Below are 57,671 nucleotides of genomic sequence, written 5' to 3' on the forward strand. Positions count from 1 at the left end.
AAGGACCGTATAATAGAATTGATTCCTACATTGGATGCCAACAGCTTTTTACAATGCAGGTTATTGCTTTTAAAATCTCGTTAGTATATGAAGAAGGTATTGATTTTTTCTTTTTTCTGTTCGTTGTTCTTTACGGCGTCTTTCGCCCAAAAGGTGAAACCCGTGAATTACGGCGGCTCGGTAAATTTAATGGAGGTGAAAGGACGCGGCGGAGATGCCGTGGTGGTGCTCCGTACGTTGGGGTACGGTAAGAACGATGCCCTGGCACAGGAAGATGCAGAGGTGCGGGTGATACGCGCTTTGCTGTATTCGGGCTTCTCCAAGGACTTTCCGGCTGTCATATCGATGACCGAATCGGAGGCGGAGGCGAAAAGCCAGGGCAAGTTGCTCGCTTTCTTTGAGAATAAGGAATACAAGGATTGCATCAGTTCGGTAAAGCCCATGGGAAAACTGGACAAGGTGAAGGGAGAGAAGGTGAAGAAGAAGCCGTTCGATATTACCGTAAACTATTATGTGCTGAAGAATAAGATAGCGGGTATGAACTTCGACTCGTTTGGTTTTTGAATCTTAGTATAATCGATTATGAAAAGATTGATATGTTTGTTGAGTATGTTTCTGCCTCTTTGCCTTTTTGCCCAGGGCGGCCAGGCGAGGCAGCCGAATGTAATGGTAGTTCCGTTTGTAGAGCCCGGCGAGGGAGAGAACGACCGGATAAAGGATGCGGTGCTGAACGATGAAGCCGTGCCGCTGGCGCTTTCCAAGATAAAGGAGCAGTTTAACCTGCGTAACTTCAAGACCGTCGATTTCCTGACGGAATTCCAGAGGGTGCAGAATCGCGCTTATGCGGCGTCGGCATTGAATGCCAAGTCCACCGGCTTGCAGGCTTATGTGGACGGGGCGCGGGCGGACATATATGTAACGGTGAAGATTACCAAAGAAGATTTTCCGGGAGGCGCTTCCAACGTTACCCTCCTTATGGAGGCGAAAGAGCGTGAAACCGGTTTCTCCCTGGCAAACGCCAGTATTGTAAGCGACCGTTTCCGTGCGTCCAAGAAGGAGCTGACGGAATATGCCCTCGAGGGAATTTCGGAGAATTTCTTTAACCAACTGAAGCTGGCCTTCCGCGATATGGTAGCCAACGGGCGGGAGGTGAATATAACCGTTAACGTCGATGAGAACTGCGACTTCGATATGGAGAACGATGCGGTAGGTACGAGGGACATGACGTTGAGCGACGAACTCGACGAATGGGTACTCGAAAACGCTTTCATGGGCAACGGCGAGGTACGTTCGGGCGGCAACGGGCTGAATGTGTATATGCGCGTGCCGGTATACGACCCCGATACCGGGAGGCCGCGTTCCATTAAGTCGGAAACCGGCAAGTTGAGAAGGTTCGCTTCGGGACTGCTGAAAGACAAGGGATACACGGTCAGCGAGAAAGCGGCTTCCGGGCAGTATATACAGCTTCTGATTCAAAATTCAAGGGAATAAACATCGGGTTGGATGTCCGGCGGGTATTTGGCAGATAGAATACATGGCCGGACATTCGCTTTTTAATAATTACGAATATGAAGAAATTCCTATTTCTATTGATAGCAGGCCTCTGCATCGTCCAGCTCCGGGGGCAGACGATTAACTTCTCCGTCCAGCCGCTGGACGGGGAGAACGGGCTGTCTGCCGCGGCGCAAGAGATGCTTCGGAACAAACTGAAACAGATTATCACCCGCAACAGTGCAGGCGCGTCGGACGACTATAATGTTTTCGTTATCGAACCGATAATAACGATTGTCGATGAGCAGTCTACCTCGGGGCTGATGCGCAATACGACCCTTGTCAAAGGAGAGTTGACGCTGGTTGCCAAGAACAAGGCAGACGGCAGCATGTACCATAGCGCCGTAGTCACCGTGTCCGGACAGGCGGCGGAGGGGGGCGACCCTTACAAGGCGATGATTTCCGGCATCCGTGCAACCGACCCGGTTTTTACCCGCTTCATCCGTGTAGCCCGGCAGAAGATTCAGGATTACTACGCCGCTAATTGCGCTACGATTTTACAGAAGGCGCAGGGGCTTTACAACCTGAAAAAATACCGGGAGGCGGTAAGCTATCTTTCTGCCGTATCGGAGAGCGTGCCTTGCTACGAGCAGGCTTCCGTGCTCCTGGCGGAACTGTCGCAGTATGTACCGGACGCACAGCCGGATACGGTAATCATACAGAAAGTGGTGGAGAAACCTGTCGAGGTGGAGAAAATAGTGGAAGTCGAAAAGATAGTCGAAAAGCCCGTGGTGGTCGAGAAGGTAGTAGAGAAGGTGGTAGAAAAGCCGGTAGTCGTGGAGAAGCCGGTGATTGTCGAAAAAGTGGTGGAGAAACCGGTTGCCCGGGAAACGCCTTCGGCGAATTGTGAAATCACTCTTTCCACGAACCGGTTACAGTTCAAGGTCTTGAAGTGTACGGGCAACGCCACCCAGCAACGCATTACGATTCTGGCGGAAATGACTAATGTCGATACCAACCGTAATACGGACGAATTCCTGAGGGTTACCTCGGCTTTTACGGACAGCGGTACGGAATGCAAGAATTTTGAGATTCAGAACGGCTCATGGATGAAGATGCCTCCCCGCGTAACGATACGGCGGGAGTTCTATGTGACGAAAGTTTTCGATAAGTTCCCCGGCTTCTCTTACGTAGAGCTGCTGGTGGCGGACACGAAAGTACATATTCGTAACCTGCCTGTTCAATGGCAATAAAAAGACAGTATTATGAAACGATTGATAGGGATGATTTTTACTGCCCTGCTGGTAACGGGTATTGCCGCCCAGACCAAGGTGGTGGAGAAAAGCGCGAAGAAAGTGCCGGAATGGCTGAATACGGCTACGGAAGGTTATCTGGTAGTATCGGTTAGGGCCAACTCGCTGGCGGAAGGGCAGACGAAAGCCCTGACCGAGATAACGGAACGTATCATCCAGTCGGTGGCAAGCAATGTAACGGTATCCAAGAAGAATGTCCTTTCGGAAGTCAACGTGAACGGAAGCATAGAGTCCTCGGATGCCTTTACCCAGGTTTCCAAGATAAAATCGGCCAATCTGCCTTTCCTCAAAGGGATTTCCCTCTCCAATGCCGAGGAAATCTATTGGGAGAAAGTGCGGGATAAGGCCACCGGGAAAGAGCATTACGACTATTCGGTGAAGTATCCCTTCTCGCGTTCGGAACAGCGGAAACTGATTGCCGAATTCGAAGCGCTGGATGCCGAAAAGGTAGCCCGGTACGAAGCCCTGGAACAGAAAATCAGCAGCATCGAGTCCGTAGACGAGATAGGGCAGGCCATAACGGAGCTGAACACCTTGTCCGGGTACTTCTTCGACGACGTGCGTCTGAGCCAGGTGGAAGGGCTGACCGCTCGTTACAAGCAGTTATACGACGCGCTTTCGCTGACGGGCACTTTCCTTGAAAACGGGAAATACCAGTGCCAGGTGCTGCTGGACGGCAATCCCGTAAGAGTTGCAACCAAGCCGAAAGTCACCTCCAACTGCGCCGGTCAAATCGGCGTCCGTCCTGCCGACGGGATGTTCGTCATCTCGTATGATGCGGAAGACTGCCTGCCGGAGGAGGAGAATTTCCTGAATATCTCATTGGTGGCGGGCGGAAAACGGTTGCAGCACAAAGCGTTCCTGAACGAAGCGGGAGTAGGGAACACGACCTTCTCGGTGGTTCCGGAAGGAAAACTGATACTGACGGCCGATTCCGTGGCCGGCAGGAAGATATTCAACATCAATATCCGCCTGACGCTGAACAACCGCGGCGGTACTCCCTTCGGGCTGAAAGCCCTGGAGCTCCATGTGCCGGAAATATCCGCCCCTATTATATTCGACGATATAGACGGAGTGTACAAAACGAAAGGCATCGTCCAGATTAAGGCGCTGGCAGAGGGCGAGTTCACTGCCGGAGAGAAAAAGAACTCTGCCTTTTCCTTCGTACAAGGGTCGGTAACATTCGTCAATCCGCAGACCGGCGCCGTGGAGCGTGCCCGGCTTTCTTTACCCTATATTACCAACTGGGAATAAATTATAAACTATTAAACAGAAATGATTATGAGAAGAAGTTTTGCTTTTTGGGCGCTTGTCTGCGCCGTATTGTTCGGGTGTACGGCAACCGTCGGGGCACAGTCCAAGGCTTTGAAGAAAGACGTCAAGAAGAGAGTGAAAGAACTGAGTAAGGAAGGCTGGAAACCGTTGGCAAGTTCTTCTACATTGGAATATGCGTTTACCAAGTACCGCACTTACCTGGAAGAAGACCCGGAGAACCGTATCGAGCTGGTAGGCATCGCTATCGGGAAGAATGTGAAGATAGGCAGGGAGAATGCCATAATGAACGGCATCACCAGTTATGCTTCCAGGGCAAAAGCACAGGTGGTCGGCAAGATGAAATCGCTGATATCTTCCGAGGCATCCTCTACTCCGGAGGAAGAAATCGACAAGTTCGGCGCTGCCTACGAATCGGGGGTCAATACGAAGATAGCCGGGCTTGTAAGGCAGCATCTCGTACTGGTGAAAGAGAACAGGGACGGCAGCAAGGAATTCAACGTCTATATGTCTATCGACGAGGCAAAAGCCCGGAAAGCCAGGGAAGAAGCCGCATTGGAGGCTAAAAAGCAGGCTGCTCTCGGCGCGTTGTCCCAGCAGGTGGAAGAATTTATCGGCGAGCCGGTGGAGGCGGACTGATTGGCACGGATATGAGTGGAGGTTGTGCCTCGGGCGGAATATGCCCGGGTGCAACCTTTTCCGGTTATTAAAAAGCATGCGACCATGAAGAAAACAGCATTTCTTATTGCAGGACTTTTCCTGTCTCTCACGGGCACAGCCCAGGAAAGCAAAGGCGGTATATCCGGCTTTATGAAGGAGGAGATAGCGGATTTCGATAAATTTATGGATGATGCCGACAGGGACTTCATCGACTTCATGCGCGAGCCCTGGAAGAAGTTCGAAGCCGAGAAACCTGTTGTGAAGCGGGTGAAGCCCGAACCGGTGAAACCGGTTGTCTACGACACTGAAGCAGCTCCGAAGGATGAAAAGCCGGTATGCCTGACAATCGGGGAAATCCTCGACATGACTACTTCCGAAGGGAAGCAGCGGCCGGTGATACAACTCGGCGAAGTCGATAAAATCATCTTCGACAAGCCGGAACTGATAGTACGGAAAAAGAAAGACCCGAAAGTCATTATTATCGAAGAGACGGTTGCCGGCAAACCGGCGGTACAGCCGGAAAAGAAGCCGGTGGTAGAGCCCGCCGTGCCGGAGCCGGCAGTGGAAACAGTACCGGTTGCCGTACCTGCCCCGGTTCCGGCAGCGGAACGGGAAGTTCCCGCTGGGACATCTCCCTTATATACGGGCGGAGAAGGCCGCAGCAAAATAACCTATGCCGGGCGGGCATTCTATGTGAGCAATGCCCTGGAGCGCAAATGCCGGTTGTCCAGGCTCGACGAAAACGCTGTGGCGGATGCTTACGAAACCCTGTGTAGCGCCGATTACAGCCCGTTGCTGGCCGATTGCGCACAAATCAGGAAAGATTTGCGGCTGAACGATTGGGGCGTCTTTACGCTGGTGAGGCAGATTGCCGGCGCTTATTGCGGCACGGCCGACGAAAGCATCGTCATGCAACAGTTCTTGCTGAATGAAATGGGGTATAAGGCACGTGTGGCAAGAAAATCCACCGGAGATAAAATGATGCTGTTTGTGGCTACGGACTGCCGCATCTATGCGCGGCCTTATATAACCTTGGACGGGCAGGAATATTATAACCTCAGCGGAGACAATGAGCAGTGCCAGTTCTATATGTGCCGCAAAGATTCCCCCAAGGCAAAGAACAGAATAGGAATGAAGCTGGAAGAAGCCCCGAAGTTTCCAGGCGCTGCGGTAAGCTCCACGCATCAGGCGCAAGGCAGCACCGCCAGGGTTACGGTGGAAGTGCCGGAAGCCCTGATGAATTTCTATAAGGAGTATCCCCAATGCGATTACAGCGTGTATTTCAATGCCCCGGTCAATAGCGGGGTGGAAAGCCGGCTTATCTCCTCCTTGTCGCCTTTGCTCCGGGGCAAGAGCGAGGCCGATGCAGCGAATATCCTCATAAATTTCGTGCAGACCGCCTTCCAGTATCAGACGGACGACCGGCAGTTCGGATACGAGAAACCCTTCTTCGTCGAGGAGCTGTTCTACTATCCCTATTCCGATTGCGAAGACCGTGCCATACTGTTCTCCTACCTGGTGAGGAAGCTGCTGGGGCTCGACGTCGTATTGCTGGACTATCCGGAACATATAGCCACGGCAGTCCGTTTCAACGGAGATGTCGGCGGAGATTACCTCATGGTGAACGGCCGGAAATATACGGTGTGCGACCCTACCTATATCGGAGCCTCTATTGGCATGACGATGCCGAAGTTCAAGACCGTAGCGGCGAAAGTGCTGAAATACTGAGAGCGGCAGGTAGTTGAAAAGACCGCCGGCAGTCGAGCTTACGCCCGTTGGGGACATCGTAAGCCCGACTGCCGGCAGTCTTTTTTTAATTTTCTCCTTTTAGAACCACCTGATTTTCCTGAACCAGATAAAGGTCATTGCCGACAATGCGGCAGACAGTATGATGATGAATATGAACGCGTGCGGAAAGCTTTCCAGGTGTATATCCACATTCATGCCGTAGAAGCTGGCTATCAGTGTAGGTATCATCAGCGTAATGGAAAGGCTCGTCATGCGTTTCATGATAGCATTCACGTTATTGGATATGATAGAGGCGAAAGCGTCCATTGTCCCCGTGAGGATGTCGCTGTAAATATTCACCGTGTTGTACGCCTGCTTCAATTCGATAATTACATCCTCCAGAAGCTCCAGGTCTAAGTAATCCGTATCCTGGAAGATGTTTTTCAGCCTTCCTATCATCACCTCGTTGCCACGAATGGATGTGTTGAAGTAAACCAGCGTCTTTTGCAGCTTCATCAACTGTAACAGGTCTTCGTTGCGGATACTCTTTTCCAGCTCCTTTTCGGCGGTAGCTACATCGTTGTTGATTTGTTTCAGGTATTTCAGGAACCATACGGCCGAGGAGTATATGATTCGTAAAATCAGCGTCAGCTTGTTATTTACGACGATACCCTTGCGGCGCGTGTGCTGTATGAAGTCCGGTATCAGCTCGGTATGATGATAACATACGGACACAATGATGTCGTTGTTCGTGATGATGCCGATAGGCACTGTGATGAAGGGGATACCGTGCTGGCTGCTCTGCATCGGGATGCGCAGAATTGTCAGCAGCCAGTTACCCTCCGTCTCCGTACGCGGACGCTCGTCCGTATCGGCTATGTCTTCGAGAAATGATTCGGGAACTTTCAGCTCTTGGGTGAGGAATTGGAAATCGCTGTCGTCCGGGCATTCCACGTTTACCCAGCAGTTAGGTTTCCACTCGGCTTTTTCTACGAAGCCGTTTTCGCTGTAGAGATACTTTCTCATTGTTTTGCCTCCTTTCTTTAGTCCGAACAGAGGCATTGCGACCAACGTCTCCGCTCGCTTTAATTGTAAACACTATTGCACGTTCGTGGGTTTGAATCGTCCATAATTTCAGTTGATTTTATTTAAAAGCCGTGCAAAAGTATGAAAATCGGCTCTGACTTCATGCGTTTACGCGGCTTTTTTAGGATTTCTTGTTATTTGCGGGAAGCGACTTCTTCGGGCAAACGTTATTTTTACTTCTTGAAGTGGCATAGTTTGGCTGCTATTTTGTACCTTTGCAACCGGAAAAAGGAAGCTGTGCCAAAACTGAAAAAACGCTTATAATTTCTTGTTTAGGCACGGATTGCACGGATTTGTCATCTATACTATATATAGCATAGCCTTTAATCTGCGAAGCCCGTGTAATCCGTGCCTAAACAAGAAATCGGCAAGCATGTTTTATACACCCTCTTTCTTCCGTGAAAAAGAGATTTGTACAATTAAAACAATGATAATTATGAGCAAGAAAGCCCTTTTAATGATTCTTGACGGCTGGGGTATCGGCAGTCAAGGTAAAGACGATGTGATTTTCAATACGCCTACTCCCTACTGGGACAGCCTGCTGGCTACCTATCCGCACTCCGAGTTACAGGCAAGCGGCGAGAATGTAGGTTTGCCCGACGGACAAATGGGCAACTCGGAAGTAGGCCACCTCAATATCGGTGCAGGACGTATCGTATATCAGGACTTGGTAAAGATTAACCGTGCCTGTGCCGACGGCAGTATCCTGAAAAACAAGGAAATCGTTTCCGCTTTCTCCTATGCCAAAGAGCACGGCAAGAACATCCACTTCATGGGGCTAACCAGCAATGGCGGTGTACACAGCTCCTTCGACCATTTGTTCAAGCTTTGCGACATCTCGAAGGAATACGGCATCGAGAACACCTTTATCCACTGCTTCATGGACGGCCGCGATACCGACCCGAAAAGCGGCAAGGGCTTCATCGAACAACTGACGGCGCACTGCGAAAAGTCCGCCGGTAAGATTGCCTCTATCGTAGGCCGTTTCTACGCTATGGACCGCGACAAGCGCTGGGAACGTGTGAAGGTGGCTTACGACCTGCTGGTAAACGGCGAAGGAAAAGCAGCATCCGATATGGTTCAGGCTATGCAGGAATCTTATGATGAAGGCGTAACCGATGAGTTCATCAAGCCGATTGTAAACGCCGGTTTCGACGGTACTATCAAGGAAGGCGATGTGGTAATCTTCTTCAACTACCGCAACGACCGCGCTAAAGAGCTTACTATCGTCCTCACCCAGCAGGATATGCCGGAACAGGGAATGCACACTATTCCGGGCTTGCAGTACTATTGCATGACCCCGTACGACGCTTCTTTCAAGGGTGTCCATATCCTTTTCGACAAAGAGAACGTACAGAATACGCTGGGCGAATACCTGGCAGCCAACGGCAAGACCCAGCTCCATATCGCCGAGACGGAGAAATACGCCCACGTAACATTCTTCTTCAACGGCGGCCGTGAAACCCCGTACGATGCCGAGGAGCGCATTCTCGTTCCGTCTCCGAAGGTTGCCACGTACGACCTGAAGCCGGAAATGAGCGCTTATGAGGTGAAGGACAAGCTGGTCGAGGCTATCAATACCAAGAAGTTCGATTTCATCGTCGTAAACTATGCCAACGGCGATATGGTAGGCCACACCGGTGTTTATGAAGCCATTGAGAAAGCGGTGAAAGCTATCGACGAATGTGTAAGGGATACGGTAGAAGCTGCCAAGGCAAACGATTACGAGGTAATCATCATCGCCGACCACGGCAACGCCGACCACGCCCTGAACGAGGACGGTACGCCGAATACGGCTCACTCCCTGAATCCGGTTCCGTTCGTTTATGTAACGGCCAACAAGGATGCCAAAGTAGAAAACGGCGTATTGGCGGATGTGGCTCCTTCTATCCTTCACATTTTAGGAATGAAACAGCCTGCTGAAATGACAGGAAATGATTTGATAAAATAAGTCTTATTATTACATATTAAAAGGCATGGATTCTATCAATCCATGCCTTTTTTGTATTTTTGCAGGCTCAAAAGAAGAATATTTATGATTCAGATAGGTGATACAGTAGTCAGCCTCGATGTGCTGCGTGAGAAGTTCCTTTGTAATTTGGATGCCTGTAAAGGCGCGTGTTGCATAGAGGGCGATGCCGGTGCACCGGTCGAACTGGATGAAATAGCTAAGCTGGAAGAGGTGCTTCCTGTTATTTGGGAAGAGCTTGCTCCCGAGGCACGTGCTATAATAGAGAAGCAGGGAGTAGTCTATACCGATGAGGAAGGAGACCTGGTTACCTCTATCGTCGATAACAAGGATTGTGTATTTACTTGTTACGACGACAAAGGTTGTTGTTATTGTGCCATAGAAAAGGCGTATAGAGCGGGAAAAACGGATTTCTATAAACCCGTATCCTGTCATCTTTATCCGATAAGGGTGGGCAATTATGGAGTTTATAAAGCAGTGAACTACAATCGTTGGGATGTTTGCAAAGCAGCCGTACTATTGGGGCAGAAAGAAAACCTCCCTGTCTATAAGTTTCTGAAAGAACCGCTGCTCCGCAAGTTCGGTAAAGACTGGTATGCCGAGTTAGAGTTGGTAGTAGAAGAGATGAAGAAGCAGCATATGTTATGATATACCGTCCGGTTTCTAATATATGCTTGACTTCTAATATACGTTCGGTTTCTAATATATACCTGGCTTCTAATATACGCTCGGTTTCTAATATATGTCTGGCTTCTAATATACGTCCGACTTTCAATACATCCTCCTGCTTCTAAATACATCTTCCGTTTTCTAATCTGAACGCGGCGCAGCTTCAATATACATATCTTGCAGGTTAACGGTGATACGTGCAAATTTCTCCAATACATCTACACCGATTACTCCGTCTTCTTCCGGGGAGGTAAAAGAAGAACTGATTACTGGTTGCCCCGTATGCAGGTCGATGCCTGTACCTACTTGGATAGAGTCGAGTAATGTTTGCCCTTTGCCTATTTGAAAATCCAATCCTTTCATTAAGTAACTCTGCTGTTGAATTACACCGCCTACGCCTCCTATGCGCAGGCTGTCTTGTATCCCTGCCGATTGTACTGACTCTTTGTGATTATTATACCACCGCGGGTTCAATATGCTTATTGAAGAGCCGGTATCCAAATGAAAAAAGAGCGATTCTCCTTGTTTATTGCGAGCTTCGACCCTTAATCCTTCACCGTCTTTTCGTATCAAGTTAGGATAGATAAGCGGGTTCGGAGTAAGATTGGCAGGAATGGTCAATGTATGATTTATAAAGTCCAACTGCATCTCTTTCATTTGCAGCATGACTGGTAGCCCGATGACTGGTGCCAATCCTTTAGCCATGATTTTATCGGCTTCTGCATGCCCGGTGGTTATGTCTACAATTAAAAAGGGCACATTTTGCCACATAGTTCCACCTATCTGTAAAGTGTCGGCAATGGCTACTTGTCCTTGTTGGATGCCTGTTCCTGACATATCGATAAAAAAATCGAGTTTGCGGAGCTTACATTCATTTGCATCCTTGCTCGAAATAATGTTCATGCCTGCTCCGGTATCGAAGATAAGCCGTTTGGGTGTTTGGTTCAGATGTCCGTCCATTGTTATGAAACCACCCCCTTCGCCGTGGAGTTTGCTGTCCATAAAGAATGGGATAATATATTCTCCGGCAGGATGTAATGGGCGGCAAATGTTGCCTACGTTGGCATACATCATATAGGCGTCAGCTATCTTTTGAAAAGGGCTGCTGTCGGCTTGTTGCGCTTCCAGTTGGCGGGCAAGGCTTTGTACCAGTTCGGCTGCTTCCTTGTACATCCCTTGACGTGCCAGGTTTACTCCTAAAAGGTAAGCCATATTCAATGCATTGTCTGCACCTATCTCTTGTTGATGATGTTCCAATAAGAAGAATATGGATTGGCAGGCTGCTTCGGGCTGATTAAAATAATGTTTAACCATTGCTGTGGCTAACGTCTGTAACATGGGTGATAGAGAATCAGGCGGTGTCGCTTGCAATTCGCGTTGTAAATCGAACCACTGTTTTTCATTGATTAATGTTCCGATACGTTCACCTGTATTTTGGGCTGGGGCAAATTGGGAGATTAATAGAAGAAATCCTACAATTAGTTTTTTCATGAGTTCGATATTTAAGATTATTCGTGCAATTTAGCTATTTCCGTCGAAAGCGGGAAGGCTTTAGCCTTATTTAGTCTCGGCAGGCAGTGAAAACGAAGGAAAACGAGGTAAACCGAAAGAAACCGAAGGGAACCGAAAGAAAAACCCCGGTCGGCAGTATCCTGCCCGTCCGGGGTTTCTTCGTTGTAAGATGTGAGGTTGGTTAATAAAAACGTATATTCAAAGGCTAATCGTTAAACATTAGCCGCTGATTTTTATGCATCGATATTTGCATACGTGGCATTCTTCTCGATGAAGTCGCGGCGCGGACCTACATCCTCGCCCATTAGCATGGAGAACGTATAATCGGCTTCGGCGGCATTCTCCAGATGCACCTGTTTCAGCATACGGTTCTCCGGATTCATGGTCGTTTCCCACAACTGTTCCGGGTTCATCTCACCCAGACCTTTGTAGCGCTGGGTATGCACCGCATTCTCCGAACCGCCGCCGTACGTGTCGATAAACTTCTGGCGCTGCTGGTCTGTCCAGCAATACTCTTTCACCTTACCCTTGGTACAGAGGTAGAGCGGGGGAGTGGCGATATACAGGTAACCCTGCTGTATCACCTGCGGGAAGTAACGGAAGAAAAGCGTCATAATCAGCGTGTCGATGTGCGAGCCGTCGACATCGGCATCGGTCATGATGATTACCTTCTTATAACGCAGCTTGTCTATATTGGCCTCCTTGCTGTCCTCGCCGTCTACGCCGAAGCGGATGCCCAGGGCTTGGATGATGTTGTTTACCTCGTCGCTTTCGAATGCCTTGTGCCACATGGCCTTCTCTACATTCAAAATCTTACCGCGCAGCGGCAGGATAGCCTGGAAAGTACGGTTACGCCCCTGCTTGGCAGAGCCGCCGGCAGAGTCGCCCTCTACAAGGAACAGCTCACATTCGTCCGGGTCTTTGCTGGAACAGTCCGCCAGCTTGCCCGGCATGCCGCCGCCCGACATCGGTGATTTGCGCTGTACCGACTCGCGTGCCTTGCGTGCCGCTACACGTGCCTGTGCCGCCAGTATCACCTTATCCACAATCATCTTGGCCTCTTTGGGATGCTCCTCCAGGTAGTAGGAAAGAGCCTCGCCTACGGCCTGGTCTACGGCTCCCATAACCTCGTTGTTGCCGAGCTTCGTTTTGGTCTGCCCCTCGAACTGCGGTTCCGCCACCTTGATAGAGATAACTGCGGTCAGACCTTCGCGGAAGTCGTCGCCCGAAATCTCCACTTTCGCCTTTTCCAGCATTTTATTGTCCTCGGCGTACTTCTTCAATGTACGTGTCAGTGCACGGCGGAAACCCGCCAGGTGCGTACCGCCCTCGATAGTGTTGATATTATTTACGTAAGAGTGGATATTCTCGTTGTAGGACGTGTTGTACATGATAGCCACCTCTACCGGTGTGCCCTGTTTCTCGGTGTTGATGTAGATAACGTCGTTCACCAGATGCTCGCGGGAAGAGTCTATGTAACGCACGAACTCCTTCAAACCCTCTACGGAGTAGAAAATCTCCTGCTTGTAGTTTCCGTCCTCCTCTTTTACGCGGAAGTCGGTAAGCGTAATCTTTATGCCGGCGTTCAGGTAAGCCAGCTCGCGCATGCGGGTTGCCAGGATATCGTAGTTGTAAACCGTTTCGGTAAAAATCGTATCGTCCGGCCAGAATTGCTGGCGCGTACCGGTGATGTCCGTAGTACCGACCTCCTTTACCGAGTACAGCGGGTGTCCGCATTCGTATTCCTGCTGATAGATTTTCCCGTTACGGAAAACCTGGGTAGTCATATGGGTAGACAGCGCGTTTACGCAGGACACGCCCACGCCGTGCAAGCCGCCGGAAACCTTGTAGGAGCCCTTGTCGAACTTACCGCCGGCATGCAGCACGGTCATAACAACTTCGAGAGCAGATTTCTGTTCTTTTTCGTGAAAGTCTACCGGGATACCGCGTCCGTTATCCTGTACGGTGATAGAGTTGTCTTCGTTGATGCTAACCTCGATGTGGTCGCAATATCCGGCGAGCGCCTCGTCGATAGAGTTATCCACTACCTCGTACACCAAGTGATGAAGTCCCTTGGAACTAATGTCGCCGATATACATGGCAGGACGCTTACGTACGGCCTCCAAACCTTCCAGTACCTGGATGTTGCTGGCCGAGTAATTGTTTTCGCCGTTTATCTTTTCTTCTTCAGTCATAATCTAATTTCTCTTATTGTAATAACAGAGCAAAAATAGTGAAAATCTTTGATATATCATTGCCGGCGCTTTGATAAATTTGGGCTGTTTACAGCTTTTTAGCATCGCGGGGAGGCATGTCCGTTTTTTTGTGCCGGCCTGTCGGGGTAGGGAGCGGGAGGGAGGTGCGAACGCAGAAAAGTCCGAACTAAAAAGTCCGGACTCTCGTATCTTTGTGTAACTTATCAGCTTAACCGAGTTTGTTGATATAAAGCGCCAACTTGGACTTCAAGTTGTTTGCCTTGTTCTTGTGGATTACATTAGTCTTAGCCAATTTATCCAACATCTTGGTGATACCAGGATACATAGCTGTTGCTTCAGCCTTATCCGTAGTAGCGCGAAGCTTGCGAACAGCGTTTCTCATGGTCTTGCCATAGTATCTGTTGTGAAGTCTTCTCGTTTCTTCTTGTCTGATTCTTTTCAGTGATGATTTATGATTTGCCATCTCGACTAATCTTTTTTAGTTCGTTTATTTTTTTAATTGTAGCCCGTGGGGGAATCGAACCCCCCTTTCAAGAATGAAAATCTTGCGTCCTAACCGATAGACGAACGGGCCATCCTTAGCGAGCGTTTCCGCTCTTGCAACCGGATTTTCTCTCGTTTGCGGTTGCAAAGGTAGAAACTATTTTTGAATTGGCAAACATTTCAGATGAAAATTTTGCAAGATTTCTTTCTCTTTCCCTTCCGGATGTATTTTTATCTATTGATAATCAGTAGGGTAAGGACGTTACGATTTTGCACCTTCCGTTTCGTTTTTTTATTCGTCCTTTTTAAATTCCGTAGTTTCGTGCTTTTTTCGTAGCTTTGTTAGCCGGATTGAAACCAGATAAAAAACGGAGATGTTACAGAAAACACGGGGAATCGTATTGCATGTTCTGAAGTACAAGGATACTTCCGTTATTGTGGATATCTATACGGAGGTGTCCGGACGGGCTTCTTTCCTGGTTCCGGCATCGCGTTCGCGCAAGGCGGCGGTGAAGCCGGTACTGTTCCAACCCCTGGCGTTGGTGGAGCTGGAGGCGGATTTCCGGCCGAATACCACTATATATAAGGTGAAGGAGGCGAAGTCGTTCTGTCCTTTCACCTCTATTCCTTATAATCCCTGTAAGTCTGCTATCGCGCTGTTTCTCTCGGAATTCCTGTACCGTGCCCTGCGCGAGGAGGCCGAGAACCGTCCTTTGTTCGCTTACTTGCAGCATTCCATTAGCTGGCTGGACGAGTGCGGTAGCGGCTTCGCCAATTTTCATTTGGTCTTCTTGATGCGTTTGTCGCGTTTCCTCGGGTTGTATCCGAACCTGGAAGATTATCATAACGGCGATTATTTCGATTTGCAGAACGCTTGTTTCACTCCGCTGCGTCCGCAGCTACATTCCGATTATATAGCGCCGGAGGAGGCATCGCGCCTGACGAGGCTGATGCGCATGAATTACGAAACGATGCATCTCTTTACCATGAGCCGCGCCGAGCGTGCCCGCTGCCTGGCGATAATGAACGAGTATTACCGTTTACACCTGCCCGGCTTTCCCGTACTGAAGTCTTTGGAAGTCCTGAAAGAGTTGTTCGATTGAATTTTGCCCCACGACGGATTTTGTCTTGCCCCGCGATGGATTTTGTTTCGCCGTGCGGTACATTCTGTTTCAACGGCCGGAACAAAGTGTTCGGTGCTGCGAAACACTTTGTTCCGCATAGGAGAACACTTTGTTTCCATGCGTTGGAACACTTTGTTTTCATAGGCTGGAACACTTTGTTTTCGTAGGTTGGAACACTTTGTTTTCCTAGGTTGGAACACTTTGTTTTCATAGGCTGAAACACTTTGTTTTCATAGGCTGAAACACTTTGTTCCAACGGGGGGTGAACACTTTGTTTCCCCCTTACCTACTCTTCGTGCATATGCCTTGCCGGCGGGCGGTACGGCAAGAAAAAACCGTGCTCCAAGCAACTCCTTCGGGCGGAGTACTACTTGAAGCACGGTCGTATATGTATATCCGGGGCGGGTTACCCCGTTTCTTATCCCAGCAATTCCTTTACTTTTGCCGAAATGGCACGTCCCTCGGCAAGTCCGGCGAGCTTTTTGCTGGCTACGCCCATTACCTTGCCCATGTCTTTGCCGCTGGTAGCGCCTGTTTCGGCGATGATTTCCTTCAGGGCGGCTTCCAGTTCTTCGGGGGTCATCTGCTTAGGCAGGTAGGCTTCCATTACTTTTACCTGTGCCAGCTCTGCGTCGGCAAGGTCTTGGCGTCCTTGCTGTACGTAGATTTCGGCGGCATCCTTGCCCTGCTTTGTCAGTTTCTGGATAATTTTCAGGGCATCGGCGTCCGTCAGGGTGTCATTGGCGCCCGGGGCGGTCTTTGCCTCGAGGAATACTTTCTTTACGTTTCTCAATGTTTCCAGGGCTACTTTGTCTTTAGCCTTCATTGCGGTTTTAATGTCTTCGCTGACTCTTTCAAATAAATCCATTGTATTGTTTACTATTTTTTGTTTACAGTCTGCTGTTTTCTGCCGGAGCCCGGAGTACCGGCGGTTTAGAAGGTGATTATGTTGCTGCCGCCGTTTTCCGCTTCCCGGGCTTCTTCGGCGGCAAGTGCGCCGGCTTCTTCCGCTTTCGCCTTGATTGCCGCCAGGGTGCTCTTGTCGCGCAGGTAGGTGGGAGAGTTCTCTACCAGGGCGATGATGTCGGCATTGTCCAGGTCTTCGGGGTTGAAGAGGTAGATATGCCGGCGGCGCAGGCGCTGGTACTTGGTATTGGCGTCCTTGCCGTAGTAGGTTTCGCGGCGCGAGCGTCTTTGCTCTTCCTCTTCCTCCAGTTCGGCAAGGCGTTTCTGCTCTTCTGCGGTGCGCTGGGTGATGCGTTCGTCCATTTCTTTCATATGGATGTCCTGGATACCGAAGCCGGTGGCAAGCAGGGTAATCTTGACGCTCTGTTCCAGCTTGTCGTCGATAGCTATGCCGAACTTGGTTTCGAAGTCGCGGCTGAAACGGTTCATAAACTCTTTCACCTCGTCCATTTCGCTCATCATCAGCTTGTGCTGCGAGCTGTAAGAGATGTTGAGCAGTACTTTCTTGGAGTTGAAGATGTCGTTGTTGTTCAGCAGCGGGGAGTGCTGGGCGTTCTGGATAGCTACGCTCACGCGGTTGTCTCCTTCGCCGTAGCCGGTACTCATAATGGCTACACCGCCATCTTTCAGCACGGTTTTTACGTCGTTGAAGTCGAGGTTCACCTTACCGTGCAGGGTGATGATTTCGGCGATGCTCTTGGCGGCCACCGAGAGGGTGTCGTTCGCCTTGTCGAAGGCGTCGTCTAGGGAGAGTTCATTATATATTTCGCCCAGTCTCTCGTTGTTGATAACCAGCAGGGCATCTACGTGCTTGCTGATTTCTTCTACGCCGTCCAGTGCCTGGTCTATCTTCTTGTCGCCCTCCCAGCGGAAGGGAATGGTGACGATGCCAATAGTCAGGATGTCCATTTCTTTGGCGGTCTGTGCAATGATAGGGGCTGCACCCGTACCGGTTCCTCCGCCCATGCCGGCGGTGATGAATACCATTTTCGTACCGTCGTTCAGCATGTTCTTGATGTCCTCGATGCTTTCCTCGGCCGCTTTACGGGCACGGGCAGGACGGTTGCCGGCTCCCAGGCCTTCCTTGCCGAGCTGCAACTTTACAGGGACGGGGGAGTCTTTCAACGCCTGGTTGTCTGTGTTGCACAGCACGAACGTCACATTATGTATGCCTTCCCGGTACATGTGGCTTACGGCATTGCCGCCGCCGCCACCTACACCGATAACCTTGATGATTTTCGGTGAATCGGTCGGAAAATCGAATTGTGCTATATCATCCATATATCTAAAATTTTACTATTTTCGGTTTGAATTACATCTTTTCTCCTCCGTCATCCAGAAATTCATCTGTTAATACTTCGAAGAAAGTTTTCCATTTGGATTTACTTTTCGGCGGTTTCGGCGATTTCGGCGTCTTCGGCGGTGTTTTATCCGATTTGGTTGAACTTGTTTGTTCTGTTGGCTTGTGTTGGACTGTGTTATTGGAATCGATATCGAATCCGATAGTGGTTTGTTGGGGCGTAGGATTGCCCGCCGGTTGTGCAGGTTTTGCCTCTTGCAGACAGCAGTTCTCATTGCCTGCGGCAAGGAGTCCCAACAGGGTATTCTGCATACCGTCTTTGCCCAGCACGTCGTTGAAGCCGTGAATGGTGTAGTGTACGAAGCGCATCGTCTTTATCTTCTCTATCTTCTTGTTCTGCTTGCGGAAGGCTTCTTCGATATTCTTCAGGTTGGCGCCGCCGCCGGTAAATACTATTCCGGAGAACAGCTTGTCCTCGTAGCCGGAGAGTTGCAGTTGGTTCCACACATTGGCAAGGATTTCCTCGGCACGGGCTTCGGTGATGTTGTTCAGCGTAGCCAGTTCAATGGTGCGTCCGTCGTCCAGCGTGCATACGGCAGGGGTTTCGGTGTCTTCCTCGTCCTCGTAGAGGGCGTTGCCGTATTGCAGTTTCAGCTTCTCGGCATCTTCTTCCTCCATTTGCAGCGAGGCGATGTCGCGGGTAATGGTGTTACCGCCCAGCGGCAATACGCTCAGGTAGCGGAGGATGTTGTTCTTATAGACAGCGACGGTGGTGGTGTCTGCGCCGAAGTCCACCAATGCACAGCCCGAGCGCATCTCGTTTTCCGTGAGTACGGCGTTCGACAGGGCTACCGGGGCGATGAGCAGGTCGGCTATCTCCACCTTTGCCTGCTCGAAGCTGTGTTCCAGGTTCTTCTTGAGCGAGGCGCGGGCTACGATGTTGAGGAACTGGCCTGTGATGTGCTGCCCTGCCACCCCTACCGGGTCGGCATGGAAGTTGTTGTCTATCTTATATTCTTGGGGGGCTACATCCAGTACGCTCATGTCTGCCAGGGGCACTTCGAGGTTCTCGTCGCAGATAGAATCCACCAGCTCCTGCGAGATGATGCCTTCTTCTTCCAGTGTACGGCTCACCGCATTCTTTACTGTGCGCAATGACTGTCCGCCGATGCCTACATATACTTTGGCAATGGAGTTGCCCAACTGGCTTTCCAGCTTGTTGATGATAGAAGCTACTGCCTGTGCCGTCTTGTCGATATTGTAGATGACACCTTTGCGAATGAACGGGGACGCGTCTTCGCGGGCATAGGCCAACACCTGGATGCTTCCGTCACTGTTCTTCTTTCCTGCGATACCGGAAATCTTGGAAGAACCCAACTCGATAGCGGCGATGAAATCTGTTGTTGCCATAACTATTTTATTTACTGTTTTATTATTTACTGTCTGCTATTTGCTGCGCGGAAACTATTGTCTTTTCGTGCAGATAATCTGGTTACCGAATTCAACGCTGATACGGGAGTATTTGTTCCAGCCTACCCGGTTCAATCCTTTCTCGTAGAACATTTTTACCCGTTTCAGTTTCCGTTCGAAGCCGTCCAGCTTACCGAGGTAGATGATGTGGTCGCCTACGCGCGGTACTAACTCTACGGTTTTGTCCGGCAATACGTGGATTTGCTCAATCTGTGCATCCCAGAACGAATTCCTTTGCAAAAATACACCAAACTTATATAAATCCCTCATGGCAAACGACTTTTCTACGTTTCCGGTTGCAATGGCGAGGTGGGCAACGCACTTTGCGTCGGGCGGCATCACCGTGCCTTTGTTGTCCAGGTAGTAGTTGTCGCCGTTGGCGCTCATAATACGCAGGATAGGGATGCGCTGCGTCACTTCGATACAGAGTTTGCCGCTCGGCGTCTTGTAGCACTCCACCTCGTCGATAAGGGGATGCTTGGCAAGCACCTGTTCCAGTGTCTTGCTGCGAATGCGGTCTATGTTCTTGCCTATGGGGCTGATGCCTTTCTTTTCCAGCATGGCGGTCACCTCCTTTTTCGTGATGAAGCCGGCATATACCGTGTCTTTGATAACCAGCTCTACATCGCGGCACACCTGTCCCGCCGGCTTCCGGTTGAAGGCGGTGACAGCCACTACCAGGTAGGTAAGGGTGAGCAACAGGACGATAGAAAGTAAAATCCGTTTAATCATAGGCTTGCTTGCTGTTTGACGGTTGACTGTTTGCTATTTGGCGCGCTGCTCGAGTAGGCGGGTTATGGACGGCACGTAGTTGTCCAGGTCGCCGGCTCCCAGCACTATCAATACTTCGACCGCTTTCTCGGAAAGTAGTCGGAGGATATCTTCCTTCGGGCAGATGCACTTCTCGATGCCCGGACGCAGGTTGTCGTATATGAGCCGGCTGCTTACACCGGGAATGGGCTGCTCGCGGGCGGGATAGATTTCCGTCAGGATTACCTCGTCCGACAGCGAGAGGCTGTCTGCAAACTCTTTGTAGAAGTCCCTGGTACGGGTGTAGAGGTGGGGCTGGAAGATAGCGGTTATCTTTTTGTCGCGGTAGAGCTCGCGGATAGACTTCACGCTTTGCGCTATCTCCGCCGGGTGGTGGGCGTAGTCGCTGAGGAATACGGTCTTGTCCGTTTTTATCTTGAAGTCGAAACGGCGGTCTACTCCGCGGAAGCTGGCCATTCCCTGCCTTATCTCCTCGCCGGTTACTCCGTTCAGGTGGGCGAGCGCCATGGCAGCTACACCGTTTTCTATGTTGATGCCGATAGGCACGCCGAGCCGGATGCCGTCGATACGGGTGTCGGGGGCTACGAAGTCGAGGTAGATTTCGCCGTTTCCGATGCGTATGTTCTCTGCATGGAAATCACCTTCATCGCGGGAGTAGGTGTATAGCCTTACCCCGGGTTGCACGTCCGGTTGCAAGTCGATGCCTTTGCGGATTATCAGTGCGCCTTCCGGTTGGATAAGGGTGGTGTAGTGGCGGAAGCTTTCGAGGTAGGCCTCGCGCGTGCCGTATATATCCAGGTGGTCGGGGTCGGTGGCGGTGATAACGCTCATATAGGGGGAGAGCCAGTGGAACGAGCGGTCGAACTCGTCCGCCTCGATTACGGTGTACGGGCTTGCCTGCGATAAGAGCAGGTTGGTTCCGTAGTTCTTGGAGATGCCGCCGAGGAAGGCTGTACAGCCTACGTGCGACTGGTGGAACAGGTGGGCTGCCATTGTGCTCGTGGTGGTCTTGCCGTGTGTGCCGGCAACGCAAAGTCCCTTGCTGCTGCGGGTAATCGCGCCTAATACCTGGGAGCGCTTATATATCTCGAAGCCTTCTTTGCGGAAGTAGGTCAGTTCGGCATGTTCCTGGGGAATGGCGGGGGTGTACACGACCAGCGTGGTTGCCTTGTCTTTGCAGTTCTCCGGAATGAGGGCAGTGTTTTCTTCGTAGTGTATCTGCGCACCCTCTGCAATCAGGTGTCCGGTCAGTTCGCTCGGTGTGCGGTCGTAGCCTGCCACGGACTTGCCTTTGGAAAGGAAATAACGTATCAGCGCGCTCATGCCTATGCCGCCGGCGCCTACGAAATAAACGGATTTTATGGTTTCTATATTCATGTACTTGTTATTTAATAAGTTTCAGCACCTCTCGGGCAATGATTGTTGCCGAGTCGGGCAGTGCCAGTTTGGCGATGTTGTTGCTCAATTCTTTCAGCTTATCGCTGTCTTTTACGGTTGCCAATGCCACGGGCAGCAGTTTCTCCCGGGCTTCCGCATCCTTTACATAGATAGCGGCGTCTTTATCGACGAGTGCCAGCGCGTTCTTGGTCTGGTGGTCTTCCGCCACATTGGGCGACGGAACGAGAATGACGGGTTTGTGCAGCAGGCAGAATTCCGAGATAGAGCCGGCGCCGGCACGGGAGATAACCAAGTCGGCGGCAGCATAGGCGTTTGCCATGTCCTTGATGAAGTCCGTTACGTAGAGGTTGGGAATGGCGCCGATGTGCGGATGATGCACGGCCTCGCCGGTGGCTGCGGTGATAGCGTCCCTTACCTGTTCGATGTATATCTTGCCGGTTTGCCAGATGAACTGTATGCCGGGGTTTTGCCGGATGAGGTCGAGGCTTGCGGTGAGTGTCCGGTTAATGGTACGTGCCCCGAGGCTGCCGCCCAGTATGAGGATAGTTTTTTTGGACGGTTCCAGGCGGAAGTAGCGCACGGCTTCTTCGTGGGAAACGGTGTGCCCGAGCAGGTTTTGGCGTACGGGATTGCCGGTCATGATGATTTTCCCGGCGGGGAAGAACTTCTCCATGCCTTCGTAGGCTACGCATATCTTGCAGGCTTTCTTGGCAAGCAGTTTGTTGGTGACGCCGGCATAGGAGTTCTGCTCTTGTATCAGGGTGGGCACTCCCATCATGCCTGCGGTTTTCAGGGTAGGCCCGCTAGCATAGCCGCCTACGCCCACTGCTACCTGCGGACGGAATTGCTTGATGATTTTGCGTGCTTTCCACTGGCTGCGTATCAGCTTCACCAATACGGCGAAGTTCTTCCACAGGTGTTTGCGGTCGAAACCCGCCACGGGCAGGCCGATAATACGGTAGCCGGCATCGGGTACGCGCTGCATCTCCATGCGCCCTTCTGCGCCTACGAACAGTATTTCGGCTTCGGGGCACAGCTCTTTAACGGCATTGGCAATGGATACGGCGGGGAAGATGTGGCCGCCTGTGCCGCCGCCGCTGATGATGATGCGCGGTTTGTTGTTCTTTGTTTCCATATCTTGAGTTTATCTGTTTGCTACTGGTCGTTATTAGTCTCATTCGAATTCGGCATCGCTGTTCAGCATCTTGGCTGTGGGCTCTGCGGCGCTTTGGGCTTCGCTGTAAACGGGTTCGTCGCCATTGCCGGCTTCTACCTGCATGGTAATACGGGCATCATGTTCCCGCTGTTCTTCCAGCTTCGCCGTATAGCGGCTGACGCTCAATATCATGCCGATGTAGGCGCAGTTTATCAACGTGGAAGTACCTCCCTTGCTGATAAGGGGCAGCGGTTGTCCGGTAACGGGCGCCAGGCCTACGGCGACCATCATGTTGAAAACCGCCTGCGACACCAGCAGCAGGGCTATGCCGATGATAAGGAAGGCGGGGAAGGTACGGTCGCATTTCTTGGCGATGCGCCCCACGCGTATCAGCAGGCAGATGTAGAGGAACACGACTACGACTCCTCCCACCAGCCCGAGTTCTTCGATGATAATGGCAAAGATGAAGTCGGAGAATGCCTGGCTCAGGAAGTCGCGCTGTACGGAGTTGCCGGGGCCTCTGCCGATAACGTTGCTGGTGGCAACGGCGATGCGGGCATGGGCTATCTGTGCGTCTTTGTCTATGTCGAACTTGGCGGCGGGTACTTTCTCGTCGCTCGCGAACTTCTCGATACGGGCGCGCCATGTATCGAACCGGTGCAGGAAAGGAATGTCGCTGTTCTTCGTCATCAGCAGGAAGGTTACGGCGATGATGCCCACCGATGCCAGGCCGCCAATCAGCATCAGCAGTTTCTTGGCGGAGACGCGCCCTATGAACATCATCAGAAAGACTACCCCGAACAGCAGGGCTGCCGTGGACAGGTTCTCCGGAGCGATGAGCAGGCAGATGATGCCGGTTATAATCATAATCCGCTTGAAGGCTTTCGGGTTGGCGCCGGTTTCGTCTTGTCCTTTGGAGAGGATGAAAGCCGTAACGATGATAACCGCCATTTTAGCAATCTCCGAGGGTTGGAATTGTATGCCCATGAATGTCATCCACCGCGCCGCGCCGTTGATGCGCTCCATCATCATAACCAGCACCAGCAGTATCGCAGAGGCGGGCAGCAGGAATACGGGGAATACCTGGAACCATTTGTAGGGGATGTTGTGCATGAGCACCACAATCACGGCTCCCACCATTAGGATGATGCTGTGCTGGGTGATAGGCCCCCAGTGGTCGCCGCTCTTGTAGGTGAGCGTACTGGCGGCACTGAACACCTCTGTAATGGAGATGAGGCAGAGAAAGAGGAAGATAATCCAGATTACTTTGTCTCCTTTGAATATGCTCTTTAATAAATCCATGAGATTAATGCCGTAATGTGTCGATGCGGCAGCGTGCCGATGCGATAGTATCTTACCGCCCTGTGGTCTTGCCGCCTTATCGCTTTATAATTCTCTTACATATTTCTTGAACTGGTTGCCCCGGTCTTCGTAGCTCTTGAAGAGGTCGAACGAAGCGCAGCAGGGGCTTAGCAACACGGTTTCACCTTTCTTGGCGAGTCTGAAAGCCGCGTCTACCGCATCTTTCATGCCGGTACGCACATCGGCCACAGGCAGGCCGAGGCGGTCGAAGAATTCGTGCAGCTTTTCGTTATGTAGCCCTAAGTAGACCAATGCCGAGCATTTGGTGCGTACCAGGTCTTCTATCTCGGTATAATCGTTGCCTTTGTCTTTGCCGCCGAGGATAAGCACGGTTTTGCTTGTCATGCTTTGCAGGGCATACCAGCAGGAGTTTACATTGGTTGCCTTGGAGTCGTTGATAAACTGTACGCCGCGTACCGTCGCCACCTTTTCCAGGCGGTGTTCCACGCCCTTGAAGTCGGATAATGCCTTGCGGATAGCCTCTTTCCTGATGCCGGCAAGGTTGGCGGAGATGCCGGCGGCCAATGAGTTGTACAGGTTGTGGGTTCCGCGCAGTGCAAGTTCTTCCTGCTCCATGTTGAAGGCGATAGGCTCGTTGATTTCCACTTCGCCGTCTTCCACATAGGCGATAGCGCCGTCTTCTTTTACGGCGGCGAAGGGATAGGGGTGCGCCTTCAGGCCGTGCTTCTCCAGTTCCCTGCGGATAATGGGGTCGTCGTTCCAGTAGATGAAGGCGTCTTCCGGTGTCTGGTTCTGGGTGATGCGGAACTTGGCATCTACGTATTTTTGCATGCAGTGGTCGTACCGGTCCAGGTGGTCGGGGGTGATGTTCATCAGGACGGCGATATTGGCGCGGAACTTATACATATTGTCCAGTTGGAAGGAGCTCAGCTCGATAACGTAATAGTCGTGCTTTTCCGTTGCCACTTGCAGGGCGAGGCTGTTGCCGATGTTGCCTGCCAGTCCCACGTTCAGCCCCGCGCTCTTGAAGATATGGTAAATGAGCGAGGTGGTGGTGGTCTTGCCGTTGGAGCCGGTGATGCAAATCATCTTGGCGTCGGTATAGCGTCCGGCAAACTCTATCTCGGAAATGACGGGGATGCCTTTCTCCTTTAGTTTCAGTATAAGCGGAGCGTCGTTGGGGATGCCGGGGCTTTTCACCACTTCGTCGGCATTGAGTACCGATGCTTCCGTGTGCCGGCCTTCTTCCCAGGCAATGCCGTATTTGTCCAGCAGTTCTTTGTATTTGTCCTTAATGGCGGACATGTCGGAAACGAATGTGTCGAAACCTTTCACCTTGGCGAGTACGGCAGCTCCCGCCCCGCTTTCGCCTGCTCCTAATACTACAATTCTACTCATGATATTAATTTTGAATTTTGAACTTTGAGTTATGAGTTATGAATTGCTATGCGGCATGACAGCCCGGCTGATTCATAATTTATAATTCAAGATTCATAATTATTATCTTATCTATTCTATCTAATCTTTAGCGTTATAATGGTTATCGCCGCCAGCACAATGGTTACAATCCAGAAGCGGACGGTAATCTTCGACTCATGGAACAGTTGCGCCGGCCGGGTGAACACCACTTTGCAGCCGGGTTCTATCAAGTCCATGCCGGTACGGAAATGGTCGTGTATCGGCGTCCGCTTAAAGAGGCGCTGTTTTACCCCTTTCCGCTTGCCGGCTTTGTAATATACCCGTTGCAGGATTACCGAGAGGTTCTCTACGAGGAATATGCCGCAGAGAATCGGTATCAGCAGTTCTTTATGGATGATGATAGCATATACGGCGATGATGCCGCCGATAGTCAGGCTGCCCGTATCGCCCATGAATACCTGTGCCGGGTAGGCGTTGTACCAGAGGAATCCAATCATGGCGCCGATGAAGGCGCAGATGAAGATTACCAGCTCCTCCGACCCCGGGATGTACATGATATTCAGGTAGCCGGCATATTCGATGTGGCTGGATACGTATGCCAGTATGCCCAGCGTCAGGCCGATAATGGCGGAGTTGCCGGCTGCCATGCCGTCCATGCCGTCGTTCAGGTTGGCGCCGTTGGAAACGGCGGTCACTACGAATATCGTAACGAGCACGAACAGTATCCAGCCTGCCGTTTGCGCATGCTCTCCCATAAAGGATACGAGGTCTGCATAGTCCAGGTTGTTGCTTTTGAAGAAGGGGATAGTGGTCTGCGTGGCCTTGATTTCCTTGGCAGCATGTACCACTTCGATGCCTTGTCCCGGCTTCTCCACTTCGATGTTTTCACGGATAACGACCTGGGGGCTGAGGTAGAGCGTAAGCCCCACAATCAGTCCGAGCCCTACCTGGCCGATAATCTTGAACTTGCCGTGCAACCCTTCCTTGTCTTTTTTGAATATCTTGATGTAGTCGTCGGCAAATCCCAGCGAACCCAGCCAGACGGTGGTAACGAGCATCAGTATCATATAGATGTTGCTCAGCTTGCCCAGCAGCAGGCAGGGGATTAAAATCGCGAAGATGATGATGACGCCGCCCATGCTGGGTACGCCCACCTTGTTTACGCCGAACGGGTCGATGCTGGCATCCCGCTGCGTCTCGGTGATTTGCTTGCGTTTTAGCAGGTTGATGAACTTGTCGCCCCAGATGCTCGATATGAGCAGTGCCAGGATGATAGCCATTAACGCCCTGAAAGATGTATAGCCGAACATGCCCGCACCGGGGAAGTCGTATTTATCTAACCATTGGAATAAGTAGTATAACATATCTTCTTTCGTTATGAGTTACGGATTTGCGTACACCGCCGTGTGCGGGGAAACCGCAGGGTGTGCCGCGCGGCGGTTTGCAATCCTCAATTCAAAAATTCCTTGAGCACTTCCTTGTCGTCGAAGTGGTGCTTCACTCCTTTTATCTCCTGGTAGTTTTCGTGTCCCTTGCCGGCTACGAGAATGACATCTCCCGGCAATGCCAGTACGCAGGCGGTTTTTATGGCGTATTTCCGGTCGGTGATGCTGATAACTTTCCACATATCCTCCTTGTCCACGCCGGCAAGCATGTCGTTGATGATGTCCTGCGGTTCCTCGAAGCGCGGATTGTCGGAGGTGATAAGGACGCGGTCGCTCAGGCGGACGGCTTCCTTAGCCATGAGGGGGCGTTTCCCCTTGTCGCGGTTGCCGCCTGCGCCGACTACGGTAATCACTTTCCCCCTGCCTTCCAGTACGCCGTGGATAGCATCCAGCACGTTGGCCAGGGCATCCGGCGTATGGGCATAGTCCACAATGGCGGTGATACCTTGCGGAGAACGGACGGCGTCGAACCTTCCGGCCACCGGATGCAGGGTACTCAGGGCAACGAGAACATCTTCCTCCTTCTTGCCCAGCAGTACGGCTGCGCCGAATACGGCGAGCAGGTTGGAGGCATTGAACTTGCCGATGAAGGGTACTGCCAGCTCGTGGTTGTTGAAGTCGAGCAGCATGCCTTCGAAATGCGATTCCAGCACTTTCCCCTTGAAGTCGCTGAGGCTTCTCAACGAGTAGGTATATACCCGCGAGCGTGTGTTCTGCGTCATGACGAGTCCGTTCTTGTCGTCCAGGTTGGTAAGGCTGAAGGCATTCTTCGGCATATCGTCGAAGAACTTCTTTTTGGCTTTGAGGTAGTTCTCCACTGTCTTGTGGTAGTCCAGGTGGTCGCGTGTAAGGTTGGTGAAGATGCCGCCTGCGAACCTCAGGCCGCTGATGCGTTGTTGTGCAATGGAGTGGGAGCTGACTTCCATGAATACGTATTTGCATCCGGCGTCGGCCATTTCACCCAGCAGGCGGTTGAGGGTAATAGGGTCCGGCGTGGTATGGTCGGTAGGTACGGGCTTGTCGTCGATGTAGTTGCACACCGTGGAAATCAGCCCGGTTTTGTATCCGAAATAACGGAATGTATGGTATAATAAGGTGGCAATGGTCGTTTTTCCGTTGGTTCCGGTTACGCCTACCAGCTCCATTTTGGAGGTGGGGTCGTCGTAGAAGGCGGTAGCGACCTTGCCCGTAGCGTTCTCGCTGTCTTTTACCTGGATATAGGTAACGTCGGGGGCGGGCGTTTCCGGCATCTCCTCGCAAAGTACGGCTACGGCGCCTTTCTCAATGGCTGCCGGGATATACGCATGCCCGTCGGCCTGAGTGCCGCGCATTGCCATGAACAGGTGTCCGGCGGTTACCGTGCGTGAGTCGATAGCTACTCCTGTTATATCTTTTTCCGTACTGCCGATAATCTGTACCGGTTGTATCGCTTTTAATAGTTCGCTTAATTTCATACCTTATTATATATAGTGTAATTGTATAATCAATGTAATGCCGATGTTATCAATGTAATGTCAATATTATCAATGTAATGCCCGTGTTATCGTCGTAATGTCAGCGTTATCGTCTGTCCTCTCACAAGCCGGCTGCCGCCTGCAATGGATTGGCTCCTTACCTTGCCGATACCGTTGAGGCGCACTTTCAAGCCTTTGCTTTCCAGCAGATAAACGGCGTCTTTAGCGCCCATGCCTACTACGCTGGGTACTGTGCCGGCGGCAGTAGGCCGGTTTTGCAGGACAACGGCGGAGGGAGCGGCCTGGCTGTGCCCCCAGGTGGCTGCGCCTTTATGCACTTCGAACTGCTTCTGTACCGGGACGTCCAGCGCATCGAGCACGCATAGCGCCTCGTTCATCTCTCCGGCTTTTACCGCGGGGATTACATTCGTAGTGCTGTCTATCGCGCTGCGTATGTCGAACCGCAGGTTCTTGGCATATACTCTTTCGGCAATCTTTCCGAACACGCTGCCCGCCATTAGGCCGCCGGATGCCGGCAGCCCCGGTTTCTGTATGGATACGATGCAACTGTATTTTGGGGCTTCTGCCGGGAAGTACCCGCAGAAGCTCACGAGGTAGTTTACCCGTCCTGCTTTGTATCCGGCGGCGCCTTGCGAAATCTGTGCCGTTCCCGTTTTGCCTGCTACGGCAAACTGTTTGCTTCCGGCGGGTTTTGCCAATCCTTCGGAAACGACCTTGCGCAGTATCTCCCGGATTTGTGTCAGGGTGCGCTCCGAGCAAATCTTGGGGTTGATGACTTCCGTCGGGAACTCGTGTACCACATCGCCGTCTTTCACCGCCGCTTTTACGAACTTGGGGCGTACCATTGTGCCGTTGTTGGCAATGGCATTGTAGAAGGTCAGGATGTTGAGCGGCGGCACTTGCGTTTCGTAGCCTATGCTCATCCACGGCAGGGTGGTCTTGGCGAAGTAGCGCTCTTTCGGACCGCGGATATTGGGCTTGCCCTCTCCGGCTATTTGCAGGTGGAGCGGGCGGTCTATGCCGATGCGCTTCAGGCCGTCCACGAATTTCTGTGGATTGTCGCCGTAATGCTTGTCGATGAGGTAGGAGACGCCGATGTTGGAAGATACTTCCAGGATGCGCGTCACGTCGATTTTTCCGTATCCGCCTCTATGCCAGTTGTGGTCTTTCATCGCACGGCCGTGCATCATCATGATGCCGTTGCCGGTGTCTACCTCTGTGTCCGGCGTAATCTTTCCGTCCTCGAGGGCTACCATGATAGAGGCGGTCTTGAACGTGGAACCGGGTTCCAGCATATCGCTGATAGCATTGTTGCGCATCTCGTAGTAGTTGCCGTCGCCTGCCTTCATCATATTGACGATAGCCTTTATCTCTCCGGTCTGCACCTCCATGAGTACGGCGACACCTACGCTGGCGTTGATTTCTTTCAGCTTGTCTACCAACGCTTTCTCGCAGATGTCCTGCATGCCTACGTCGATAGTGGAGATGATGTCGCAGCCGTCTACCGGGGGAATATCCACGATGTCCAGGTATTTGTTCATCACCTTCTGGCGGTGGATGATACCGACACGTCCTTTCAGTATGGTGTCGAAGGCCAGTTCGATGCCGTTCTTAGCCCCTTGTGCCGTATCGGCGTAGAGGTCGCCCAGCGTGCGGGCTGCCAGGGAGCCGAAGGGCTTTTTGCGCTGGTTGTAAGTCTGTTCGTGGAAACCGCCTTTGTATTTGTTCAGGTTGAACACCGGCAGTCTTTTGGCTTCCTTGTATTGGATGTAGGAGATACGTTTGGGGTAAATGAGGTAGTTGCGGCTACCCTTTTTGCGCCCTTTAAGCAGATGTTTTTTAAACTCGGCGGCGCTCTTGTCCGGGAATATCCGGTGCAGGCCTTCGCAGATTTCGCCCAGGTGGTTCATGAGCATCGTGTCTTTTTTCTCTCCTCCGGCTTTGAAGTCCATGTAGATGCGGTATTCCGGCAATGAGCTTGCCATTAGCTTGCCGTCGGCGGAGAGGATATTGCCACGGTTGGGCTTGACCGTCAGGTTTTCCTTTACGAAACGGTCGGCCACATCCTGCCAGTATTGCCGTTCGGCAAACATGGTAATGGCTCCTTTTACGATAATAGCTACTCCTACCAGCCCCATAACGAGGACGACGAAGAAGTAACGGGTCATTATATTTTTCTTGTTTACTGCCAAGACTATTGTTGTTTTACGGTTCTACGGTTTACTGTTTCTTATTTTTTGTTTTCTTGCTTCTTTGCTTTCTTTCTTGCTTCTTGTTTGCCTCTTGTTTGCTATTGCTGCTGCCGTTTCGCTTCCCTGCGTTTTGCTTTTACTTAATCAGGTAGGGCGGATTGGTCGAGGTTTGCAAGTCGCTCTCTTTCGTGGCGATATATTCCTCGATACGCGATTGGCGGCTTCGCTCCATTAGCTCGGAACTGCGTGTCAGCGCATCGTACTTGATGTCTATCAGCTCTTTCTTAAGCTTGTCTATCTCTATCATCTGCTGCTGGCAGGCATAGCGGTTGTGGATGTAGAACAGGATAAGCACCATGATAAGGACGAGCAGCTTGGTCTGGCGCCGGAAAAAGTCCGTAGCCAGGATGTCGCCGCCGATGATGTTTTTCAGCGAGGTACGTTTCTTTACCTTTTCGTCTTTCTGTTCTTCTTGTATGTGGTCTGCTTCTTTCATCTTTTTATCGCCTTGCTGCCTTATCGTTTTCCTATTACTTTATCATTTTCCCCTTCTTCGCCGCCCTGTCACCTTTTCTCCGCAATCCTCAGTTTGGCGCTTCGTGAGCGCGGGTTACGTTCTATCTCCGCTTCGTCCGGAACAATGACTTTGTTGTTTACTATGCGGAAGGGGGTCTGTACATTCCCGAAAAAATCTTTTTCGGCTTTGCCTTCTATGTTGCCGGTTTTCATCATGTTCTTCACCATGCGGTCTTCCAGGGAATGGTAGGTGATTACCACCAGCCGGCCTCCGGGTTTCAAAGCTTCCGTAGCGGCGTACAGCATCTTTTTCAGTGCTTCCATTTCCTGGTTTACCTCGATGCGCAGTGCCTGGAATACTTTGGCGAGTTCTTTCTTCTCCCTTTCGCGTCCGAAAAGCGGCTTGATGATGTCCAGGAATTCTCCGATAGTGCCGATTTTCCGGACGGCACGTGCCTTGACTATCACGGATGCTAATTTGCGGCTGTTCTTCAACTCTCCGTACAGGTAAAAGATGTTTGCAAGTCGTTCCTCGGCATACGTGTTTACGATGTCGGCGGCAGTGAGTCCGGCGCGTTTGTTCATGCGCATGTCGAGCGCCCCGTCGAACCGGAAGGAGAATCCCCGCTCGCTATCGTCGAAATGGTGCGACGATACGCCGAGGTCGGCGAGTATGGCGTCTACTTGCCCGATGCCGTGATAGCGCAGGAAGTTGTGCAGGTAGCGGAAATTGCTGCGCACGAATGTAAAGTGCGGGTCGGCCACGATGTTCCGTTCCGCATCTTCGTCCTGGTCGAATCCCAGCAGCCTCCCGCCTTCGCCCAGGCGCGACAGTATTTCGCGGGAATGTCCGCCGCCGCCGAATGTAACGTCTACGTACGTTCCGTCCGGGCGGATGTTCATTCCGTCTACGCTCGGCATCAGTAGTACCGGGATGTGATATGTCGTTTCTTCCTTCATTGTCTTTTCGTTAAAGCCGTTCGTTACTCTGCCGTTCATCGCTGTTCTCCGCATTTTCCAGGCCCTCGTCTTCCAGGCTCTCATCTCCCAGGATATCTTGCAATGCTTCGCTGAAGGCTTCCGGGCTCATAAAGGGTTGTTCCGTCTTTTCTTTCGCCCAGATTTCGATGGTGTTGTCCACACCGATAAAGCGTACTTCGCTCTGTATGCCTGCCATTTGCAGGTAGCGTTTGGGCAGTAGGATGCGTCCGTTTCCGTCGGGAATCATGATTTCGGCATCGCTTACGAACTGCCGGAAAATCTGCTGGTGTCTGGCATTCCACTTGTTCAGCCGCTGCCGGAGCTGGGTCTGCGTTTTGAACCACACGCTTTCGGGGTAGAGTATCAGGCAGTCCTGGAATACGTCTTTGCGCAATACGAGCCTTTCTTCGGAAACGGCCTGTAACTGTTTCCGGAAGCTGGCAGGGATAAATACACGTCCCTTTGTGTCCGTCTTTGCTTCGATATTGCCTAAAAAACGTATCATTCTCACCTTATTATAATAAGCGACGGTAAAAATACACATTTCCCCACAATTCCCCACAATGTTTTAACTAAAATCTTACTTAGAAGTTTTCAACAGCTTGTTGATAGCTTATTCTGTTGAAAATGAACAGCGTGCTGTGTTGTTTGCCTGGTGGGGGATTGACGCGGGTTTACGACTTGCTGCGGCAGGCTGGGTGGATGTGGGATAAAAGAAGCGGTAGTTAGGGAAATCGGGAGGGAATTTCTTGGGTGTTGCGGCGGATTTATTTTGCCTCCTGGGACGGATGATTTTGTCCCGTAAGATGATTTTATCCGTCTCACGGGACAAAAAAAATCATCCCGTGAGACGGATGTATTTGTCCCACGGGATGAATTTTTATATATAACGCCGGTTAAATGAAGTCTTTCAGTTCTTGTTGCAGCTTTTGGCGGGTAAAGAAGATGCGGCTCTTCACGGTTCCCAGCGGAAGTCCTAACTTCTCGGCTATTTCACGGTATTTGAAGCCGGAAACGTGCATGGAGAACGGTATTTTGTATTCGCGGGGCAGTGAATTGACGATACGGTGCATCTCTTTCAGGTCGTATGCGTTTTCAGTACTTTCGAAGAGGCTGTCGTGCGGCAGGTTCAGATGATAAAGATTGTCCGTATGGTCTACGAATGTCTGGTCGCGTACTACTTTACGGTAGTTGTTGATAAAGATGTTACGCATCATGGTATATATCCAGCCCTTGAAATTGGTATCGGGCGTGTATTTATCTTCATTATCCAAAGCCTTGAGAGAGGTTTCCTGAAGCAAGTCGTTTGCCTCTTCGCGATCTGAAGTGAGCTTGTACGCGAAGCGTAATAAATCGTTTTGAACTCCGAGTAAATCTTCTTTAAATGTAATACTATTCATAAATGTGCTTTGTTAAATGGTTACTTGTTCGTTTAGCTTTTCAGTGTTGCAAGTTTACGAAACTTCCGGCATTGCGGCGGACGGTTTTTAAGCAATCTTTGGGGGAAAATCTGTCAATTGATAGATTTCAGGTGCTATTTGGTAGATTTTGGGTGTAGTTTTCTATCAAATATTTGCATTTAATTAAAAAGATGCGTTAATTTTGCGCAATCATTTCATCATAAGAAGAATGGCTGACGACTCTTTATTTTTGATTGACATTGATAAGATTCTTCGGGAGAAAGCTCCGAGGCATGTGAAGTATATCCCTAAATTTGTCGTGTCTTACTTGAAGCGCATCGTTCATCAGGATGAATTGAATGTCTTTCTGAAGGAGTCGAAGGATAAAGTGGGGGTGGACTTCCTGAAAGCCTGCCTGGATTTCCTGGATGCGAAGCTGGTGGTGAAAGGCGAGGAGAACCTGCCCAAGGAGGGGCTTTGTACGTTCGTCTCCAATCATCCCCTGGGCGGACAGGACGGGGTGGCGTTGGGCTACGTACTGGGCACTTACTACAACGGAAAGGTGAAGTATATGGTGAATGACTTGCTGATGAACTTGCGCGGCCTGGCTCCGCTGTGCATACCTATCAATAAGACCGGCAAGCAGGCCAAAGACTTTCCGAGGCTGGTGGAGGCCGGTTTTGCGTCGGACGAGCAGCTTATCATGTTTCCTGCCGGGCTTTGTTCGCGCCGGCAAAACGGGGTTATCCGCGATTTGGACTGGAAAAAGACCTTTATAGTGAAAAGCGTCGAGGCGCACCGCGATGTAGTGCCTATTCATTTCGAAGGACGTAATTCCGATTTCTTTTATAACCTGGCCAATCTCTGCAAGGCATTGGGCATCAAGTTTAATATCGCCATGCTTTACCTGGCGGACGAAATGCTGAAAAACCGTCATAAGACATTTACTATTACGATAGGCAAGCCTATCCCCTGGCAAACATTCGACAAGACGAAGACACCGGCGCAATGGGCGCAGTACGTGAAAGATATCGTATATAAATTATAAGTTGAAAACAGAATATTAAAAAATAGAAGCTCGGAAAATGGAAGATATTATTGCACCGATAAGCAAGGAACTGCTGAAGGCGGAGTTGACCGAAGACAAACGCTTGCGCATGACGAACAAGAGTAATAATCAGATATACATTATTACTGCCCAGGACTCGCCTAATACGATAAAGGAAATCGGGCGCCTGCGTGAGATAGCATTTCGTGCTGCCGGCGGCGGAACCGGAATGTCCATGGACCTCGACGAGTACGACTTAATGGATAACCCCTACAAGCAGCTCATCGTCTGGAATCCGGAGGCAGAGGAGATATTGGGCGGTTATCGTTATATCCTGGGTACGGATGTGCGTTTCGATGAGCATGGCGCACCCATTCTGGCTACCGCCCATATGTTCAACTTCTCCGAGAAGTTCCTGAACGAGTATCTTCCTACCACCATTGAGCTGGGGCGTTCGTTCGTGACGCTCGAATACCAGTCTACCCGCCGCGACAGCAAGGGGCTGTTTGCGCTGGATAATTTGTGGGACGGCTTGGGCGCGCTGACGGTGGTGATGCCCAATGTGAAGTATTTCTTCGGGAAGGTAACGATGTATCCCAGTTATATCCGTAAAGGACGTGACATGATTCTTTATTTCCTAAGGAAACACTTTGCAGACAAGGACAACCTGATTACTCCGATGAAACCGTTGCAATTGGAGGCCGACGAGAAGGAATTGGCTGCTTTGTTCTGTAAAGATACATTTAAAGAGGATTACAGAATTCTGAATGGTGAAATCCGTAAGCTGGGATACAATATCCCGCCGTTGGTAAATGCGTATATGAGCCTTAGCCCGACAATGCGTATGTTCGGCACGGCTATTAATTACGGTTTCGGCGATGTGGAGGAAACGGGTATCTTGATTGCTGTCGATGAAATCCTCGCGGAAAAGCGTATCCGCCATATCCAGTCGTTCATCGAGAATGAGCCGGAGTCGTACAATCTGACCTCCGGCGTCAATAAGATATTCTTCCCGAGCAGGTAACCGCCGTTATACGGCAGGCAGGCTGTTTCCGTTGATTTTCCGGTAAAGGTCGAGGGCAAAGACGTCCGTCATGCCGGATATGTAGTCCAATACGGCCTGTATCCGTTCGTAAAGTGCGGTAGCCTTCATGCTGTACTGGCCGGATACGCGGTTGATAAGCAACTGCGAGTATGTCTTTTCCGGCGAGCATACCGCATCAATCATCAGTTCCAGCAAGGTACTGATAATGCGGAAACCGGCAAGTTCTATATCCAGTACGTCGCGCGACCGGTATATCTTCTTGAAAGATACCTCTGCACAACGTTTGTAGGCCGTAGCAGGCCGTTCCGTGATATGTTTGATGAGGCTTCCCTCGAATTCTCCTTCCAAAATCCGTGTTTCGTTATCGAGAAAAGCGCGGGTGCATTCGCCGATAAGCAGCCCGATGACGCTGGAGCGCAGGTAGGCGATTTGCTCGTTGGTGTCGCTTACAATCTTGAAGGTATCCAGTATGTGTGCTTTGCGTTCTTCGGGGAAATAGGAGAGCAGCAGTTCCTGTGTTTCCTGCGTAGTGAGGATTTTCAGTTTGTGGGCGTCTTCGATGTCCATAAGCTGGTAGCAGATGTCGTCTGCCGCTTCCACCAGGTAGACGAGCGGGTGGCGGGCATATTTCAGCGGCGAGGCGTTGAGCTTTTTCATTCCTAACTCCTCGGCTATCCGGCGGAAGCTGTCTTCTTCGGTGGTAAAGAACCCGAACTTGGACTTTTGCCCTGCCAAACTCGATGAAAAGGGGTATTTTACGATGCTGGCAAGTGTGGAATAGGTCAGGACGAAACCACCCTTGCGGCGTCCTTCGAACTGGTGGGTGAGCAGGCGGAAGGCGTTCGCGTTTCCTTCGAAATGCGTCAGGTCTTCCCATTGTGCCGGGGTGAGCTGCTCTCCGCCGGGTTGCTTTTCTTTGAGTGCCAGTCCCTTTCCTTCCGAGAAGAAAGTAGAGATTGCGCGTTCGCCGGAATGGCCGAATGGCGGGTTGCCCAAGTCGTGTGCCAGGCATGCGGCGGAAACAATGGAGCCTATCTCGGGCAGGTAAGAGTGCTGTAATTCGGGACGGCGGGCAAGGATTGCCTTGGCTACGTCGTTGCCCAGGGAACGGCCTACGCAGGATACCTCCAGGCTGTGCGTCAGCCGGTTATGCACAAATATGCTTCCGGGCAGCGGAAATACCTGTGTCTTGTTCTGTAATCTCCGGAAAGGGGCGGAGAATATGAGGCGGTCGTAATCCCGCTGAAACTCGGAACGGTTCTCGTGGCGTTCCTTATGAAATTCTTCCAGGCCGAATCGTTTGGCGGATATGAGGGTATTCCAGTCCATCATGTTCTTACTTTCTTATTATTTAACTGCAAATGTATGACTATTTGCTTCAAATTCCGTAATTTTGTCCGTTAAATAGTGAATTAAAGTAATCTCAACCGTAACTTCATTAAATAAGTGAATAATTGTATGACTGTCCAGATTATAAATAAGTCGAAGCATCCGCTGCCTGCGTATGCTACCGGGATGTCTGCCGGAATGGATATCCGTGCCAACCTGTCCGAGCCGATAGTGTTGGAACCGTTGCAGCGCTGCCTGGTTCCTACGGGGCTGTACATGGCATTGCCGGCAGGCTTCGAGGCGCAAATCCGCCCCCGTAGCGGGTTGGCTATCAAGAAAGGAATTTCGGTGTTGAACTCTCCGGGGACTATCGATGCCGATTACCGGGGCGAAATCTGTATTATCCTTGTGAACCTTTCTTCGGAAACATTTGTGATTGAGGACGGTGAACGGATTGCCCAAATGGTGATTGCCCGCCACGAACAGGCCGTATGGCAGGAAGTGGAAGTATTGGACGAAACGGAACGCGGCGCCGGTGGCTTCGGGCATACGGGCGTATAACAAATTGCTTGGATGAGAAATAAGAAAATTCAACTAATCGGGTACGTGCTGGTGTGTGTACTGCTGGTTTCTTGCGGAACTTCCCGCCAGAAGGCGAAGGTACGGCCGGTGGAGGCTGCCGTGCTTACTCCGGAGCAGCAGCGCAAGTACGATTACTTCTTTCTGGAAGCAGCCCGCCTGAAAGTGCAGAAAAAGTACGATGCCGCTTTTGACTTGTTGCAACACTGCCTGACTATCAATCCGGATGCCTCGTCGGCATTGTACGAGCTGGCGCAATATTATCTGTTCCTGAAACAAGTACCTCAGGGGCAGGCTGCGTTGGAGAAGGCCGTAGCAAACGACCCAGACAATTATTGGTACAGCCAGGGGCTGGCAAACCTTTACCAGCAACAGGATGAGAAAGAGAAAGCGGTGGAGCTGCTGGAAGGCATGTCCGTCCGCTTCTCGGGCAAGCTGGACCCGCTTTATGCCTTGCTGGATATTTATAACCGGGAGGAGCAGTACGACAAGGTGATTGCCACACTGAACCGGATTGAGGGGAAAATGGGCAAGAACGAGCAGTTGAGTATGGAGAAGTTCCGTATCTACTTGCAGATGAAAGACAATGAGAATGCTTTCCGCGAAATAGAGAGCCTGGTGGCGGAGTATCCTATGGACTCCCGTTATCAGGTTGTGCTGGGCGATGTCTATATGCAGAACGGAAAGGAGGAAGAGGCCTATAACGTATACCGTAAAGTATTGGATGCGGAGCCGGACAATGCCATGGCAATGTATTCGCTGGCCTCTTATTATGAGGCGACCGGCCAAAAGGAGCTTTACCGGCAACAGTTGGATACTTTGCTGCTTAACAGGAAAGTGCCTTCGGAAACGAAGATAAACGTAATGCGCCAGTTTATAGTGCAGAACGAGCAGGACGGGAAAGACAGCACGCGGGTTATCGGTCTTTTCGACCGTATCCTGGAACAGGAACCGGACGATGCCGGTATGCCTATGTTGTATGCCCAGTACTTGCTCTCTAAAGGGATGAATGGAAAAGCGTTTCCCGTGTTGCGCCAGGTACTGGCGATAGAGCCTACCAATACGGCAGCCCGGATGATGTTGCTGGGCGAGGCGATACGGAAAGAGGATTACAACGATGTTATCGGCCTGTGCGAAACCGGTGTAGAGACCAATCCCGAAATGCTTGAGTTCTATTTTTATCTGGCTATTGCTTACAACCAGGCCGAACGGACGGACGATGTGATTTCGGTGTGCCGGAAAGCGCTGACGCAAACCACGGCCGACAGTAAGAAAGAGGTCGTATCCGATTTCTATTCCATTCTGGGAGATGCTTATCATATGAAGGACTTGCATACGGAGGCTTATGCCGCTTATGATTCGGCGTTGGTATATAACCCTTCCAATATCGGTGCATTGAATAATTATGCCTATTACTTGTCCGTCGAGCGCCGTAACCTGGATAAAGCAGAGGAAATGAGCTATAAGACGGTAAAGGCGGAGCCCGGCAATGCCACTTACCTGGATACGTATGCTTGGATTCTGTTCGAGAAAGGCAATTATGCCGAAGCCCGCTTGTATATAGACGACGCCATGAAGAACGACGGCAGCAAAAGCGATACCATTGTGGAACATTGCGGCGACATCTATTATATGACGGGTGATGTGGATAAAGCCCTGGAGTACTGGAAGCAGGCGTTGGAAATGGGCAGTGAGTCCAAGACGCTGAAGCAGAAGATTAGGAAAAAGAAATATGTAGCCGGTGATTAGCATCCGGCACACGATAAAAATGATTAGTGATGAAACGAACGATATTGAATAGCAAGACGCTGGTCTTTGTCCTTTTTCTTCTCTGCTGCCTGGCAGGTTGTAAAACTTCCCGCAAGGCGGAGACGTCTAAATTGCCTGAAAGTGCCCGTTACCTCTCGTCTAAAGTACGGCTGACCGTCCCTACCAAAGATGCGGTATTCACCGTGAACGGTACGATGAAGCTGGTGAGCGGCGAACGGATGCAGCTCTCTTTCCTGATGCCTATCATACGTACGGAAGTGGCACGCATGGAGGTGACTCCCGAGGAGATATTGCTGGTAGACCGTATGGGCAAGCGCTATGTGCGGGCTACCCGCAACGAGTTGAAGGACGTATTGCCCAAGAAGGCGGATTTTGCCCGTTTGGAGAAAATCCTGTTCGATGCTTCCAAGCCCGGCGGAAAGAAAGATTTGTCGGGAAAGGAGTTGGGCATCCCTTCGCTGGAGAAGGGCAGGATTGAGTTGTCCGGCTTTTCTTATGAGCCGTTTTCCCTGACACCTACCGAGCTGTCCTCGAAATACACGCAGGTCGAGTTGAGTGAGATATTGGAAATGCTGATGAGCTTATGAGACGTTTGCTTTGTATTTTTATAGGTTGTTTCTGCCTGGCTTTTCCGCTTCTTGCACAGTCCAACAAGCTGATAAAGGAACTGGAAAGCAAGCGCGGTGTCCTGCAAAAGCAGATTACCGAGTCGGAAACGCTTCTGAAAACTACAAAGAAAACCGTACGCAGCCAGTTGAACGGTCTTGCCGCCCTGACGGGACAGATAGAGGAACGTAAACGTTATATTCTTACCATAAATAATGATGTGGAGGCGATAGATCGCGAACTGTCGTCGTTGGAACGCCAGTTGGGAAAATTGCAGCGCGATTTGAAAGACCGGAAGAAGAAATACGAGTCTTCCGTCCGCTATCTTTATAAGAACCGTTCCATTGAGGAGAAGTTGATGTTTATCTTCTCTGCCCAAAGCCTTGCGCAGACCTATCGCCGTTTGCGGTATGTACGCGAGTACGCCACTTACCAGCGTTTGCAGGGTGAGGAAGTGCTGAAAAAGCAGGAACAGGTCAATAAGAAGAAAGCGGAGCTTAGGCAAGTGCGCACTGCCAAAGCCAATTTGCTGCAAGAACGTGAGGCCGAGAAAATAAAGCTGGAAGAACAGGAGAAGGAAAAACGTACCCTCGTAACCAGTTTGCGGAAGAAGCAGCGCGGACTACAGAATGAGATTGCCAAGAAGCGTCGCGAGGCCAACCAGCTCAACGCCCGCATCGACCGCCTGATTGCGGAAGAAATAGAGAAAGCCCGCAAACGTGCCGCAGAAGAAGCCCGCCGTGAAGCGGCAGCCCGCAAGAAGGAGGAAGCTAAAGCGGCTGCGTCCGGCACTTCCAAGACCAAGGCGGCTCCTTTGGAGGCTTATACCATGAGTAAGGCCGACCGCGAGCTGTCCGGCGATTTTGCCAGTAACCGCGGCAAGTTACCTATGCCTATCAGCGGGGCTTATATCATAACCAGCCATTACGGGCAGTACGCGGTGGAAGGGTTGCGCAATGTCAAGCTGGACAATAAGGGCATAGACATCCAGGGAAGGCCGGGAGCGCAGGCACGTGCTATCTTCAACGGTAAGGTGGCGGCGGTATTCAAGCTGAACGGGCTATTTAATATCCTTATCCGTCATGGAGCATATATTTCGGTATATTGCAATCTGGCTTCCGCTTCGGTCAAGCAGGGCGATACGGTCACTACCAAACAGGCTATCGGGCAGGTGTTCTCAGACGGAGCCGACGGCGGGCGTACGGTACTCCACTTCCAGTTGCGCCGTGAAAAGGAGAAGCTGAATCCCGAACCCTGGCTAAACAGGTAATCTTGTTATATCGTTGCCCCGTCCAACAGTTCCAGGTAGAACGTAATGGCTTCTTCAATCTCTTTGACGAAGATGAACTCGTCTGCGGTGTGCGAACGGCTACTCTTGCCCGGTCCCATTTTCATGGACGGAAAGGGCATCAGTGCCTGGTCTGAAAGCGTGGGAGAACCGAACGGTATCCTGCCCGATGCAACGGCCTTTTTTACCAGCGGATGGTCGGGCGATACATGCGACGAACTCAAACGGAAAGACCGCGCCTGGGCTTCACAACCGATATGTTTCCGTATCTCATCGAAAAGCTCCTTGTTGGTGTAGCATTCGTTGCTGCGGATATCTACCGTGAATGTGCAACGGTCGGGCACGACATTGTGTTGCGTGCCTGCATTGACCATGGTAACGCTCATCTTTACCGGGCCTAACAAGGGCGACTCTTTCGGGAAACGGTAGTCGCGGAACCAGGCAATGTCGTTCAATACCTTATATATAGCGTTGTCGCCTTCGTTGCGGGCGGCGTGTCCCGATTTGCCGTAGGCGGTGACATCCAGTACCATTAGTCCTTTTTCGGCAATGGCGGGCTGCATCTCCGTAGGCTCGCCTACAATGGCGAACTGTATGGGCGGCAACTCCGGCAATACGGACTCTATCCCGTTCTTACCCGATACTTCTTCTTCGCAGGATGCCAGGTAAATCAGGTTGTAAGCCTGCGTGGTACGGCAGAGTTGCAGGAATACTTGCAGCAGGCTGACTACGCTTGCCCCCGCATCGTTGCTTCCTAACCCGTAAATCTTGCCGTTTTCTTCCAATGGGCCGAAGGGGGCTTTCCGCCACCCGTTTACCGGCTTCACCGTATCAATGTGTGAGTTTAACAACAGTGTCGGTTTGTTTAGGTCGAACATCGGGCTGAGACACCATATGTTGTTGCCTTTTCTTCCGGTTGCCATTCCCTGCATTTCGATGTAATTCTGTAAGAAGTCGGCAGCTTGTTCTTCTTCACGGCTTAGCGAGGGGATAGCTATCAACGATTTAAGCAATCCGGTCGCTTCGGAAACTAAAGTCTGTATGTCGGTTGTCATCGTCAAGATTAGTTATATATTCGTTATTACTCTGCAAACTTACGGATAAATCCCGAAAAAGGAGATAGTTTCAAATAAAACTAATACCTTTGTACTCATATTTACCAATTTATTAAAGATATGACTTATCATCATTTGTCTGTCATGGTACATCGTCAGGCAGAGAAGTATGGAGACAAGGTAGCCCTTAAATACAGGGATTACGAAACATCGCAATGGATACCTGTCACTTGGAATGAGTTCTCCCGGACAGTACGCCAGGCAGCCAATGCTTTGGTAGCTTTGGGAGCGGAGGAGCAGCGGAATATCGGTATCTTCTCACAAAATAAACCGGAATGTCTGTTTACTGATTTTGCAGCTTTTGCCAACCGCCTGGTAACTATACCGCTGTATGCTACCAGCTCTTCGGCACAGGCACAATATATTATCAATGACGCCCAGATACGTTTTCTTTTCGTAGGCGAACAGTTTCAATACGATGCCGCTTTCAGTGCGTTCGGCTTTTGCCACTCTTTGCAGAAGCTGATTATCTTCGACCGTAGCGTGGTACTCGACCCCCGCGATAAGACATCTATCTATTACGACGAGTTTCTTGCGTTGGGCAAGGATTTCCCCCATAATGAGGTTGTGGAAGAGCGTACGGCGCGTGCATCGGACGATGACCTTGCCAATATCCTCTATACGTCCGGTACTACCGGAGAGCCGAAAGGGGTTATGTTGCATCACTTCAATTACCGGGAGGCTCTCCGCATCCACGACATCCGCCTGACTGCCATGACGGATAAGGATGTATCCATGAATTTCCTCCCGTTGACGCATGTGTTTGAAAAAGCCTGGACGTATCTTTGCATCCACAGGGGGGTGCAGGTTTGCATCAATCTCCGTCCGGCGGATATCCAGACCACTATCAAAGAGATACGTCCTACACTGATGTGCAGCGTTCCCCGTTTTTGGGAAAAGGTCTATGCCGGTGTGCAGGAAAAGATTGCGCAGGAAACCGGTCTGCGTAAAGCGATGATGCTGGATGCTATCAAGGTAGGTAAAATGCATAATATAGATTATCTGCGTGCAGGTAAAACGCCGCCTTTGATGCTTCATCTGAAGTATAAGTTCTATGAAAAGACGATTTATGCTTTGTTGAAGAAGACAATCGGCATCGAGAACGGTAACTTCTTCCCGACCGCCGGAGCTGCCGTGTCCGATGAAATCTGCGAATTCGTGCATTCCGTAGGTATCAATATGCTGGTGGGGTATGGGTTGACGGAATCTACCGCCACCGTTTCCTGTTTCCTCGACCAGGGTTATGAAATCGGTTCGGTGGGAACCGTGATGCCCGATGTTGAGGTGAAGATTGGAGAAAACAATGAAATCCTGCTCCGGGGTAAGACGATAACCACCGGTTATTATAAAAAGCCTGAGGCCACCGCCGCCGCTATCGACAAGGACGGTTGGTTCCATACGGGAGATGCCGGTTATCTGAAAGGCGAGCATCTGTACCTGACCGAACGTATCAAAGATTTGTTCAAGACCTCCAACGGCAAGTATATCTCTCCGCAGGCGCTGGAAACCAAACTGGCGATTGACCGCTATATCGACCAGATTGCCATTATCGCCGACCAGCGTAAATTCGTATCCGCCCTGATTGTTCCCGTTTACGGTCTGGTAAAGGAGTATGCCAAAGACAAAGGTCTCGAGTATAAGGATATGGCTGATTTGTTGCAGCATCCTAAAATCCAGGCTTTATTTCGTGCCCGCATCGATACTTTGCAGCAGCAGTTTGCCAATTACGAGCAGGTGAAACGTTTCACTTTATTGTCCGAACCGTTCAGCATGGAACGCGGCGAACTGACGAATACATTGAAGCTGAAACGCTCTGTCGTAGCAAGTAACTATAAGGAGTTGATTGATAAGATGTACGAAGAATAAACCGCCGGAGTTGCGTTCGTTGTTTCTTTTTTATACCTTTGGGGACAATACAACTTTAAACTGGCTATGAAGGTAGAAAAATGTACAAGTAAGATAAGAATATTCAATAAGAAGAAGGAGGGATTGTGCCTCCTTTTCTTATTGATGCGCGTTTCGTCGTTTGCCCAGACCGGTCTTGACTCTTTGTTGAATGTACTCGATAAGGAGATTGTTCATAGCGCCCGTTATGAGGAGGGCAAGAAGCAGCGCATTGCTCTGATAAAGGAGAATGCTTCGAATCATAATGCCTCGCCGGAGGAGAAATATCGTACCAATCTTCGGCTGTTTGAGGAATATGAGGCGTATATCTGCGACTCTGCCCGCCATTATATCAATTTGAATATAGGTATTGCCAGACAGAATGGACGGCAGGACTGGCTGAATGAGTCGATACTCAAGAAAGTACATGTCCTTGCTACTTCGGGACTTTATGCCGAAGCGGTAGAACTGTTGGAAACTATCGACAAACGGCAACTCTCCGATGATATGCTGATAGATTATTACATGGCATTTGAGAATATCTACCTTTATCATGCCGAATATGCTCAGGATGACGAGTACAGACCCGAATATCTTAATAGGATGAATGCTTATAGAGACTCTGTTCTTCGGATTGTACCTAAAGGTACTTATAGGTATGTCATCATTAAAGGTCCGGTGCTTGTCGACCGGAATAGACAAAAGGATGCGGAAGAACTGTTGAATAACTTTCTCTTGAAATTGTCTTCGAATACGAGGGAGTATGCCATTGTCACTTCCATTCTTGCTTTTGTTTATCAACTCGACAATCAACCGGAAATGCAGAAGATAAGCCTGGCTAAAAGTGCCATTGCCGATATAAAAGGAGTGGTGAAAGAGAATAATTCTCTTCGGGCGTTGGCAGAGCTGCTTTACCGGGAAGGCGATGTGGAGCGTGCTAACAATTATATGAAGAAAAGTATGGCGGACGCCAGCTTGTATAATGCCCGTTTACGTAATGTACAGGCTTCCAAGATGCTTCCTATGATAGATTATTCCTACCAGTTGGAGAAAGAAATGCAACATAAGAAGCTGCAAATCTTCTTGGGAGTCATCAGTCTGCTTTCTGTTTTTCTCATTTTTACTATCGGCTACATTTTCCGTCAGATGAAGAAGCTGGCAAAAGCACGGTTGGAAGTGGTTTGTGCTAATAATGAACTGAAAAAACTGAATGCGGATTTGTTGGAAGCCAATCGGTTGCAGAAACAGATGAATGATTCATTGACAGAAACCAGCCGTATCAAGGAAGAGTACATCGGCCGGTTTCTCGGATTGTGTTCCGCTTATATCGATAAGTTGGAAACTTATCGCCGGATGCTGAATAAAAAGGCGGCTTCGGGCAAGGTGGAAGAGCTGTATAAAACACTCAAATCGACCCAATTCATCGATGACGAACTGAAAGAATTCTATTTGAACTTCGATAATTCCTTTCTGAGTATCTTTCCGGATTTTGTGGAATGTTTCAACAACCTGTTACCCGAAAGCGAAGCCATTGTACCAAAGCAGGGCGAACGCTTGACAACGGAAATGAGAATCTTTGCCTTGATACGTTTGGGTATCACGGATAGTGCAAAGATTGCGAGTTTCCTGCGTTACTCCATTACTACCATTTATACGTACCGTTCAAAACTGAAAAACAAGTCGCTGTATCGTGACGATTTTGAAGAGAGGGTGATAAAAATAGGCTCTTTTAAGGCTTAAACCGTTTATTTGCAATTTAGTTTTTTATGCTTGTGCTATATATCTATGTTGCTGATATATAGCACATATCATTTATGATGTTTTTAGATTTCTTTTAGTCGTACTATAAAATATATTCATAACTGCTGATATTTGCATTACCGTCTTTGGGATACAAAGAGGGAGAACTTATTGTTAATATTAAATCGAAGTATTATGAATGTAAAAAGAACAAAGCAATGTCTTTTCCGGTATTTTCTTATCTTTACCGGGTTACTTATTACAATGGTGGCTTCGGCACAGCAGTTTACGGTAAAAGGTACTGTGAAGGATGCGGCCGGCGAACCGGTTATCGGTGCCAATGTAATGGTAAAAGGAACTTCCAATGGAACTATTACTGATATTGACGGGAAATATTCTGTTTCGGGCGTCAATTCGTCGTCTGTACTTGTGTTTACCTTTATCGGCTACAAAAGCCAGGAGGTAGCTTGTGAAGGGAGGCATGAAATCGATGTGATATTGTCGGAGGATTTGCAGACCTTGGATGAAGTGGTGGTAGTGGGCTACGGCTCGTTGAGTAAGAAAGAACTTTCCAGCTCCATTGTGCAGGTGGACAGAAGCCAGTTCCAGCAGGGAGCGATGAATAATCCGATGGAGATGTTGACCGGCAAGGTTGCAGGATTAAACGTAAATAATACGGCTTCGGCCAATCCGAATTCCGGTTCGTCCTTGCAAATTCGAGGTGCAACCTCTATTACGGCCTCAAACGACCCGCTGATTGTGATTGACGGTATAGCCGGCGGGGATATCCGTAACCTTTCTTCGCAAGACATTGAATCGATGACAGTGTTGAAGGATGCGGCTTCTGCTGCTATCTATGGTACACGTGGTGCAAATGGCGTTATTTTGATTACAACAAAGAAAGGTGCCAGCGAACCGGGAACAGCCAAAGTAACTTATGACAGTTGGTTCGGTGTGAATTTTGCCAATGGCGGGCCGGATATTCTTTCACCGGACGAATTCCGCCGTTCGCGCCGTGGAACGGACTATGGTGCATCGACCGACTGGTATGGGTTACTGTTGAGAGATTTCTCTTATGACAATAACCAATATATCTCTATTGACGGCAGCACGAAAAATGGATATTATGGCGCTTCCTTCAACTATAAAAATGCAACCGGTATCGACTTGAAAAGTGCGCGCGAAGAATATGGAGGGCGCTTTGTAATAGAGCAGCGTGTCATAGATAACCGCCTGCAACTGAACGGTTCCTTGAATGCCCGTCGGGTAAATGAAACCTGGGGTAATGACGGTATGTTCGATACCGCTCTTTCTATGAACCCCACAATGCCTTTGTACGATGATAACGGTAATTATTACCAACCTTCCTCACCTACCGATGCACGCAATCCGGTGGCCGAACTGAAAGAGATAGACAATAACGGCCAGCGCATGTATGTATTGGGAACAGCCGAAGCCAAACTGAATATTCTTCGTTCTGAAAAACAGACGTTGAATACCTCTCTTAGTTATTCTTTACATTATAATGACTTGAAACAGCAATATTTTACTCCTTCCACTTCGGGAGAATCGTACTGGAACGGTTATAAAGGCCGTGCCGAAGTGACTTATCAGAAGTGGTACACGCAACGTCTGGAATGGTTGGCGAATTATACACTCGATATCCAAGACCACAGCATCAAAGCGGTAGCAGGTTATACTTACGAGAATACCCGTTGGGAACGTTTGCAGGCTTCCAATAACGACTTTGCCTATGATAATATCAAATGGCATGACTTGGGTAGCGGTAGTTACTTGACTGACGGAAAGGCGAAAATGGCGACCGGGCAATCTGCTTCCAAGCTGATAGGAACTTTCGGGCGTATCAATTATAACTGGAAGGATTTATTAATGGCATCTGCCTCTATACGCTATGAAGGCTCGACCAAATTCGGTAAAAATCATAAGTGGGGAGCCTTCCCGTCGGCTTCTGTTGCATGGGAAATAGCGAATATGGATTTTATGAAGAACGCTTCTAAAGTGGTGAAAAGCTTAAAGCCCCGTGTTTCTTACGGCGTTACAGGCCGTTCCGACTTCGACTCTTACCTTTCTTTAGCTACTTACAGTACTAAAGGCAGCTATTTTATGAATGGCGAGTGGGTAAAGGGATATGCTCCTTCTGTGAATGCCAATCCGGAATTGGGTTGGGAAAAGAGTGTCAGTGTCAATGTAGGTATAGATTTTGTTCTATGGAATCGCCTAAGAGGGTCTATCGACTGGTTCGACCGTCAGTCTAAGGACTTGCTCTATAACTATACGGCCCCCCAGCCTCCGTTTGTTTATAATAGCATTCTTGTCAATGTAGGTACTACGCAAAACCGTGGTGTGGAACTTTCCGTCGACGGTGATATTTTTAAAGGAACAAAAGTGGAATGGACTTCCGGTATCAATTACTCTTACGGAACCACTAAATTGAAAGTTCTTTCCAACAGCATGTATCAGGCGTCATATGTAGAGTTATACCAGAAACCGGGAGTGGGAACCAGCGAATATTTCTTCCGTGTGCAGGAAGGCGGTAAGGTAGGACAATTTTATGGTTATGAATATGCCGGAGTGGAAGACGGCAAGATGCTGATTTATACGGATGAAGGCGAGAAGGTCCCCGTATCGGATGCTGATGTCAAATATAAGCGTTATATCGGTAATGGAACCCCGACATCCTTTCTCTCATGGAACAATACATTACGTTATAAAAATTTCGATTTGAATATCTTTTTCCGCGGAGCATTTGGCTTCGATATTTTTAATATGCGTAAATATGGTATGGGATTGCAAGGTGCAGGTACTGACAATGTACTTCGCGATGCTTACCTCAAGGATAAAGACATTGTAACGGGCGGCGGCGTCATATCCTCTTTCTTCCTTGAAAAAGGAGATTATTTTAAACTGGAAAATGTGACGTTGGGGTATAACTTCACACCGAAGCCCAATAAAATATTGAATAGTATGCGTGTGTTTGTTTCTGCCAAGAACCTTTTTACGCTTACCGGATATTCGGGTAACGACCCCTCCATAGTATCTGTCAATGGCCTGACGCCGGGAGTGGACTCAAATAGTGCTTACCCTACGGCTACGCAAGTGAGCTTGGGATTGACATTGCGGTTTAAATAATTAGTACAATCATTCAATAGAACGAAAATATGAAACATATAAAGTATAACTGGCTGTTGCTGGCCATTCTGAGTTTTTCTTTGTCATCCTGTTTCGACCTTGAAGAAGAAGTTTTCGACAGGGTGGATTCCTCGATTTATTATCAGGATGAAAAAAGTGTGCAAGGCGCTGTCGCTTCTATTTATGATACGGGAGCAAGGAGCTATATGGAATATTTCTGGTATCTTCAGGAATTCTCTGCCGACCAGGTAGCATGGCGTTCCTGGAACGGAGGTTTGTGGGGATATGATGAAGCGGAAAAATTTGTTCTTTCTACCCATACATGGACTCCAGATTCCAAAATTATCCGCTCAACGTGGGAAACCTCATGGACTACTATCGGGCTTTGCAACACGTTGATTGCCGATTTGCAGACATTGAATCCTGCTTCGCTCAAAATGACGGAAGAAAAAATGAAGGCTTATATCGGCGAAGTACGTACACTCCGTGCATGGGCTTACTACAATATTTTTGAGATTTGGGGAGGCGCCTTGCCGTTGAATATCTCCGCAGGAACAGAAATCCCCCCTACAGCCGATTCGGACTTTGATACGAGCTGCAAGAAGATATACGATTTTATTATGGAAGAACTGGACGACTGTGTAAACGACCTTGCCCAAAACAGCGTAAATCGTATGAATCAGGCAGTGAACCGCATGATAAAAGCCCGTTTATTGCTGAACTCCGAGATTTTTATCAAAGAAAACCGTTATAGCGAGTGTGCGGCACTTTGCCAGGAGATACTGGACAACAAATACGGCACTTATTCCATAGCAAACGATTATCGTAGTATTTATTCGATAGATAATATCAACTGTCCGGAAGTGGTAATGGCATTTGCTTTTGAAGTAGGGCAGCTCGAGTGCGGCTGGATGCGCGACATGCCTTTCTTGCCCTATAACATTTGGGAATATTTCGGTGGAACTTATACGCAAAGCCCTTGGAACTGCACTTGTCTGGCTCCTTCATACGACAATTCGGGTAATGTGAATTCATTCGGCGGAACGGATTCTCCGAAATGCTTCCTGGATGCTCCCTACAACGACAAGTTAGGTGCAGTGTACGAGCGTTATGATGACAGGGACATCCGCAAGCAGAATTATGTATATGATGAAACGACCGGCAACTATGAAGGGATGTTCCTGAAAGGGGCCATTAAAGCCAACTATGGGAAGGGTGAAGCACTAAAAGCGGATGCAGACCGTGACGGACAGCCTATCGTATACGTCGATCAGGTAGGCACATTTATGAATAAAGGCCGTAATCTGGAAACTGTGATGTCGCCCCGTTGGGGAGAAACGACTTCAGGTGTGAGACTGGTGAAGTATCCTATCTATCCGGAATCTGTTGGAATAGACTTTCAGAATATAGACGAAGTCGAATTCCGTTTGGCCGAAGTGGTATATATGTTGGCAGAGTGCAAGATGCGTGCCGGAGATTCCAACGGAGCGAAAGAATTGGTGAACAGTGTGCGTAAGCGTTACTTCACAGCATCGGACTGGGCAACAGTGAAAGATATACCGGGACCCGGCTTTACCGACTTCGACATGGACTGGATGTTGAGCCAATGGGGACTGGAATTCCTTTCCGAAGGCCGCCGTCGCCGTACAGACCTGCGCCGTTTCGATAAATTTACGCAAGGACAGTGGTGGTTTTTCGGTAGGGCTACGGAAGACGGTAAGGTACTTCCTGCAAAGCGCGACCGTAAATACGAGTGGTATCCGCTCCCGTCGTCTGCTTTATTGGTAAATCCGGGACTGGTACAGAATCCTAATTATAAGTAATATTAAATCAGAAAACCCATGAAGAATATATTCTACTTACTGCTATTAATGCCATTACTGGCATTTTTAAACAGTTGCGATGATAAAGAAGAGATTGTTTTTGACAGTGAATTGTCTCAATTTGAGTTGAAAGATAATGCCATTTTGTTGGAAGTAATCATGCCTCAAGGTACATCTGCCGATGATAATATTTATATTGTAGGCGACTTTAATGACGGAGAAAAAGCCGTAGGCCAATTGGAGTGGCGTCTGGAGAAAGCTGCCAATAGTGATGTAAAATGGGGCATTTATCTCCTGCCTTCCACATTCAAGAATGGTAAGACACTGGCAGACGGTTTCTATTTCGTCTCGGAAAAACAGGGAAAGGAACGTACGGTAAAGAATGAGGATGTATCCCATGTCTTGGACGTAGGTGTAGGTACGCGAACCAATATAACGGTTTCCCGTTGGGCTGCTTATTTTGAGGAGGAAGAAGACCCGGATGAGACGGCACACAACGGTTATGTAATCTATGTAGAAGATAACTCGGGCTGGGATGCTGTGGCTCTTTATGCTTGGGGTGATGATTTACCTGAGTTGTTTGGCGCCTGGCCGGGCATACAACCTACCGGAACCGAAGTAAAGGATGGGGTTACCTACAAATATTTCGATACGGGTGCAGCCAATGAAGGGTTAACGTATAATCTTATTTTCAACAACAACAATGGCGGTGAACAGTTTGACGCTGCTGTCGTAACACTCGACCGCGATTATTACCTGCGGATTACAAGCACCGGCTATGAGGAAATAGACCCCAGCCAAGACATCGAACACGATGGATATGCTATTTTCATTGAGGACAAATCCGGTTGGGATGCATTATCTATGTATGCCTGGAGTGATGGCTTGCCCGAGCTGTTCGGTGTTTGGCCGGGTATTCCGGCTACCGGAACAGTGACGGTCAAGGGGGTTACTTATAAATATTTCGATACGGGGAAAACGAACGAGGGGCTGACATATAATTTTATATGTAATGACGGCAACGGTCAGCAATTCGATTTGGCACCCATAACACTGGACCGCGATTACTATTATAGCATTACCGGTACGAAAGGGGTGGAAGTAGACCCGCAAAACCCGGGTGCGGTGGAGCCTGAGCCCGAACCGGAAGGCGGTTATACCATTTACGTAGCGGATAATACCGGTTGGGCAGGATTGGCATTGTATGCTTACGCTAATGATTCCCCCGTCATCGGTGATTGGCCGGGCATGCAGGCAACCGGAACCAAAGATATTAATGGGGTGACTTTCACCTATTTCACGATGCCGGCAGAACTTTCCGATACGTCTATAAGTATTATTTTCAATAACAATAACGGAGGAGAGCAGTTGTCAGACCTTCCGATAAATTTAAACAAGGATTATTACTTTACAATCACGGCCGATGCTTGTACGGAAATGCAAGTACCTGCTGCAAACTAAAAAACGAAACATATGAAATTCAGAAATTGTTTATTAGTGATATTTTCCATGTTGTTACTGCACCTCTTCACGGGGTGTAGTGATGACTCAGGAGAAGGAATGGAGGGTTTAAGCCCCGTATCGGGTAACATAGGAAATGAAGTTGTGTTATATGAAGCCAATCCGAGAGTTTTCGCCCGCACCGATGCCTTGACTGCCATTACGACACGCCTGGACGAAATAAAAGCTTTGGGAACTACTGTTCTTTGGCTGATGCCCCTTTATGAACAAGGGGTACAGAATGCAGTCGGTTCACCCTATTGCGTGAAAGATTACAAAAAGTTGAATGCCGAGTACGGTACTTTGGACGATGTGAAAACTTTGGTTGCGGAAGCGCATGGAAAAGGCATGCGTGTAATTTTCGACTGGGTAGCCAATCATACGTCCTGGGACAATGCCTGGATACAGAATAAAGCCTGGTACACACAAGACGCCGGCGGGAATATCATCTCTCCCGAAGGTATGGAATGGACAGATGTCGCCGATTTGAACTACGATAATGCAGATATGCGCGCTGCCATGTTGGAAGCTATGAAATATTGGATAGAAACAGTAGATATAGACGGTTATCGTTGCGATTATGCGGAAGGGGTTCCTCATGATTTCTGGCAACAGGCTATCGAGGAACTGAAGGCAATCAAAGGAGACGAACTGCTGATGCTTGCCGAAGGTAGCGAAGCCGCTTTGTTTACCGACGGGTTCGATTTGGTATATGGGTGGAATTTCGCACAAGAACTGCAGGATGTCTTTGCCGGGAAATCGAAACTGTCTGCTTTGTATGAGGTGCATAACCAGGAATATAATGGTATCCCTGCGGGCAAACAACGTTTGCGCTATTCTACCAACCACGATTTGGCTGCGGAAAAGTCTCCATTGGAAGCCTATAAGAACGAACGTGGAGCAATGGCGGCATTTGTTATCGCCTCTATGCTGGGAGGTACGCCTCTTATATACAGTTCGCAAGAGATTGCTTACGATTCTCCGCTTTCGTTTTTCGAGTATAAATCAATCGATTGGAACTCGAACCCCGATTACCTGAGTGAATATAAACAACTGATGCAAATTTATAAATCATCGGTAACGCTGAGGGAGGGAATCCTGAAAACCTATGAAACCGGCAAGGTCGCTTCTTTTTATTACAAGAGCGGAGACAAAGGGTTGCTTGTAATGGTAAATACCACCGATGAAACCCTGACAGTGAAAGCCCCCATAGAGCGTGTAGGCGATAATGTGAAGAACCTGATGACAGGCGAAGTGACAACACTTCCGATAGCTCTGACGCTGGAACCTTACCAGTATTATATTTGGGAAAAAGAATGACTGCTATGCGAATAAGGAATATACTGTTTCCGATAGGATTATTGTTATTGCTTTGTGCATGTAGCGGGGCGAGGCGCAATAATGCCGCCTGCTCGTTGCCCCTTCCCGAGGATGTGGTAATGTATCAGGTAAATCCGCGTGTATTTGCCCCGAGTTCCTCTTTCAATGCGATAGGCGGGTATTTGGATTCCATTTGCCGGTTAGGAGTAAACGTTGTGTGGTTTATGCCCATTAACGAAGTAGGCCGGGAGAAATCGGTGAATTCTCCTTACTGTGTAAAGGATTATAAATCGGTCAATCCGGAGTTCGGTACATTGGATGAATTTAGAGATTTGGTTGATGCTTGCCACAAGAAAGGATTGCATGTCATTATCGATTGGGTGGCAAACCATACCTCCTGGGACAATGCTTGGATACATAATAAGGAGTGGTATACACAGGATGAGGAAGGAAATATAGTTTCTCCGGCTAATACCGGGTGGAAAGATGTCGCTGATTTGAATTTCGACAATAAGGAAATGCGTCTTGCCATGATTGATGCCATGAAATTCTGGGTAGATAGTGTCGGAGTAGACGGCTTTCGTTGCGATGCCGCCGATTTTGTTCCTTTCGATTTCTGGAAGCAGGCTATCGATTCGCTCCGGGCAACCCCTCATCGTCCGTTGTTACTATTGGCCGAAGGCAAACGGAAAGACCATTTTACTGCCGGATTTGATATGAATTATGCCTGGGATTTCTTGGAAGGCGTTCGCAATGTGTTCGTGAAAGACAGTTGTGTTACCACCTTATTGGATATAGCACATGCAGAGTATGATACGATTCCTGCCGGAAAGGTAAAACTCCGTTTCATTACTAATCACGACGAAATGGCAAAGATGTCCCCTGTAAAGGAGCTTGGAGGCGAACGCGGAGCAATGGCGGCCTTTGTGCTTTCATCCTATCTGCAGGGAGGCGCGCTGATTTACAGCTCGCAGGAAGTAGCCTTTCCGGAACGTGTGGATTTCTTCCATTATTGTCACATAGACTGGAATGCCGATAATGCGATACGGACGGAATATGAAATCTTGATGAGGCTTTATAATGATTATCCTGCCATTCGTAAAGGAAACCTGAAGACTTATCCGGACTGCAATGTGGCGGCGTTTCAAAAAGAAACGGCTCAGGACCGTTTCCTAATCGTGGTGAATGTACGCAATACAGCCCAGGCCTTTTTGTTGCCCGAAGAGTGGAAAGGGCATGAATGTACGGATGTGTATCGGGACACTCCGGTTGTATTGGCAGATACGTTGCGTCTGGCTCCCTATGAATATAGAATACTTAAATATTAGGACATAATGAATATGATAAAAACGACACTCCTCGGGTTGCTGTTGTGTGCAGCATCTCAGGTGTTTGCCCAGCATTTGGCATCACCGAACGGAAATTTGGAATTGTTATTCCGGCTGGATAACGGCGTACCTACCTACCAGCTTACTTATAAAAGTAAAACTGTGATTGCTACCAGTCGGTTGGGGTTGGAAATGGAAGAAGCCTCGCTGACCGGTGGCTTCACGCAAAGCAGCATCCGGAATACCTCTTTTGATGAAACATGGACACCTGTTTGGGGCGAATATGACCGTATTCGTAATCAATATAACGAGATGCTTGTAACCTTGACACAGGAAAACGAACATAATCGTATATTGTTGCTTCGTTTCCGCCTTTTCGACGACGGACTGGGATTCCGTTATGAATTGCCGGAACAAGAGTCGATGAACTATTTGACTGTAAAGGAGGAACATACCGAGTTTAATCTGACCGGTAACCACAAAACCTTTTGCATTCCCGGCGATTACGATACCAACGAGTTCGCTTACACTACCGCCCCTCTTTCCGGGATAAAAGAAGGTATGGAGAAAAATCTGTGTAAGAAAGGTTATGAATCTAAGGCTACTTCTTTTACAGTACAAACTCCGTTGATGATGAAGAGTGCCGACGGACTCTACATCAATATACACGAAGCCGCTTTGGTAGACTACTCCGGCATGCTGTTGAATGTGGACGATAAAGCTTTCCGTTTGAGTTCCCATCTTACTCCTGATAAATTGGGCAAGAAAGGTTATTTACAGCTTCCGTGCCATACGCCCTGGCGTACTGTCATTGTCAGCGACGATGCCCGGGATATCCTTGCTTCGCAGTTGATATTGAATTTGAATGAGCCTTGTCGTTTTGAGGATACCTCCTGGATTAAACCGCAGAAGTTCATCGGCGTGTGGTGGGAGATGTTTACCGGAGAAGGCCGTACATGGGCATATAGCGACTACTACAAAGCCAAACCGGGAATTACGGACTATACGGCGATAACCCCTAACGGACGCCATGCCGCCAATACCGCGCATGTAAAAGAGTATATCGACTTTGCTGCAGAGAATGGTATCGATGCTGTTTTGGTAGAGGGCTGGAACGAAGGCTGGGAAGACTGGGCTTCTTACCGTAAAGACCGTCAGTTCCTTTTTACCAAGCCTTATCCCGATTTCGATGTAGAGGAACTGCATCGCTATGCCGCCGGTAAGGGGGTACGCATTATGATGCACCATGAAACATCTGCCAACGCCGCCGACTATGAACGTCAGTTGGAGGGAGCTTTTCAGTATATGGTAAACAATGGGTATAATTCGGTGAAGACGGGCTATGTAGGCTATGTCATTCCGCGTAGCGAGTATCATTCGTCACAATGGATGAACAACCACTATATCCACGTAGTGAAACGTGCTGCCGCTTATAAGATTATGGTAGACAGCCACGAGGCGGTGCGCCCCACCGGTTTGTGCCGTACCTATCCCAATTGGCTTGCACAGGAGTCTGCACGTGGCGGGGAGTTCGAGTCGATGGGAGGAAACGACCCCGACCATACTACAATCCTTCCTTTCACCCGTTTAAAAGGCGGGCCTATGGATTATACTCCCGGTATTTTCGAAACCCGTTTAAGTTATTACAAGGGAGATAAGATGAAAGAACAGGCCGGTACGACCTTGGTCAAGCAACTGGCTTTGTATCTCACCATGCCGAGTCCTATCCAAATGGCCGCCGATAAACCGTCCAATTACCGCCGTTTTATGGATGCTTTCCAATTTATCAAAGACGTTCCGGTAGATTGGGCTGACAGCCGTTATCTGGAGGCTGAACCGGGAGATTATATCACTGTCGCCCGTAAAGCTAAAGACCGTGAAGAATGGTTTGTAGGTGCAATCACCGATGAGAATGCACGTACTGCGGTTATTCCTTTTGATTATCTTCCTGAGGGAAAGAAATATATCGCTACTATTTATGAGGATGGCAAGGACGCCGATTGGGCTGCCAATCCGCAAAGTTATCGCATCCGCCGGGTGGTAGTGATGAATAAGAGCACCTTGAAGCAATGGTTGGCGCCCGGCGGCGGAGCAGCCATTAGCCTGAAAGAAGCTACCGGGGAAAACCTCAGAGGGTTGAAAGAAATTAAATAAAGGATATTATCCAGCATTTAATAGTAAAGTTAACAATAGGAAAGCACGGACCGTGAGGCTCGTGCTTTTGTTTTCCTTTCTACCGCTTATTCCATTGATTGCAGCGTATTTATATGTTTTTTTCAGACTTTTGCGCTATCTTTGCAGTCCGAAAGATAGAATTTGAAAAAAGCATATGATTACCATTGAACAACTGAAAGATATCAAGGAACGTACCGAAGCACTAAACCGCTATCTGGACATCGAAGGAAAGAAAATACAAGTAGAAGAGGAGCAGTTGCGTACGCAGGCTCCGGGTTTCTGGGATAACCAGAAAGCTGCCGAAGCGCAGATGAAAAAGGTAAAAGGCTTGCAGCAATGGATTTCCGGTTACAATGAAGTCAAGACTTTGGCGGACGAGTTGCAGCTTGCATTTGATTTCTACAAAGACGACCTGGTAACGGAGGAAGAAGTAGATGAAACCTATGCAAAGGCATCTGCTGCGGTAGAAGCGCTCGAACTCAAGAATATGCTTCGTGAGGAAGCCGACCAAATGGACTGCGTGCTGAAGATTAATTCCGGTGCGGGTGGTACGGAAAGCCAGGACTGGGCAAGCATGCTGATGCGTATGTATCTGCGTTATGCTGAAACTCACGGCTATAAAGCCACCGTTGCCAA

At 49.5% G+C, this 57,671-nt stretch carries 47 protein-coding genes and 1 tRNA gene (2 of these 48 cut by a window edge); 26 read left to right on the forward strand and 22 right to left on the reverse strand.

Annotated elements, in window-relative coordinates; all coding sequences use genetic code 11:
• From C233_RS0106755 to C233_RS0106785, 7 genes are all read left to right on the forward strand, one after another.
• Positions 1-84 carry the end of a hypothetical protein gene (locus tag C233_RS0106755; RefSeq protein WP_018666835.1) on the forward strand. 804 nt of this gene lie to the left of the window's left edge, so the window shows 84 of its 888 coding nt (coding positions 805-888); the start codon falls outside the window, past its left edge; the stop codon is at positions 82-84.
• A 3-nt stretch (positions 85-87) separates the two neighbouring features.
• Positions 88-564: a hypothetical protein gene (locus tag C233_RS0106760; RefSeq protein ID WP_018666836.1), complete on the forward strand. Its 477-nt coding sequence runs from the start codon at positions 88-90 to the stop codon at positions 562-564.
• 18 nt (positions 565-582) lie between these two features.
• The gene (locus C233_RS0106765; protein WP_026314762.1) at positions 583-1,491 is read left to right on the forward strand and encodes a DUF6175 family protein; all 909 of its coding nucleotides are present in this window, start codon (positions 583-585) and stop codon (positions 1,489-1,491) included.
• Positions 1,492-1,568: 77 nt separating this feature from the next.
• Positions 1,569-2,744 carry a hypothetical protein gene (locus tag C233_RS0106770; RefSeq protein WP_025068561.1) on the forward strand — a complete coding sequence of 392 codons (1,176 nt, stop codon included), beginning with the start codon at positions 1,569-1,571 and terminating at the stop codon, positions 2,742-2,744.
• 12 nt (positions 2,745-2,756) lie between these two features.
• Positions 2,757-4,058, forward strand: coding sequence for a hypothetical protein (locus C233_RS0106775; protein ID WP_025068562.1), 1,302 nt, complete (start codon positions 2,757-2,759; stop codon positions 4,056-4,058).
• A gap of 27 nt (positions 4,059-4,085) precedes the next feature.
• A complete protein-coding gene (locus C233_RS0106780; RefSeq protein WP_018666840.1) occupies positions 4,086-4,715 on the forward strand; it encodes a hypothetical protein in 630 nt (209 codons plus the stop codon).
• A gap of 84 nt (positions 4,716-4,799) precedes the next feature.
• Entirely contained in the window at positions 4,800-6,464 is a 1,665-nt protein-coding gene (locus tag C233_RS0106785) for a hypothetical protein (RefSeq protein WP_026314763.1), read from the forward strand.
• Between the two features lie 99 nt (positions 6,465-6,563).
• Here the strand turns inward: C233_RS0106785 and C233_RS0106790 are convergent, their stop codons facing one another.
• Positions 6,564-7,490, reverse strand: coding sequence for a magnesium transporter CorA family protein (locus tag C233_RS0106790; RefSeq protein ID WP_018666842.1), 927 nt, complete (start codon positions 7,488-7,490; stop codon positions 6,564-6,566).
• Positions 7,491-7,631: 141 nt separating this feature from the next.
• Here C233_RS0106790 and C233_RS24430 point away from each other — a divergent pair, with 141 nt between their 5' ends.
• The 3 genes from C233_RS24430 (at position 7,632) to C233_RS0106805 (ending at position 10,167) form a co-directional block, all read left to right on the forward strand.
• Positions 7,632-7,814, forward strand: coding sequence for a hypothetical protein (locus tag C233_RS24430; protein ID WP_025068564.1), 183 nt, complete (start codon positions 7,632-7,634; stop codon positions 7,812-7,814).
• A 172-nt stretch (positions 7,815-7,986) separates the two neighbouring features.
• Positions 7,987-9,501 carry a 2,3-bisphosphoglycerate-independent phosphoglycerate mutase gene (gpmI, locus tag C233_RS0106800; protein WP_025068565.1) on the forward strand — a complete coding sequence of 505 codons (1,515 nt, stop codon included), beginning with the start codon at positions 7,987-7,989 and terminating at the stop codon, positions 9,499-9,501.
• An 84-nt stretch (positions 9,502-9,585) separates the two neighbouring features.
• Positions 9,586-10,167: a DUF3109 family protein gene (locus tag C233_RS0106805; RefSeq protein ID WP_018666844.1), complete on the forward strand. Its 582-nt coding sequence runs from the start codon at positions 9,586-9,588 to the stop codon at positions 10,165-10,167.
• 162 nt (positions 10,168-10,329) lie between these two features.
• Here C233_RS0106805 and C233_RS0106810 read toward each other — a convergent pair whose 3' ends face one another.
• From C233_RS0106810 to C233_RS0106825, 4 genes are all read right to left on the reverse strand, one after another.
• Entirely contained in the window at positions 10,330-11,679 is a 1,350-nt protein-coding gene (locus tag C233_RS0106810) for a retropepsin-like aspartic protease (protein ID WP_018666845.1), read from the reverse strand.
• A 254-nt stretch (positions 11,680-11,933) separates the two neighbouring features.
• Positions 11,934-13,895 (reverse strand): DNA topoisomerase (ATP-hydrolyzing) subunit B, encoded by a 1,962-nt coding sequence (gyrB, locus tag C233_RS0106815; RefSeq protein ID WP_018666846.1) that lies wholly within the window; start codon positions 13,893-13,895, stop codon positions 11,934-11,936.
• Between the two features lie 229 nt (positions 13,896-14,124).
• On the reverse strand, positions 14,125-14,379 hold the full coding sequence (rpsT, locus tag C233_RS0106820) for a 30S ribosomal protein S20 (protein WP_018666847.1): 255 nt from the start codon (positions 14,377-14,379) through the stop codon (positions 14,125-14,127).
• Positions 14,380-14,418: 39 nt separating this feature from the next.
• Positions 14,419-14,490, reverse strand: a tRNA-Glu gene (locus C233_RS0106825).
• A gap of 283 nt (positions 14,491-14,773) precedes the next feature.
• Between C233_RS0106825 and recO the strand changes: the two genes are divergently transcribed.
• The gene (gene recO, locus C233_RS0106830) at positions 14,774-15,502 is read left to right on the forward strand and encodes a DNA repair protein RecO (protein WP_018666848.1); all 729 of its coding nucleotides are present in this window, start codon (positions 14,774-14,776) and stop codon (positions 15,500-15,502) included.
• A gap of 439 nt (positions 15,503-15,941) precedes the next feature.
• Here recO and C233_RS0106835 read toward each other — a convergent pair whose 3' ends face one another.
• The 15 genes from C233_RS0106835 to C233_RS0106905 form a co-directional block, all read right to left on the reverse strand.
• Complete coding sequence (locus tag C233_RS0106835; protein WP_018666849.1) at positions 15,942-16,391, reverse strand: GatB/YqeY domain-containing protein; 450 nt, start codon at positions 16,389-16,391, stop codon at positions 15,942-15,944.
• A 65-nt stretch (positions 16,392-16,456) separates the two neighbouring features.
• Positions 16,457-17,770, reverse strand: a complete 1,314-nt coding sequence (ftsZ, locus tag C233_RS0106840; protein ID WP_018666850.1) for a cell division protein FtsZ — start codon at positions 17,768-17,770, stop codon at positions 16,457-16,459.
• Between the two features lie 31 nt (positions 17,771-17,801).
• The gene (gene ftsA / locus C233_RS0106845) at positions 17,802-19,199 is read right to left on the reverse strand and encodes a cell division protein FtsA (RefSeq protein ID WP_018666851.1); all 1,398 of its coding nucleotides are present in this window, start codon (positions 19,197-19,199) and stop codon (positions 17,802-17,804) included.
• Between the two features lie 54 nt (positions 19,200-19,253).
• Complete coding sequence (locus C233_RS0106850) at positions 19,254-19,991, reverse strand: cell division protein FtsQ/DivIB (RefSeq protein WP_018666852.1); 738 nt, start codon at positions 19,989-19,991, stop codon at positions 19,254-19,256.
• 33 nt (positions 19,992-20,024) lie between these two features.
• Positions 20,025-21,407 carry a UDP-N-acetylmuramate--L-alanine ligase gene (gene murC, locus C233_RS0106855; protein WP_018666853.1) on the reverse strand — a complete coding sequence of 461 codons (1,383 nt, stop codon included), beginning with the start codon at positions 21,405-21,407 and terminating at the stop codon, positions 20,025-20,027.
• 7 nt (positions 21,408-21,414) lie between these two features.
• The gene (murG, locus tag C233_RS0106860) at positions 21,415-22,563 is read right to left on the reverse strand and encodes an undecaprenyldiphospho-muramoylpentapeptide beta-N-acetylglucosaminyltransferase (protein WP_018666854.1); all 1,149 of its coding nucleotides are present in this window, start codon (positions 22,561-22,563) and stop codon (positions 21,415-21,417) included.
• Between the two features lie 39 nt (positions 22,564-22,602).
• Complete coding sequence (locus tag C233_RS0106865) at positions 22,603-23,886, reverse strand: FtsW/RodA/SpoVE family cell cycle protein (RefSeq protein WP_018666855.1); 1,284 nt, start codon at positions 23,884-23,886, stop codon at positions 22,603-22,605.
• Between the two features lie 84 nt (positions 23,887-23,970).
• Positions 23,971-25,305, reverse strand: coding sequence for a UDP-N-acetylmuramoyl-L-alanine--D-glutamate ligase (gene murD / locus C233_RS0106870; protein ID WP_018666856.1), 1,335 nt, complete (start codon positions 25,303-25,305; stop codon positions 23,971-23,973).
• A gap of 116 nt (positions 25,306-25,421) precedes the next feature.
• Positions 25,422-26,690, reverse strand: a complete 1,269-nt coding sequence (gene mraY, locus C233_RS0106875) for a phospho-N-acetylmuramoyl-pentapeptide-transferase (protein WP_018666857.1) — start codon at positions 26,688-26,690, stop codon at positions 25,422-25,424.
• An 86-nt stretch (positions 26,691-26,776) separates the two neighbouring features.
• Positions 26,777-28,225 carry a UDP-N-acetylmuramoyl-L-alanyl-D-glutamate--2,6-diaminopimelate ligase gene (locus C233_RS0106880; protein WP_018666858.1) on the reverse strand — a complete coding sequence of 483 codons (1,449 nt, stop codon included), beginning with the start codon at positions 28,223-28,225 and terminating at the stop codon, positions 26,777-26,779.
• 86 nt (positions 28,226-28,311) lie between these two features.
• Complete coding sequence (locus tag C233_RS0106885) at positions 28,312-30,414, reverse strand: penicillin-binding protein (RefSeq protein ID WP_034777313.1); 2,103 nt, start codon at positions 30,412-30,414, stop codon at positions 28,312-28,314.
• A gap of 160 nt (positions 30,415-30,574) precedes the next feature.
• The gene (locus C233_RS0106890) at positions 30,575-30,934 is read right to left on the reverse strand and encodes an FtsL-like putative cell division protein (protein WP_018666860.1); all 360 of its coding nucleotides are present in this window, start codon (positions 30,932-30,934) and stop codon (positions 30,575-30,577) included.
• Between the two features lie 68 nt (positions 30,935-31,002).
• The gene (gene rsmH, locus C233_RS0106895) at positions 31,003-31,914 is read right to left on the reverse strand and encodes a 16S rRNA (cytosine(1402)-N(4))-methyltransferase RsmH (protein WP_018666861.1); all 912 of its coding nucleotides are present in this window, start codon (positions 31,912-31,914) and stop codon (positions 31,003-31,005) included.
• A 10-nt stretch (positions 31,915-31,924) separates the two neighbouring features.
• Positions 31,925-32,440, reverse strand: a complete 516-nt coding sequence (gene mraZ, locus C233_RS0106900; RefSeq protein ID WP_025068566.1) for a division/cell wall cluster transcriptional repressor MraZ — start codon at positions 32,438-32,440, stop codon at positions 31,925-31,927.
• Positions 32,441-32,831: 391 nt separating this feature from the next.
• On the reverse strand, positions 32,832-33,335 hold the full coding sequence (locus C233_RS0106905; RefSeq protein WP_018666863.1) for an RNA polymerase sigma factor: 504 nt from the start codon (positions 33,333-33,335) through the stop codon (positions 32,832-32,834).
• Between the two features lie 229 nt (positions 33,336-33,564).
• Between C233_RS0106905 and glsA the strand changes: the two genes are divergently transcribed.
• Together glsA and glsB are read left to right on the forward strand one after the other, a co-directional pair.
• Positions 33,565-34,383 carry a lyso-glycine lipid O-acyltransferase GlsA gene (glsA, locus tag C233_RS0106910; protein WP_018666864.1) on the forward strand — a complete coding sequence of 273 codons (819 nt, stop codon included), beginning with the start codon at positions 33,565-33,567 and terminating at the stop codon, positions 34,381-34,383.
• A 37-nt stretch (positions 34,384-34,420) separates the two neighbouring features.
• On the forward strand, positions 34,421-35,407 hold the full coding sequence (glsB, locus tag C233_RS0106915) for a glycine N(alpha)-acyltransferase GlsB (protein WP_018666865.1): 987 nt from the start codon (positions 34,421-34,423) through the stop codon (positions 35,405-35,407).
• Positions 35,408-35,413: 6 nt separating this feature from the next.
• Here glsB and C233_RS0106920 read toward each other — a convergent pair whose 3' ends face one another.
• Complete coding sequence (locus tag C233_RS0106920; protein WP_018666866.1) at positions 35,414-36,760, reverse strand: deoxyguanosinetriphosphate triphosphohydrolase; 1,347 nt, start codon at positions 36,758-36,760, stop codon at positions 35,414-35,416.
• Between the two features lie 126 nt (positions 36,761-36,886).
• Here C233_RS0106920 and dut point away from each other — a divergent pair, with 126 nt between their 5' ends.
• Genes dut through C233_RS0106940 form a run of 4 tightly spaced genes read left to right on the forward strand, consistent with a single transcriptional unit; the run spans position 36,887 to position 40,982 of the window.
• Positions 36,887-37,318: a dUTP diphosphatase gene (gene dut, locus C233_RS0106925; RefSeq protein WP_018666867.1), complete on the forward strand. Its 432-nt coding sequence runs from the start codon at positions 36,887-36,889 to the stop codon at positions 37,316-37,318.
• A 12-nt stretch (positions 37,319-37,330) separates the two neighbouring features.
• Positions 37,331-39,085, forward strand: a complete 1,755-nt coding sequence (locus C233_RS0106930) for a tetratricopeptide repeat protein (RefSeq protein ID WP_206514141.1) — start codon at positions 37,331-37,333, stop codon at positions 39,083-39,085.
• 29 nt (positions 39,086-39,114) lie between these two features.
• Positions 39,115-39,693: a DUF4292 domain-containing protein gene (locus C233_RS0106935; protein ID WP_018666869.1), complete on the forward strand. Its 579-nt coding sequence runs from the start codon at positions 39,115-39,117 to the stop codon at positions 39,691-39,693.
• Positions 39,690-40,982 (forward strand): murein hydrolase activator EnvC family protein, encoded by a 1,293-nt coding sequence (locus tag C233_RS0106940; protein WP_018666870.1) that lies wholly within the window; start codon positions 39,690-39,692, stop codon positions 40,980-40,982. The genes C233_RS0106935 and C233_RS0106940 overlap by 4 nt, the downstream gene beginning before the upstream one ends.
• 5 nt (positions 40,983-40,987) lie before the next feature.
• On the opposite strand, the gene C233_RS0106945 is transcribed toward C233_RS0106940, so the two are convergent.
• Positions 40,988-42,055, reverse strand: coding sequence for a M20 family metallo-hydrolase (locus C233_RS0106945; protein WP_018666871.1), 1,068 nt, complete (start codon positions 42,053-42,055; stop codon positions 40,988-40,990).
• Positions 42,056-42,175: 120 nt separating this feature from the next.
• On the opposite strand from C233_RS0106945, the gene C233_RS0106950 reads away from it, so the two are divergent.
• The 9 genes from C233_RS0106950 to prfB form a co-directional block, all read left to right on the forward strand.
• Positions 42,176-43,981 carry an AMP-dependent synthetase/ligase gene (locus C233_RS0106950; protein WP_025068568.1) on the forward strand — a complete coding sequence of 602 codons (1,806 nt, stop codon included), beginning with the start codon at positions 42,176-42,178 and terminating at the stop codon, positions 43,979-43,981.
• Positions 43,982-44,047: 66 nt separating this feature from the next.
• The gene (locus C233_RS0106955; protein ID WP_018666873.1) at positions 44,048-45,739 is read left to right on the forward strand and encodes a DUF6377 domain-containing protein; all 1,692 of its coding nucleotides are present in this window, start codon (positions 44,048-44,050) and stop codon (positions 45,737-45,739) included.
• Positions 45,740-45,934: 195 nt separating this feature from the next.
• On the forward strand, positions 45,935-48,889 hold the full coding sequence (locus C233_RS0106960) for a SusC/RagA family TonB-linked outer membrane protein (RefSeq protein WP_025068569.1): 2,955 nt from the start codon (positions 45,935-45,937) through the stop codon (positions 48,887-48,889).
• Between the two features lie 29 nt (positions 48,890-48,918).
• Entirely contained in the window at positions 48,919-50,712 is a 1,794-nt protein-coding gene (locus C233_RS0106965) for a RagB/SusD family nutrient uptake outer membrane protein (RefSeq protein ID WP_018666875.1), read from the forward strand.
• Positions 50,713-50,730: 18 nt separating this feature from the next.
• Entirely contained in the window at positions 50,731-52,173 is a 1,443-nt protein-coding gene (locus C233_RS22385) for a starch-binding protein (RefSeq protein ID WP_039747353.1), read from the forward strand.
• Positions 52,174-52,185: 12 nt separating this feature from the next.
• Entirely contained in the window at positions 52,186-53,532 is a 1,347-nt protein-coding gene (locus C233_RS0106975; protein WP_051089634.1) for an alpha-amylase family glycosyl hydrolase, read from the forward strand.
• Between the two features lie 11 nt (positions 53,533-53,543).
• Positions 53,544-54,860 carry an alpha-amylase family glycosyl hydrolase gene (locus C233_RS0106980; protein WP_025068570.1) on the forward strand — a complete coding sequence of 439 codons (1,317 nt, stop codon included), beginning with the start codon at positions 53,544-53,546 and terminating at the stop codon, positions 54,858-54,860.
• Positions 54,861-54,872: 12 nt separating this feature from the next.
• On the forward strand, positions 54,873-57,014 hold the full coding sequence (locus C233_RS0106985) for a glycoside hydrolase family 97 protein (protein WP_018666879.1): 2,142 nt from the start codon (positions 54,873-54,875) through the stop codon (positions 57,012-57,014).
• Positions 57,015-57,189: 175 nt separating this feature from the next.
• A protein-coding gene (gene prfB, locus C233_RS0106990; RefSeq protein WP_018666880.1) for a peptide chain release factor 2 crosses the window boundary here: on the forward strand, positions 57,190-57,671 show its start. The gene runs 637 nt beyond the window's last position; only the first 482 of its 1,119 coding nucleotides appear in the window; the start codon lies at positions 57,190-57,192; its stop codon lies beyond the right edge, outside the window.

The organism is Bacteroides gallinarum DSM 18171 = JCM 13658 (assembly GCF_000374365.1).
Classification (GTDB): domain Bacteria; phylum Bacteroidota; class Bacteroidia; order Bacteroidales; family Bacteroidaceae; genus Bacteroides; species Bacteroides gallinarum.

Excerpts from the sequence above, each read along its gene's own strand:
- C233_RS0106945 (WP_018666871.1), bottom strand. The coding sequence starts at position 42,055 with ATGACAACCGACATACAGACTTTAGTTTCCGAAGCGACCGGATTGCTT.
- C233_RS22385 (WP_039747353.1), top strand. The coding sequence starts at position 50,731 with ATGAAGAATATATTCTACTTACTGCTATTAATGCCATTACTGGCATTT.
- murD (WP_018666856.1), bottom strand. The coding sequence starts at position 25,305 with ATGAGTAGAATTGTAGTATTAGGAGCAGGCGAAAGCGGGGCGGGAGCT.
- dut (WP_018666867.1), top strand. The coding sequence starts at position 36,887 with ATGACTGTCCAGATTATAAATAAGTCGAAGCATCCGCTGCCTGCGTAT.
- C233_RS0106775 (WP_025068562.1), top strand. The coding sequence starts at position 2,757 with ATGAAACGATTGATAGGGATGATTTTTACTGCCCTGCTGGTAACGGGT.
- ftsA (WP_018666851.1), bottom strand. The coding sequence starts at position 19,199 with ATGGCAACAACAGATTTCATCGCCGCTATCGAGTTGGGTTCTTCCAAG.
- recO (WP_018666848.1), top strand. The coding sequence starts at position 14,774 with ATGTTACAGAAAACACGGGGAATCGTATTGCATGTTCTGAAGTACAAG.
- C233_RS24430 (WP_025068564.1), top strand. The coding sequence starts at position 7,632 with ATGAAAATCGGCTCTGACTTCATGCGTTTACGCGGCTTTTTTAGGATT.
- glsA (WP_018666864.1), top strand. The coding sequence starts at position 33,565 with ATGGCTGACGACTCTTTATTTTTGATTGACATTGATAAGATTCTTCGG.
- C233_RS0106880 (WP_018666858.1), bottom strand. The coding sequence starts at position 28,225 with ATGAAATTAAGCGAACTATTAAAAGCGATACAACCGGTACAGATTATC.
- C233_RS0106955 (WP_018666873.1), top strand. The coding sequence starts at position 44,048 with ATGAAGGTAGAAAAATGTACAAGTAAGATAAGAATATTCAATAAGAAG.
- C233_RS0106765 (WP_026314762.1), top strand. The coding sequence starts at position 583 with ATGAAAAGATTGATATGTTTGTTGAGTATGTTTCTGCCTCTTTGCCTT.
- gpmI (WP_025068565.1), top strand. The coding sequence starts at position 7,987 with ATGAGCAAGAAAGCCCTTTTAATGATTCTTGACGGCTGGGGTATCGGC.
- C233_RS0106810 (WP_018666845.1), bottom strand. The coding sequence starts at position 11,679 with ATGAAAAAACTAATTGTAGGATTTCTTCTATTAATCTCCCAATTTGCC.
- C233_RS0106780 (WP_018666840.1), top strand. The coding sequence starts at position 4,086 with ATGAGAAGAAGTTTTGCTTTTTGGGCGCTTGTCTGCGCCGTATTGTTC.
- C233_RS0106850 (WP_018666852.1), bottom strand. The coding sequence starts at position 19,991 with ATGATTAAACGGATTTTACTTTCTATCGTCCTGTTGCTCACCCTTACC.
- mraY (WP_018666857.1), bottom strand. The coding sequence starts at position 26,690 with ATGTTATACTACTTATTCCAATGGTTAGATAAATACGACTTCCCCGGT.
- C233_RS0106975 (WP_051089634.1), top strand. The coding sequence starts at position 52,186 with ATGAAATTCAGAAATTGTTTATTAGTGATATTTTCCATGTTGTTACTG.
- C233_RS0106940 (WP_018666870.1), top strand. The coding sequence starts at position 39,690 with ATGAGACGTTTGCTTTGTATTTTTATAGGTTGTTTCTGCCTGGCTTTT.
- C233_RS0106890 (WP_018666860.1), bottom strand. The coding sequence starts at position 30,934 with ATGAAAGAAGCAGACCACATACAAGAAGAACAGAAAGACGAAAAGGTA.
- C233_RS0106935 (WP_018666869.1), top strand. The coding sequence starts at position 39,115 with ATGAAACGAACGATATTGAATAGCAAGACGCTGGTCTTTGTCCTTTTT.
- C233_RS0106950 (WP_025068568.1), top strand. The coding sequence starts at position 42,176 with ATGACTTATCATCATTTGTCTGTCATGGTACATCGTCAGGCAGAGAAG.
- C233_RS0106760 (WP_018666836.1), top strand. The coding sequence starts at position 88 with ATGAAGAAGGTATTGATTTTTTCTTTTTTCTGTTCGTTGTTCTTTACG.
- C233_RS0106790 (WP_018666842.1), bottom strand. The coding sequence starts at position 7,490 with ATGAGAAAGTATCTCTACAGCGAAAACGGCTTCGTAGAAAAAGCCGAG.
- C233_RS0106960 (WP_025068569.1), top strand. The coding sequence starts at position 45,935 with ATGAATGTAAAAAGAACAAAGCAATGTCTTTTCCGGTATTTTCTTATC.
- gyrB (WP_018666846.1), bottom strand. The coding sequence starts at position 13,895 with ATGACTGAAGAAGAAAAGATAAACGGCGAAAACAATTACTCGGCCAGC.
- C233_RS0106835 (WP_018666849.1), bottom strand. The coding sequence starts at position 16,391 with ATGGATTTATTTGAAAGAGTCAGCGAAGACATTAAAACCGCAATGAAG.
- C233_RS0106805 (WP_018666844.1), top strand. The coding sequence starts at position 9,586 with ATGATTCAGATAGGTGATACAGTAGTCAGCCTCGATGTGCTGCGTGAG.
- ftsZ (WP_018666850.1), bottom strand. The coding sequence starts at position 17,770 with ATGGATGATATAGCACAATTCGATTTTCCGACCGATTCACCGAAAATC.
- C233_RS0106930 (WP_206514141.1), top strand. The coding sequence starts at position 37,331 with ATGAGAAATAAGAAAATTCAACTAATCGGGTACGTGCTGGTGTGTGTA.
- C233_RS0106905 (WP_018666863.1), bottom strand. The coding sequence starts at position 33,335 with ATGAATAGTATTACATTTAAAGAAGATTTACTCGGAGTTCAAAACGAT.
- C233_RS0106885 (WP_034777313.1), bottom strand. The coding sequence starts at position 30,414 with ATGACCCGTTACTTCTTCGTCGTCCTCGTTATGGGGCTGGTAGGAGTA.
- rsmH (WP_018666861.1), bottom strand. The coding sequence starts at position 31,914 with ATGAAGGAAGAAACGACATATCACATCCCGGTACTACTGATGCCGAGC.
- murG (WP_018666854.1), bottom strand. The coding sequence starts at position 22,563 with ATGGAAACAAAGAACAACAAACCGCGCATCATCATCAGCGGCGGCGGC.
- C233_RS0106920 (WP_018666866.1), bottom strand. The coding sequence starts at position 36,760 with ATGATGGACTGGAATACCCTCATATCCGCCAAACGATTCGGCCTGGAA.
- C233_RS0106770 (WP_025068561.1), top strand. The coding sequence starts at position 1,569 with ATGAAGAAATTCCTATTTCTATTGATAGCAGGCCTCTGCATCGTCCAG.
- mraZ (WP_025068566.1), bottom strand. The coding sequence starts at position 32,440 with ATGATACGTTTTTTAGGCAATATCGAAGCAAAGACGGACACAAAGGGA.
- C233_RS0106965 (WP_018666875.1), top strand. The coding sequence starts at position 48,919 with ATGAAACATATAAAGTATAACTGGCTGTTGCTGGCCATTCTGAGTTTT.
- rpsT (WP_018666847.1), bottom strand. The coding sequence starts at position 14,379 with ATGGCAAATCATAAATCATCACTGAAAAGAATCAGACAAGAAGAAACG.
- murC (WP_018666853.1), bottom strand. The coding sequence starts at position 21,407 with ATGAATATAGAAACCATAAAATCCGTTTATTTCGTAGGCGCCGGCGGC.
- glsB (WP_018666865.1), top strand. The coding sequence starts at position 34,421 with ATGGAAGATATTATTGCACCGATAAGCAAGGAACTGCTGAAGGCGGAG.
- C233_RS0106785 (WP_026314763.1), top strand. The coding sequence starts at position 4,800 with ATGAAGAAAACAGCATTTCTTATTGCAGGACTTTTCCTGTCTCTCACG.
- C233_RS0106985 (WP_018666879.1), top strand. The coding sequence starts at position 54,873 with ATGATAAAAACGACACTCCTCGGGTTGCTGTTGTGTGCAGCATCTCAG.
- C233_RS0106865 (WP_018666855.1), bottom strand. The coding sequence starts at position 23,886 with ATGGATTTATTAAAGAGCATATTCAAAGGAGACAAAGTAATCTGGATT.